Consider the following 57,460-nt stretch of genomic DNA (forward strand, 5'->3'; position numbering starts at 1 on the left):
TGGAAAGCAAGCCGAGCACGAACGGCATATGTCGCGCATGTTCGGCCAGGACGTGCTGCACGACCACATGGGCCATTGCGGTGAGCATGCCGCTGCCCGACATGATGCCGGTGAACGCGCCCGCCGCGAGCAAGACGCTCGCCATCATCAGCGCGGCTTTCGCGTGGGCGTCGATACGTGCACGCTGTGCATTGACCTCGGGGTAATTCACGATCAGCGCGACGACAGTGCCGAGCATGAACATCACGACAGGGTCCACAATACCGCTGACCAGTGTCGCAAGCACCACGACTGTCAGCACCACGTTGATCCAGAAACGGTCCGGCCGGCGCAACGCGGCTTCTTCCGCCGACAGCTCGCGCGGCTGCAACACGGTTTGCGGCGCGCCTTTGCCCAACCCAAGGCGCTTTTCCTCCCGCTTGCCAAGCCAGTATGCCGAGCCGAATACGAACACGAGGCCAATGGCCTGCAGCGGAATCATCGGATAGAAGATCACTGTGGTCGGAATGTGCAGCGCGGCGGACGCGCGCAGCATGGGGCCGACCCAGGGCAGGAAATTCACGCCCGCCGCGAGCGATGCCACACACGCAAGAATGCGTTTGTCGAGCCCGAGGCGCGTGTAAAGCGGCAGCATGGCAGGGATCGTCACGAGGAACGTGACTGCGCCGGAGCCATCCAGATGGATCAGCAACGCGAGCAACGCCGATCCCATCACAATGCGCGTAGGTTTTGCGCCGACCATCCGCAAGATGCCATTAATGATCGGATCCAGCATTCCCGCATCCGTTAGGATGCCGAAGAAAAGGATCGCAAACACGAACATCCCCGCGACAGGGCCGATAGCCTGCACCCCGTGAACGATAAATTTCGCCGTGGACAACCCGAATCCCGCTGCCAGCGCCGCGACCGTTGGCACCACGATCAACGCCACCAGCGGCGACAGCCGCTTCGTGATGATCAGGCCAAACAACGCAACAATGGCAATCGTGCCGGTCAGCGCGAGCATTACGCGCCTCCTTTGGGGGTTGCGTCGAAGACTTGCGCTTCGTGCTCGTTGAGCCGTGGTGGCGGCGTGCGGTAAGTAGCCGGTGTGCGACTGAGCTTGATGGGCGACGCAATGCCCTTGTACCCTTCCATCTGGACCACCATTCCCCGGTGCGCCGTGTGCGGCAGGTCGAGCGCGGCATCGATGGACAACACCGGCGCGCATGGCACGCCACGGCGAATCAGCGTATCCGCGAGTTTCGCGCCGTCCCATTGTTCGAACACGCTCTCGAGCGCCCGGCGTAAGTCCTTGCGATTCGCCGTGCGCGCCTTGTTGCTTTCAAAGCGAGGATCGGCGGCGAGTTGCGGCGTGAGGATCACTTCGCAAAGCGCCGTGAACTGCGTGTTGTTGCCAACAGCCAGGAAGATATCGACGCTGCCCGTATGGAACATGTCGTACGGCGTGATGTTCGGATGTGCATTGCCGCTGCGTTGCGGCGGTTTGCCCGAATAGAAATAGTTCGGCGTGTGCGGGTGCAAGATCGACAACGCACAGTCGAACAGCGTGGATTCCACGAACTGCCCGAGCTGGCTGCCTTCACGTTCGCGCAACGCCATCAGGATGCCGAGCGCAGCGTTCAGTCCGGTCACCATGTCCACGATCGGAATGCCCACGCGCGTCGGCTCTCCGCCCGCTTCACCATTCACGCTCATGATGCCCGCCATTGCCTGGATGGCGGCGTCGTAGCCGGGCAGACCGCCCAGCGGACCATCGGCGCCAAAGCCGGACACACGGCAGTGAACCAGCTTCGGGAAGCGCGCTCTCAGGAATTGTTCGTAGCCGATACCCCATCGTTCGAGCGTACCGGGCTTGAAGTTTTCGATGAGCACGTCGGCCGTATCGAGCAGACCAAGCAGCTTTTCGCGCGCCGCTTCCTTCGACAGATCCAGCGACACACCCAGCTTGTTGCGATTGACACCTAGAAAATACGAGGCCGTGTCGCCATCGAAAGGAGGACCCCACGTGCGGGTTTCATCGCCCAGCGGCGGCTCGATCTTGATCACCTCGGCGCCATGGTCGGCGAGAATCTGCGTGCAGTACGGACCGCCCAGTACGCGGGACAAGTCAATGACACGGATGCCGGCAAGCGACCCGTCAAGGTGTTGAGTCAAGGTATGCGTCTCCATCGGCAAGCAAATGCTCGCCATTCATTATTCCCACTCGTGAATTAAACTTTATAGACGTGAATAATTTCCGTCAATACGGGTCGGGGAAATACCTAGTGTTATGAAGGGGCGCCTAGAAGCCGCAGCGCTTCGAGCGTCATCGTCTCGCGGGTGAGTTCGAGGAAGGGGCTCACCAGCGGGTTGGGATGCTGCAACTGCGGACATACGGTAAAGCCGCGAAACATCACCTCGGGTGAGAACGGCCGGAACACGATGCGCGCGGGGTTGGCATCGAGGGTAGCGAGCGGGTTCACCACGCCCACGCCCAGGCCGCGCACGACCATCGCGCAAATCGTCGCGCCGTAAGGCGTCTCGATAGTCGGCACCTGGTTCACACCGGCCTGCCGCAACGCGCGATCGAGCGCAGAACGGGTGTCATCCGCATAGGACGGCAAAATCAGGCTTTGGTCTTTCAAATCCCGTGCGTGAATGCGCTCCCGTGCGGCAAGCGGATGGTTGGCGGGCAGCGCGCATACGCCCGGCAGCCGGTACAGCTCCGCGCTTGTGACGCCGAACGCGTCGGGTGTGATGGTGCCGAAGCCAACGTCGCAGTACCCTGATGACGCCCATCGCTGGATGGTCCCTTCGCTGCGCATTTCCAGCGATACCGCAATGCGCGGATACGCCGCCAGGAACCGCTCGATCACAAGCGGAACGAACGATAACGCCACCACGGGCGCTGCAACCAGCCGCAAGCGGCCGCTGCCGAACTGCCGGATTTCACGCGCTGAATGCGCAAGCTTTTCGATGCCGACAAAACTCCGGTCCACTTCGCGATAAAACGCGCTGCCTGCATCGGTGGCCTGGATCCGTCCGCCGTTGCGCGTGAAAAGCGCGAGTCCCGTCGATGCCTCCAGCTCCGCTATCAACCGGCTGATGCTCGGCTGCGATGTGCCGAGTTCCTCGGCTGCGGCTGTCATCGATCCGCGCAACATGACAAGCCTGAATGCCTCGATCTGCCGCTGGTTCATGGCGTTTCCTCGTAGTAATCGTTCGAGATTGCCATATCAAAAATGAATAGCAGCCGTTTTTGGCCGTATTTGACCGGATAGCAGCGGCGCTTCAGACTGAAAGCCAGATAACGCCAACCCATCGTCATTCCTTAACGAGATCCATGCGAGCCGACTCACTGCTGTTCCACGATGATTTCCGCGTCGCGCCCTATTGGTGGGACGAAGCACCGCCCGAGACTTCGCGCGTGGCATTGCCCGCGAACGTGGACGTGGTGATCGTGGGCAGCGGCTATTGTGGGTTATCGGCGGCGGCGGAAGCGGCGCAACATGGCGCGACCGTCGCCGTTCTGGACGCTGCCGAGATTGGCTCGGGCGGCAGCACGCGCAGCGGCGGCATGGTGTCGAGCGGACAGAAGCTTGCGCTGACAAACGCGATTCGCGGGGTTTCGGCGGAACGGCTCAGCCGCCTGATGGCTGAATCCAACGCAAGTTTCGAGTACCTGAAACAGCTCGTAAGCCAAGAATCGCTCGATGCCGGCCTGCAGATCACCGGCCGGTTTTTCGGCGCGTTCACGCCTGGGCATTTCGAGCGGCTGCGCAAGCAGGGCGAACTCTTGCGCGAGAAAACCGGCGTGACCGTGCACGTGGTGACCCGCGCGGAACAGCGCGCGGTGGTGGGATCGGATTATTACTATGGCGGCATTCTCGTCGATGAATACGGCGGCCTGCACACCGCCAAATATCATCGCGCGTTGCGTGATCTTGCGCGCCGGCGTGGCGCGACGCTGCATTCGCACGCGGCGGTCGAGCGCATCGAAAGGACGGGTACGCGGTTCACGGTGCATACGGCACGCGGCAAGCTCAACGCGGGTCGCGTGCTGGTTGCGACCAACGGCTACACCGGCCGGCTCACGCCCTTTTTTGCGCGACGTGTTCTGCCCGTCGCAAGTTATCAGATCGCAACGGAACCGCTGCCTCCCGGGCTCATGGACGTGCTGAACCCCGGGCGCCGCATGATCAGCGACTCGAAGCGCAACCTGTTTTACACGCGGCCATCGCCTGATGGAACCCGCATGTTGTTCGGCTCGCGGCCATCGTTCAGGGAAGTCGGCGAACGTGAAGCCGCGCGGATCTTGCGCGCGAAGATGGTCGAGCTCTGGCCCGCATTACGCGACGTGCGCATCACGCACGCATGGAAAGGTTATGTCGCGATGACAGGCGACAAGCTCGCGCACATCGGCGAACGTGACGGTGTGTTCTATGCGCTCGGTTGCAACGGCAATGGCGTGGCGCTCATGTCTTACCTCGGGCAGCGCATTGCGAAGTCCCTGCTCGGCCTTGAAGCCGCGCATGGCGCCTTCGGCGAGGGACCGTTCCCGCTGAGTCCCGGCGGCATTGCGAGTACGTTGAGCGTGCCCGTGGGCGCGGCGCTTTATCAACTCGACGATTGCTGGAACGGCCGGGTGCGCGGCGCGTTGTCCTGACACATGTATTTTTGAGGCTTTATCCTTTAATCCACTGCGGTTCTTCCTGGAGCGACCAACATGCGGTTTCGACACCTGTTCAGCCTTCTTTCGATTGTCGTGCCCCTTTCGTTGATGACCGCGACAAGCGCTCATGCCGATGACCTCGGCACGCTTGCACCAGGCAAGCTCATGGCCGGCGTGGACGCGAACAACAAGCCGTATTCCTACATCGATAACGGCAAGATGACGGGCTTCGATGTCGAACTGTTGCGTGCGATCGGCGCGAAGCTCGGCTTGAGCGTCGACTTTCGGGCGCAGGATTTCAGCGGCCTGCTGCCGAGTGTGACAAACCAGCAGATCGATCTTGCGGCCGGGTCCATTTCGATCACGACGGACCGCTTGAAGATGGTCGATTTCTCCGAGGGCTATCTCACCGGCTTGCTGAGCGTCGCGACCTTGCCGGAGACCACGGCGATCACGAACGACAAGGCTTCTGTCAAAGGAAAGCGCATTGGCGTGATTCAAGGCACGATCGAGGACACGTACTCCGACAGCTATTTGCCGGGCGCGCAGATCGTGCGCTTTCCGAACCTGAACGCGGGTTTTGTCTCAATGCGGTCAAAATATATCGACGGGTTCTTCATCGACAAATCGCTCGTGGACGGCTTGCAGGAAAAATACCCGCAAATGAAGATCGCGGACCGGCTCGATATCTCGGCGATCAACTTGCCGGCCGGTTTCCCGATGCGCAAGGGCAACGCGAAACTCGAAGCCGCAGTCAACAAGACACTCAACGATCTGGTCGCGGACGGCACATGGATGAAGCTCTACACGCAGTTCCATCCGGGTTATCCGAAGCCTGCAAGCCTGCCGCCATACGCAATGAAAACCGGTAGCTGAACGCCCTAGCCTGCCCTTTTCCGGAGAGCGCCATGAATGCATTCCTGCAGAACTTCCTCGACTGGCAGTTGCTTACGGGATCGCTGCCTGCGCTGCTTGAAACCGGGCTTGTCAATACGCTGGTGCTCTCGCTGTTTTCAACGCTGCTCGGGATTGTCGCGGGAATGGTGCTGGCACTGATGGCCGTGTCGCATATGCGATGGCTCGAAATGCCGGCGCGCGTGTTCGTGGATGTGTTTCGCGGCTTGCCCGCGGCGCTCGTGATTTTGCTGGTCGGCCAGGGACTGGCGCCGGTCGGCCTCGCGATCTTCGGGCCGAATCCGTATCCGCTTGCAATCGTGGCGCTCGGGCTGATTTCATCGGCGTATATAGCCGAGATTTTTCGTTCTGGCATCCAGAGCGTGGGCAAAGGTCAGCTCTCCGCGTGCCAGGCGCTCGGCATGAACTACTGGACCGCCATGCGCCATGTGATCGTGCCGCAGGGCATCCGGCGCATCTTGCCGGCGCTTGCCAATCAGTTCATCTCCATTGTGAAGGACTCGAGCCTGGTCTATTTTCTCGGCCTGCTGACTTCGCAGCGTGATCTCTTCACCATCGGGCAGAACACGTCCGTGAATACCGCAAACCTGTCGCCGCTGGTTGCGGCGGGTCTGGTCTATTTGCTCATTACCATACCGCTCACGCATGCAATCAATCATATCGACCGATGGACGAACCGGCATTCGAATCCGCGCTCCGGGGACGCCGCCGCAACCACGCGCAAGCAGCTCAAGCGTCAGGCGGCAGCCGCACGCACCAGCATGACCGGGCAACATAACTAACTCATACAGCTTTAAAACCAAGCGGGGATAAAACGTCATATGGGACCACAAGTCGAGACCGTCGCCGACGACACCACCCTGCCCGCCGAAGTGGACGTCGTTGTAGTCGGCGGCGGAATCATCGGCGTGAGCACGGCGCTTTATCTCAGCGAAAAAGGGCTGCGCGTGGCGGTATGCGAGAAGGGGCATATTGCCGGCGAACAGTCGAGCCGCAACTGGGGTTGGGTGCGCGTCACGCATCGCGACATGCGCGAGTTCGAACTGAGCATCGAGAGCTTGAAGCTGTGGCGCAAGCTCGATGAAACGCTTGGGATCGATACCGGTTTCAAGCAATGCGGCATCCTGTACATGGCCAACGACGACGCCAAGATGGAAGCGCATCGTGTGTGGCTCGAGAAAGCACAGGCACTGGCCGGCAAGGACGCATTCGATACACGTGAGATCGACGCCAAGGCGGTGGCGAACCTGTTGCCGGGTGCATCGCGTGCGTTCAAGGGCGGTTTGTACACAGCGGGCGATGGCCGCGCCGAACCGCAAAAAGCCGCGCCCGCAATTGCGAATGCATTGCGCAAACGCGGCGTGAAAATCCTGACGCCGTGCGCTGTGCGCGGCATTGAAACCAGCGCGGGCCGCGTGAGCGCCGTCGTCACCGAACTTGGTACGATCCGCTGCAAAAGCGTGGTCGTCGCGGGCGGCGCGTGGTCGCGATTGTTCTGCGGGAACCTGGGTATCGATGTGCCGCAGTTGATGGTCAAGGCGTCCGTGCTGCGTACCGCGCCCATCGAGGGCGGTCCCGCCGTGAGCGCGAGCAACAAGGAGTTCGCATTCCGCAAGCGCGCGGACGGCGGTTATACGATCGCTTTCGGCTTTCGCACTTATACGGATATCACGCCCGACAGCTTCAGGCTTTTCCCCAAATACATCCCGGCACTAAGGAGCCAGTTGGGCGCGCTGCGCATTGGCGTAGGCGAACGGTTCTTCGAAGAAATGCGCCGTCCGCGTAAATGGGCGCTCGACAAACGCACCGCGTTCGAAGACGTCCGCACGCTCGATCCGGAGCCGATTTCGCAATACACCGATGCCGGTTTGCGCGAGTTCGTGAAGGTCTTTCCGCACATGAGCGGCGCGCGCATCGCGCAGCGCTGGGCGGGACTGATGGACATCACGCCCGACGCGATTCCCGTCATTTCAGGCGTGCAAACGGTGCCGGGACTCTTTATTGGCACAGGGTTTTCGGGGCACGGTTTCGGCATTGGACCGGCGGCAGGCAAACTGATGGCGGATCTGGTCACGAACGACACACCGCTTGTCGATCCACATATGTTCCGGCTGAACCGCTTCAGCGATGGCACGAAGATCGTGATCGATGCAGGCTTCTAAGGACCCACGGCAATGAGCAAAGTAGCGATGATCTCCGGCGCGAATCGCGGTATCGGACTGGCGGTTGCGACGGAATTGCATAAACGCGGGTATCGGTTATCGCTGGGAATGCGCGATCCGTCGTCGGTGCAATTTCCATTCGATGCCTTCACGTTCCCGTATGAAGCCCGCGATCCGCAAAGCGCACGCCGTTGGGTCGACGCCAGCATCAAACACTTCGGACAACTGGACGTGCTGATCAGCAACGCCGGGATCTGTACGCATATCACGCTGGAAGACGGCACCGACGACATGCTCGAAGAGACGCTGGATATCAACGTCAAGGCACCGTTCCGATTGATCCAGGCCGCGTTGCCCCATCTGCGCAAACCCGGCGATGCACGCGTGGTGCAGATTGCATCGCTGTCGGGAAAGCGCGTGAAGAACCTGAACGCGGGTTACCAGATGTCAAAGCATGCGGTGATTGCGTTGAACCACGCCATACGGCGCGCCGGATGGGACGATGGCATTCGTGCAACCGCCATTTGCCCGGGCTTCGTGAACACGGACATGGCGGCCGGCATCGCGGATCTCGAACCACAAGCAATGACACAGCCCGAGGATCTGGCGGTGCTCATCGCCAATACGATCGCGATGCCGAATACCGCAAGCGTCGCCGAGATCCTCGTGAATTGCCGTCACGAGGACCTGTTCTAGCCCGGCTTGTGCGTGACGTTCCACTGCTTGAGCGCGCGCGATTCGCGATCGAAGCCGAGCACGCTGACGGACGCGGTATCGAGCAACAGATGTGCGCCGAGCGCGGCTGAGTCCGCCATCCAGCAGGCGCCGAGCACGCGTAGAAAGTGTGCGTGGGAAAAGAGCGCAATACGGCCGTTCGTATCAAGCAAACGCGCGATCAGGGATTCGGCCCGCGCCTGGATATCCTGAACGCTCTCGCCTTCCGGTATCGGCGATGTCCACACGGACCAGTCCGGCTCTTCAGCCCGGATATCCGCCGTCTTGCGGCCTTCGTAGATGCCGTAGTTCCATTCGCTCAAACGCGGCTCTTCTTCAGCGTGCGCGATCAAGCCGGCTTCTTCACACGTGTCGCGTGCGCGGCTCATCGGGCTGTGCAGCACGAGATCGAAGGTTTGGGCCGCGAGCACTGGCCGAAGCGCCCGCGCTTGTTCGCGGCCATGGTCAGTAAGCGGGATATCGGTGCGGCCGGTGTGCTGGCCCGATTTGCTCCATTCTGTTTCACCATGACGGATCAGCCAGATCTCGGGTTGGTTCGTAACGGGTGTGTTCATTGTCGGCCATTAGAAAGAAAGGAATCGGCTTGCTCAAGCTACGACGATTCTACGGCTCGACACGGAAACTTTCACGTGCCCCTTTCACGTGCCCCCCTAAGCCGCAAAGCGGTCTGCCCTGAACGGCGTGGTATCGATGAACGGTTCTTCGCCCGTCATCATGGATGCAATCAGCCTGCCCGTCACCGCGCCGAGCGTGAGCCCATGATGCGCGTGGCCGAACGCGAACCACATGTTCTTGTGACGCGGCGCAGGTCCGATGATCGGCATCATGTCAGGCGTGCACGGACGGCGGCCCATCCAGGGTTCATCGTCTACACGCTCCCCGAGCGGGAACAGAGTCCGCGCCACAGGCTCGGCGCGCAGCAGTTGCACGGGTGTCTTCGGCGCATCGCGTTCGGCCAGCTCCACGCCTGTCGTCAGGCGGATGCCGCGGGCCATTGGCGCAAGCAGGAAACCGTTGTCGACATCGAGTACCGGATGGTTCAGCACGGTGCCCGGCTGCGGCGTGTAGTGCATGTGATAGCCGCGCTTGACCGCGAGCGGCAACCGATATCCCAGCGCCGCGGTCACGTCTTTCGCCCATGGCCCCAGCGCGATCACTGCAGTCGATGCGTTGACCTGCCCTTCCTGCGTCATCACGCGCCAGCCATTGCCGTCTTCGGCAAGGGTGGTCGCGTCGCCGTTGAAGAAACGTCCGCCCAGCCGCTCGAAATACGCGGCATAACCCGCGATCAGCGCGCCCGGATCATTGACCGATACCGCGTCCGTGTAATGCAATCCACCGACCAGCGATGGGTCCAGATATGGCTCGGTTCGTTGTAACGTGGCGGGATCGAGCAGCTTGTAATGCACACCGAATTCACGATGCCAGCGTTCGGCATCGCGCGCTTCATCGTCCTGTGCGGCGTTGGTGTGGAAGACCTTGATCCAGCCCGTTGGCTTGAGCAAAGCCGTGACGCCCGCCTCGCGCGCGAGGACCTCATGCTCGGTCACGCAATGTTCGATCAGCGTTGCATATTGACGCGCGATGGCCGCGTGCTTCGCGGGTTCCGAATTGCGCCAGTACGCCCAGAGGAACGGCGCAAGCGCGGGAAGCGCGTCGCGGTGGTAATGGACATCGATGGAGTCATTCTTTGCGTAATGCATCCACGTACTGATGTCGCGAGGAAGCGCGTACGGATACACCCCTTCGCGCTGCAGCAGTCCGGCATTTCCAAACGATGTCTCGAGGCCCGGACGCTTGCGATCCACGAGCGCGACCGAGCGACCGAGCTTTTGCAAATGCACTGCAATCGATACCCCTACGATGCCCGCGCCCAGCACAATAGTGTCGAACTTCATGCGCCTGATATCTCCCTGTGTTGGCTCGTGTTCTTGCTTGTCAGGGATAGATCATACGCGTGCGTTCGTTCACGGACCGCCCGGCAGGCCGCTACTTCAGGAGGTATGCCAATATCGGCAAGTTTGATGCGGTCCCCGGCCTTATGCGTTGTGACCGGGCATCGGCGAACGGGATGGATGGTCTTGCGGTTGTCGCGACCATCGTGGGCGCGATCACACTGGCGCGCGCCGTCGATGACCGGGGGCGACACGCCGATCACCGGACCCGCACTTTACTTGGCGGCCCACTCCTTCGCCGTCTCGATGGCGAAATCACGATACGACCGCGGCGGCCGCCCGAGCAACTCGGTCATCCGTGCAACGGCGCGCTCATTTGCCGCCATGCCGTCGCGCTGGAAGCGGCCGAGCATCAGGCGGATATCGCGCGCCATCCAGCTTGGCGCACGGCTCGCCATTTGCGCTTCGAATGCATCGAGATCGTCGCCGCCGTAGTTCACGGGCTTGCCCAGAACCTCGCTCCAGATCGCGGCCAACGCGCTGCCGGTCATGGGTTGCGGACCGACCACGTCGATCACTTCACGCGGCAACGGCGTCGCCGAACGTTCACGCTGCAACAAACTGATGGCGGCTATTTCCGCGATGTCGCGGGTATCGGCCATCGAAACGCCGACGCTTCCTACGGGCATCGGATAAACCGATTTGCCGGCGATCACTTCTTTCATCGATGCATCGTTCTGGATGAAATAGCTCGGGCGCAGGATCGTGGCCGGCAGATCGAATTCCTCGATCATCCGTTCGACCGTGTATTTGCCCGTGAAGTGGGGAACGTCGGTGAAGCGGTCTGAATTGAACACCGAGAAATAGACGATGCGTTGAATGCCGGCATCGCGCGCGAGGCTCAGCGTGAGGATCGCTTGCGTCACTTCGTCGGCGACGACCGCGTTGAGCAGGAACAGTGTGTCGACACCTTCGAGCGCCGCACGCATCGACGCGATATCCGTCATGTCGCCTTTGCGCACGTCGACGCTTGCCGGCAGATTGGCTTTTTCGGGCGAACGTGCGATGGCCCGCACGCTTGCGCCCTCCTCGACCAGCCGATGAACAATTTGCGAACCGACAGCGCCCGTGGCGCCAGTAACCAGGATAGTCATGATGAATCCCTCAAAAGGTGATGGTGTGGATTCATTCTGGGCGTTCCTTTGACGGGACGAAAGCCCTATTATTGAGACAACTTGTCTCATCGATGGAACGGCCATGGACCTGCATGCGTTATCGGATTTCAATGCCGTCGTCACGCACGGCGGTTTTGGCCGCGCGAGCCGTGCGACCGGGCGGCCCAAGGCAAGTCTCTCGCGACATGTGATGCAACTTGAAGAAGCAATGGGGGTGCGCCTGCTGCAACGCGGCTCGGGCGCGTTGATGCTGACGGAGGAAGGACAGGCGCTGCACGCCAGCACCGGGCGCTTGCTGGCCGAAATCGAGGAAGCGGCGGACGTGGTCGGCATGACCTCGCGGCGTCCGAGCGGCCGGTTGCGGATCAGCGCGCCGACTTTCCTGGCCTATGAAACCATGGGGCGGCTGACAGCGGCGTATATCGATGAATATCCGGATGTGCGCATCGAGGTGATCGCGGAGGACCGGTTCGTGGATCTGATCGCGGAGGATTACGACGTGGTGATCCGCGCCAATCCAGCGCCCGATACGGCACTGGCCGGCCGGTGTTTTCTGCGCGGGCCGCAGGTCGTGGTGGCATCGCCGGAGATTGCCGATGCCTTGAAAGACGATAGCGCCGTCCCGGCCGTGGGCCTTCTTTCATCGCCGGATAATGACGTCTGGCATATCGGGTCAGCGCAAGGCCCACGCACACTGCATCCGAGAACGGTCGCGCGGTTTTCATCGATATCCATGGTTCGCGACGCTGCGCTTGCGAGCGCCGGTGCGGCGGTAATGACCGAATATCTGGCTCGCGCCGCGCTGCAAAGCGGACGCCTCGTCAACCTGGGCGCCTTGCGCGACCGGAGCGTGGAAGTATGGGCGCTTTATGCAACGCGCCGCCAGCTCAGCCCGAAGATCAGTGCATTCGTGAAACTGCTGACCGAGACCTACGCAGACGTCGGCGACATCACTCCGCCCGCGACGCTTCCCTGAGCACGCCGGATTTCAGGCCACCACAACAAGCTGCCAGAAGAAAAACACCGCAAGCGATATGGCGATGGTCAGCAAAGGCTTGCGCGTCAAGGCACACACGCCTAACGCCACGATCGCCGCGACCAGTTGCGAATTACGCCACGTCAGTTCGGCGCCGCCGCCATGAGGCGCAATCGTCATCGGCACGATAATCGCCGTGAGCACCGTCACTGGCACAAAGCTGAGCGCAGTCCGTACCAAGGGTGGAAAACTCAGCCGTTCGCCGAACACGAACACCGCCGAGCGGATGGCATACGTGATGACCGCCATTCCCATGATGAGCAGGAAATCGTTCATTTGGCGCGCTCCAGTTCGGCGGTGTTGCGTCTTTCGTCGCGCATCGATAACACCATGCCCACCGCCACGCCCGCCACGACCGCCGCCAGCAAGCCGAGCTTGTAGGGCCAGCCGTTCCATGCAAACGCCAGCACGCCGGCTGTCACTGCCGCCGCCACGAATCGCAGCGCAACGAACTGCGGGACGATGATCGCAATAAACGTGGCGACCATCGCGAAGTCGAGTCCTTTCGACTGCAGACCGGGAAATGCCGAGCCGAACAACAAGCCAATGACCGTCCAGATCTGCCAGTTGACGTACATGGATACGCCCGAACCGAGGAAATAGTACGGTCCGGTTTGTCCCGCTGGCCGCTTCTGGTAATGCGCGTACGAGACAGCAAACACCTCGTCGGTCATGAACGCACCGAGCGTCCAGCGCCAGCGCGCGGGCAGATGCGCCACATACGGCGCGAGCGTCGCGGAGTACAGGACGTGCCGCAAATTCACGATAAACGTCGTCGCCCAGATCACCGCGAAACTCGCGTGTCCGGCGATCAAACCCAGCGCGATGAATTGCGCCGACCCCGCGAACACGGTCAGCGACATGAGTTGCACGGTCCACGCGTGCAGCGGCCCCGTGGCCGCGAGCGTGCCGTAGATGACACCGAACGGCGCAGCGCCGACCATCATCGGAATGGTGTCACGCGCGCCCGCGCCGAACTCGGCGAGATTGCCTGCCTGTTGCGTTGTTTTCAAGGTTTCCTCCATGAATCAGGAGGATAGGACGGGTTGCGCGATGGGCGCTTGTACGTTCTTGCGGTCCGCGCAAGTTCGCGTGGCGTTTAGCGCCAGCGTCCCGGCGGCACGCCGAACGTCTTTTTGAAGTGACGCGTGAAATGGCTTTGATCAGTGAAGCCGCTGGCTGCCGCGACTTCCGTCACCGACGCTCCCGCCCGCAACGCCTCCAGCGCGCGATTCAGGCGCATCTGGTTGCGCCACGCGTGGGGCGCGAGGCCCGTTTCGCGGGTAAAAAGCCGCGCCGCGTGGAAGGTCGAAAGCCCGACGGTCTGCGCCAGTTCAGTCAGCGATAACGGTACGGTCACGTCATCCGCGAGACGCGATTTCATCGATTCGACGCGCGCTGTATCGAGCCGCATGCGCTCGACCGGCGGGCGCTGTCCCGCGTGCCGCACGAGCAGCGTGGAGACGGCATCGAAAAGCGCGTGCTCGGCCGCGAGCGGATCGCCGCCCGCCTCCATTGCCTGATGCGCGTGCTGCACGCGCCGGGCGACATCGGCGTCGCGGACGATTTCGACTGGAAACCACGGCATGGGCTGGGCGCGGCCGGCGACTTCATCGGCCACGGATTGCACGAAATCCACCGGCAGGTAAAACACCCGATACCGCCAGCCGACGTCGACCGCCCGCGCGCCGGTATGCAACTCACCGGGGTTGATGATCGGCACCGACCCGGCTTCCGCCACGTATTTCGATCCGCGATAGTCGTAGCACTCCGCGCCGTCCTCGATCACGGGGATCGTGTAGGCGTCGTGCCAGTGCGGCGTAAACTCGTGGTCGTAATACTCGGCCGTCAGCATGTCCGCGCCCGGCAGGAGCGGCGAGCGCCAATAGCGCGCGGTATTGCCGAAACGGGTGGTGGTCATGGCTTGCGGTGCCGTGGAGGAAACCGCAAGTTTATCCTGCCCGATGCGCGTGCGTTTTCAGCAGCTCGTGAAAACGTCTTCCGGCGTCAGGAAACCGTCGCCGCGGAGGGCTTGCGAAAACTCGTCAGCTTGCGGCGCAGCTCCTGGTCGGCGCGGGCAAGCACCAACGCCAGCACGATGGAAACCGCCGCCACGATCAACGTTTGCGCAACGGGATTCAGAAACCGGACATCGAAGGATTCGAACACCAGCCGGTAGATCGGAAAATGGATCACATAAAGCGGATACGAAAGCTCGCCCAACACTTTGCAAATCCGCTTGCCCATTCCATCGATAGACACCGAACACAGCAACGCCACGGACAGTGGCACCAGCGTCAGCGAATTGATGAACGCGATCCTGGGATCTCCAATGGTAAATGCCAGCAACGCCGCCCCGGTGACCACGGCCGTAAATAGCCGATGCGGATGTTTATGCTGAAGCCCGATGGAGAAAATGAACACGCCCGCGAAAAACTCCGCGATCACACGCGGAAAACCCACCATGAAACTCCTGGCGCCCCAGCCTGGATTGATCTTGTGGAAAATCAGCGTGCAGACAATGAACGCGACAAACGCGAGCACTGAAACCATCGCGTTCGGCAGTTTTCGGACTTTCGCCAGATACGCAAAAAACACGACGTTGACGAACAACTCGAAAAAAAGCGACCAGGACGGATCGTTGAGCGGAAACGCCGCACCGTAGACCACGTCCTGACCGAACGGCCAGGCGATATCATTGAAATACGGCAGCCAGAACGCACCCAGTGCCGTGGCGGTCAGCAATTGCGAACTGGATATCTGCGGCAACCCGGTTTTTGCAATCGACAGCAACACCGCGCATACGCCCAATGCCAGACCGAATAAATAAAGCGGCCCGAGCCGTGCGAGACGCACGAACGCGAATTCGCGGAAAGACATGCCATTGAGGATCTTCTTGCTGTAGCTATGCGCGATCACAAAGCCCGACAGCACGAAGAACAGGTCCACGGCAACCCACGCGCCGCCGAACCAGTCCCATCCCGTGTGCTGGCTGTAGTGATGAAGCATGACGGCGATCGCGGCAATACCGCGCAAGCCGTCGAGCAAGTCGAACCGTGTGGACTTCATGGCGTTCATCGCGTTCATGATTTCCGGAGCGTGATTGTCGAGCGCCCAGTGTAGGGTGGAAAAAATGCAATTCCGGCCGGGAAAAATATCGGTTTTCTGCTGCGCTTCAGGAAATAAATGAAAAATAAATCGAGCGTTACGCCCGGCGGGCGTACTTACCCCTACGTTGGCGGGTCGCATTGAGCAACATCGAGCGGCGCTGAGCTGCCTCGCGCCAATGCGTACGCCGTTTCAATGCGCGGCAATTTTGAATCGTTTAGAAAACAAAAGACTTTCAAATAGACTTTTCAATGCCGGGCTTCTCGCACGCGCGGCACACCATCCACGTTTCAGGGCAAACATGAAAACTTCGAAGTTGTTGATGACACTTGGCGTGGTCGCACTCAGCGCAATTGCGCGTGTGGCGCCCGCGCACGCGGACGCACTGGATGACATCGAAAAGCGCGGCGTGTTGCGCGTTGCCGTTCCGCAGGATTTCGCACCGTTTGGGTCGGTGGGTCCGAGCATGCAACTCGAAGGACTCGATATCGATATCTCTGCCCTGCTGGCCAAGAAACTCGGTGCAAAGCTCGAACTCGTTCCGGTCTCGAGCGCCAACCGCATTCCCTATTTGCAGACGAAGAAAGTGGACCTGATCGTCTCGACACTTGGCCGCGATGCCGAGCGCGACAAGGTCATCGATTTCTCGCAGTCGTACTCGCCCTACAACAACAGCGTGTATGGTCCGGCGAACATGAAGATCGATGGTCCGGCGGACATGGCCGGCAAGACGGTTGGCGTGGCGCGCGGAACGTTCGAGGATCTGATGCTGACCAAGAGTGTGCCGCCATCGACCAATATCAAGCGCTTCGAAGACAACAGCGGGATGATCTCCGCGTACCTTGCGGGTCAGGTTCCGCTGGTGGGCACGGGAGATTTCGTGGCGACCAAGATTGCCACGACATTACCGGCATCGGCAACGAACAAGCCAGCGCTCAAGTACGTGATTCATGAGTCGGCATGTCATGTGGGACTGAACAAGGGCGAGCCGAAGTTGCAGACGAAGGTCGATGCAATCCTCACCGATGCCAAGAAAAGCGGCGAGTTGAACGGCATCGTGGAGAAGTGGTTACACGTGCCTTTGCCCGTGAAGATGGCACAGAGCACGGATTGAGGGTCGCCGGCGATCTGAACAGGCGCGTGGCAGGAGCCGTCGCAGGTTATTAGCCCAACTGGACACGCTGGCGAAACGCCAGTGGCGGCACATCGTGCCGTGTGCGGAAAAACCGGGTGAAAGCGCTCTGCGACGAAAAGCCGAGTTGCTCGCTGATCTGTCCGAGACTCAAGGCGGTCTCACTGAGCAGTCGGCACGCTTCTTTGGACCTGACACGCGATTCGAGTTCGGTGAAATGCAATCCTTCGGATTGCAACCGGCGGTGCAATGTCCAGCGCGAGGTGTTCAGACGCTGGCATGTTTGCTCAAGCAATGACGACGATGTATGTCCTTCGTCGTCCGGGTCCTTGATGATTTCGCTGATCAGATGCTCGACGCTGTATGAGAATCGATGCCCTCTTTGAACGCGCAGCAGTTCATGCTGAGCCTGCTCTCGCAGAAAGGGCGCCAGCGTGACGTTGTAATGGATGAGCGGCACGTCAAGCAGAGCGCTTGAGAACTGCAGCCGGTTTGCATCGGCGTGATACCTCACGGCTGCGCCGAAGAACTCGCCGGTATCGTTCGTTCCCGGGAGCGCGGGTCCCATGAGCGAAACGTGAAACACCGTTTGCTCCGACACGTCGTAAGCCCGAATCAGGCTGGCGAGTACCTGGAAGTTGGAGAGCGCCTGGAAACCGCTGCCCGGCGCGAACTCCGCGATGTATTCGAACTGCATGTGGTCCGGTGTTTCCCTGTGCCCAAGAAAATCAAACTCGCCGATGAGCGGACGGAACGTCTGATACGACTCCAGCGCTTCGCGCAATGTCCGGGCGTTGAGGCACAGGTTGCCCAGCACGGGAAAATCCGGAAACAACATATGCGGCCTGTCCGGCATCACGCGCGAAGCAGCGCCAACATAAGCCATCAGTTCGACGACCCGCCTGTGCCGCGCGGCATCGATGCGGCCGGTTCTGTCGACCAGTTCCTGCGCGCTGATCCCGGTGCGGGTGGTGAACGATTGCGGCGACACGCCGGCACGCCCGGCGGCGTCCATTGCAAACACGGCGATGCGATTGGAAACGGTGCGAGTGTGGTCGCTGAAGTGCGATGACGTTCTGGATGACATAGGCTCGATGCTGGCTTTCACTTCGTAATAGTGCGCAGAGATCGCTGCCGACGCCATCAGGAATTCCCATAGCTTGCTGCAGTGCCCGCAAAGCAGCCAGGAATGTGGGTCCACATGCAAGTGGTGCGCTGGCAGCCGCCCGGAATCGGAAAAGTTACGCCCGCTTGCACGCTGCGCTCCTCAAAGATAAACGATGCACCCAGCGGTAAAACGTCGATTGAAATGGGTCGGTAAAGTGTCGAACACCTTCTTGTAAGGTCGTTCGACAGAAGCCAAAAAAACCCGATTTCAGGAGACACGAATGAGCTTTTACCCACGGTCTGTTTTTCACAGGTCAGCGTTGACGGCGTCGAGCATGACGCTCGCGCTTGGCCTGTTCGCCTGCGGCAGCGATGACCCCGCTAACACCCCGGTCGCGCAACCGGATTTCAGCCAGACGACTTTAAAGCTGATTTCCAGGGACGGCCTGACATTCAAGGACATGGACAAGAGCGGCCAGCTCGAACCGTACGAAGACTGGCGGTTGAGTGCCGACGTCCGCGCGCGCGACCTCGTGAGTCGCCTGACGCTCGCCGAGAAAGCCGGCTTGATGATGCACGGCACGGCACCGGTGTTGAACGACACCACCGGTGCGGGCACGGGCACGGCCTACGACATGGCCACGTTGAAGACTCAGATCAACAGCCGCAACATCAGCACCTACATCACGCGCATGAGCGGCGATGCAAAAACGATGGCCGACCAGTACAACCAGATCCAGGCGCTGGCCGAGCAATCCCGGCTCGGTATTCCCGTGTCGATCAGCTCGGACCCGCGCAATCACTTCCAGTACGTGCTCGGTGCGAGCGCAGGCGACAGCGGGTTTTCGAAGTGGCCCGAAACACTCGGTTTTGGCGCCATCGGCGATGCTGCGCTTACGCGCAAGTTCGGCGACATCGCGCGCCAGGAATATCGCGCAGTGGGCATTACCGAAGCGCTTTCACCGCAAGCCGATCTGGCCACCGAGCCGCGCTGGGCCCGGATCAACGGGACCTTCGGCGAAGACGCCGACCTGACGCGCGCCCAGGTGCAGGCTTATATTGAAGGCTTCCAGGGCGGCAGCAACGGCATTCAGGCGAACAGTGTCATTGCCGTGGTGAAGCATTGGGCCGGCTATGGCGCGCAGAAGTCCGGGTTCGACAGCCACAACTACTACGGCCGCTATGCGACTTATCCGGGCAACAACTACGCTTACCATCTGAAGCCGTTCGAAGGTGCATTCGCCGCCAATGTGGGCTCCGTGATGCCGACTTATTCCGAACCTGACGGACCGGTGACGGTCGACGGAATTGCGCTCGAACAGGTCGGAGCCGCTTACGACAAAGCGCTTTTGACGGACCTGCTGCGGGGCAAGTACAACTTCAAGGGTGTGATCGTATCGGACTGGCTCATTGCTTCCGATTGCGACGCGAACTGCATGAACGGCGCCTCTTCCGGCGCACCGTCTTTTGTCGGACTGGGCATGCCGTGGGGAATGGAAAACGCGGCCCGTCTGCAGCGTTTTGTAAAAGCGGTCAACGCGGGCATCGATCAATTCGGCGGGGAAGACGACCCGAGTTTCATCATTCAGGCCGTCAACCAGGGCTTGCTGACTGAAGCGCGTCTCGCCGATTCAGCCTACCGCGTGCTTCTGCAAAAATTCCAGCAAGGGCTGTTCGATCAACCGTACGTCGATGCCACGGCTGCGAGCGGCATAGTGGGCAACGCTGACTTCCAGGCCCAGGCGCTCGATGCACAACGCCGGTCGATGGTGCTGCTGCAAAACAACGACAAGCTGCTGCCAATGGCGGACACCAGCAAGAAAGTCTGGCTGTACGGCATCGACCCTGCCGTTGCGCGGAAATATGGGTATCAGGTCGTCGACACGCCGCAAGCTGCGGACGTGGCGATCCTGCGTGTGAGCACACCGTACGAGACACTTCATCCGAACTACGTATTCGGCGCAATGCAGCATGAAGGCAGCCTTGCGTTCGTCGACGGCAATCCGGACTACGAGGCGATCAAGCAGGCCGCCAGTGCTCCGAAGTCGATCGTGTCGGTCTACATGGATCGCCCGGCGATCCTGACCAATGTCCAGGGAAAGGCGACTGCCATCCTCGCGAATTTCGGCGCGAGCGACACGGCACTGTTCGATGTGCTGACGGGTAAAGGCAAGCCTCAAGGGAAACTGCCGTTTGAGTTGCCTTCGTCGATGGCCGAGGTGGCCGTGCAACTGGAAGATCTTCCGCACGACACTGCGCACCCGTTGTATCCGTTTGGATTTGGCCTGACGTATTGATCGCTTGTGATGGACGAGGCGCGGCGCGTGCGACAGTGTGCGCCGCGCCTGCGTTCATTTGATATCGAGTGCTCAAAGGCGAGATCCGTCCGAGAGCACACTCGCCAGCCTCAGATCGTCTTTTGAAACGGAGCGCCCGAATGCTCCCGCAGCTCGTTGAAGACGATCTTCGGCCAGGCCTTCTGCGCGACATCGATTTCCGAAACATGTGAAGCGAGATACGTCGGCGCATTCGATGCATCCAGCGCGATTCGCGCCGCGTAGGCATCGGTGAAACGGCGCAGCTCCGCCGCGTCGTCGCACGTCACCCATCGTGACATGCGATACCGCGCCGGCATGATCCGCACATCGACCTTGTATTCCGCGGACAATCGATGCGCCACGACCTCGAACTGCAACTGCCCGACCGCGCCCAGAATGGTCGAGCCGCCCAGCACAGGACGGAACACCTGGATCGCACCTTCGTCGCCGAGTTGCCGCAGCGCTTCACCCAACTGCTTCGCGCGAATCGGGTCGACGACTTCCACCGTCTGGAAAATTTCCGGCGCAAAGAACGGCAATCCGACGAACTGCAGCATCTCGCCTTCGGTCAGGGTATCGCCGAGACTCAGCGTGCCATGGTTCGGAATGCCGATGATATCGCCAGGATAGGCCTCGCTCACCGTCTCGCGGCGCTGCGCGAGGAACGTCACCACGTTGCTCGCGCGAAACGTCTTGCCCGAGCGCGTCACTTTCAGCGCCATGCCACGCTCGAAATACCCGGAACACACGCGGATGAACGCCACGCGGTCACGATGCGCCGGGTCCATATTCGCCTGCACCTTGAACACCACGCCTGTAAAACGCGGCTCCTCGGGCAACACCGGACGCTGCACCGACATCCGCATGGCAGGCGGCGGCGCCAGCTCGACCAGCGCGTCGAGAATTTCCTTCACTCCGAAGTTGTTGATCGCCGATCCGAACAGCACCGGTGACTGCTCGCCGGCCAGGAACTTTGCGCGATCGAACGCGGGCGTAGCACCCGTGATCAGATCGATCTCTTCTTTCGCACGCGCCCAGCTCGGACCAAAACGGCGTTCGCCGTCGGCATCGTCGAGGGCGTGCACGGTTTCTACCGCGCCGCCGGCCGTGTCCTGCCCTGCACGAAACACGCGCACCTGATCATGCTCAATGTCATAGACGCCCTGGAATTCCTTGCCCATGCCGATAGGCCAGGTGAACGGCACGGCGGCGACGCCGAGATGCTGCTCGATTTCATCGAGCAATTCGAGCGGCTGGCGTACTTCACGGTCCATCTTGTTGATGAACGTAAGGATCGGCGTGCGGCGGCTGCGGCACACTTCGAGCAACTTGAGCGTCTGGGCTTCGACGCCGTTCGCGCCATCGATCACCATCACGGCGGCGTCGACGGCCGTCAGGACGCGATACGTATCTTCGGAGAAGTCTTCGTGGCCGGGGGTATCGAGCAGGTTGATGACGCAATCGCCATATTCGAACTGCATGACGGAACTGGCAACGGAAATGCCGCGTTGCTTTTCGATTTCCATCCAGTCGGACGTTGCGTATCGGTTGCTCTTGCGGCCCTTCACCGTGCCGGCAATCTGGATCGCACCCGAAAACAGCAAGAGCTTTTCGGTCAGCGTGGTTTTGCCCGCGTCAGGGTGGGAAATGACCGCGAACGTGCGGCGCCGTTTGAGTTCGGAGAGTGCCATCTGTACGGAAAAGAGCTGAAGGTTGCGCGTTCGGTTCAAGCGCGCGTGAAGCGGCGGGCGCGATATCCTGGCGATAACACGGCAAGCAGCGCAATGAAGGAACGGCGGCGCAAAAAGCCGCGTGGTGTGGATGATACACGTCGCGGGACCCGAGCATGGGAAAGGCCTCGGCGGATCGCTTTCCAGAACGACACATCAGCCGATCCTGCTTTACGATTTACCAACCGTGAAAGCCCAACGAAAAACGGCTCGAACACGCAATGATGCGCATTCGAGCCGCCAACTCAAAGCCCCTCGTTACGCCGTCCGATACCTCGATAAAGGTACTTTTCTTGAGACGGCGCGACGGTCAGACCGGGCTTTTACTGCTCCCCAAACTTAGGGCTTTGCTGCCGACGAAGGGATCGCCGAAGCTGCAGTCGTGTTCTTGTGGTGCTTCTTGTGATGATGCTTCTTGGCCTTGTGTGCGCTCGCGGGTTGCGCAGCATCTGCCGTGGTTGCAGCCGGAGCTGCGGGCGCTACAGCAGGAGCCGAAGCTTGTGCGAACACAGCAGCGGAAAACAAGGCGGCGAGCGATGCAGCAACGAGTTGCTTTTTCATGGCGGTAAGACCCTTCGTGGTTGTTTAACAGTGTCGCGGCTTGCGTGTCGCGATTACATGTTTAACGCCTCATCGCCGAGTGTGTTGACACGGAATCAAAGAAATCTTCGATGTGAGCTTGGAAGCTGTCGCGATTTACGCGGCAGCCCGACGCACTTCACTGTGTCCCTTTTTGCCGACCCAGATCCATGTGATTGCGCCAAGCAGCGCGCACGCGAACATGACGCCGCTCATCGCCTGGGGGCCGGATGTCGAGAACAACAACGCAACCACCGAACTCGATGCCGCGCCGCAGAGCATCTGCACCGATGTCAACAGGCCGCCCGCCACGCCTGCGAGCTCGGGCATGGGGTCGAGCGCACCGCGCGTCGCGCTGGGCGCGGCCAGTCCGAAGCAGAACGTACATGCCACGAGCAACGGCATGATCGTGAGCAAGGTCGCGAGATGCAGCACGTTCATTGCGATCAGGCCGAGGGTCGCGGCCAGTGTCACGCAGATCGCAACCGCCAGAACGCGGCGTGCCCCGACTCCGCGCGATGCCAGCACGCCATTGATTGTCGCGCCGGCGACAATGCCGAGGCCGGTCATGGCGAACATGGCGGCATAGATCACCGGCCTGACGTGCAGGACATGCAGCAGCACCAACGGCGAACCCGCCACGTAAGCGAACATCCAGCCGAATCCGAAACCATTGATCAGAATATTGCCGATGACCAAGCGATGCGTCAGCACGCGCCGATACTGCTCACGCAGCCCGGCGATCGCGACGTCCCGGCTGCGTCGCGGCGCAGATTCAACGAGGCCGGTCCACGTCACGATCGCCGCCAGGAAACCGCACACCGCCATGACGCCGTAAATCCCGCGCCATTCGATCGCGGCAAGCAATGCGACGCCGACAGATGGCGCGACAATCGGCGCAACGTTCGCGACGACCGTGATGGCCGCAAGACGATGCTGCATGGCGTTGCCTTCGAAGAGATCGCGCACGATGGCAAGCGCCACCGTCATGCCCGCACCCGCCCCGATCCCCTGGATCAATCGCGCGCCCAGCAAAATGCTTATGCCAGGCGCGACCGCCGATCCGATTCCGCCCAGCGTGAACAAGGCCAGGCCGAGAAGAAGCGTGGGCTTGCGGCCTCGGGCATCGCAGAGAGGACCGTAGACGATCGGCCCCAATGCAAAACCCGCCATGAAAAGGCTCAGCGTGAGCCCCGCCTGACTTGCGCTCGCATGCAGGGAACCGGCTATATCGACGAGCGCGGGAAGCGCCATATCGATGGAAATGGGCGGCAACGCGGCCAGTGCGCCTAAATAGATGGCAAACAGGACCGACTGCGGCTGGAGCCGCCAGCGCGTGGTCATTTCGATGGCGTGAGCACCACGCGGCCTTTCGTCCCCGCCGCCACCGCACGATAAGCGGCCTGTGCGTCTTCGAGTGCAAACGTCTGCGCAATGACAGGCGCCTTGTAGCTGCCGTCCTCGAATCCCGCACGCAGCGCTTCGAGCATCGCGCCCGCCGCGATCAGGTCGCGCTTGAGTGTATCGACGCCTGACAGACGGCTTTCGTTGTGATAAAAATCGGCGAGGTTGAACGTGACTTCGCGCCGATCCGTCGCCGATATCTCCACCAGCCGCCCACGCAATCCAAGCATGTGCACGGCTGTTTCGAACATGGAACCGCCGACGGTATCGAACACGACGGCCGCGCCGCCGTCAGTGAGCGAGCGGATTTCATCGATGAAACCGGGCGCTTTCGAATCGACCATCGCGTCCACGTACGGACCGGGCGCATTCGCGCCGCGCGCCACGCCAATGACCTTCGCGCCGATCCGTTTCGCGATCTGCGCCGCCGCTCCGCCCACGCCGCCGACGCCGACGATCACGATGCTTTCCCCCGCCTGCAGTTGCGCGGCCTCGACCACGGCGCACCACGCGGTGATGAAGTTCACGCCTATCGCCGATGCCTCTTCATGACTCAAATTAGCCGGCTTGCGATGCAAACTGGCGACCGGTACGACCAGCTCCTCGGCGTGCGTGCCGTCACGTGTAAAGCCGACGTCTCCGCCCGATCCCCACACTTCTTCGCCAAGCCATTCGGCCGGACCGTCAGTCACCACGCCCGAATAGTCACGCCCCGGCGTACGCGGCAAGGTGGTCTGGCTCATGCGCCCCTCGACGTTCTTCACGTCGCTCGGATTGATCGATGCCGCGAGCACACGCACGACCGCTTCACCCGCCGAAGCCCGCGGTGACGGCAGATCCTCGATGACCAGGATGCCCGGATCGCCGTGCTGATTCAAACGCAGTGCTTTCATGATGATTTCTCCATTGCAATGAACGCATTATTCACTTGTCCCGGTATCGCGAGAAGGTACTTGCTCGCATAGAATCGTTGCGTCAAGTGGAAAGATGAGCGTCTCAATGCCAGATGAAATCAACGACCTGCGGGTCTTCGCGCAAATGGTCGATGCAGGTAGCTTGTCGGCGGCGGCACGCCAGACCGACGGATCGGCTGCCGCCATGAGCCGGCGCCTCGCCGCACTCGAAAAGCGGCTGGGCGTGCGGCTTGTCACGCGGACGTCCCGGCGCTTCGAGTTGACCGTCGAAGGCGCGTTGTTTCACGAGCGCGCGCTCGCCATCCTTCAAGCCGTCGATGACGCCGAAGCCGAGATCAGCGCGCAGGCGCGCGTGCCGCAAGGTCTGGTGTGTATTGGCGCGCCTTCCGAGATCGGGCGCAAGCAAATCGCGCCGCTGATCGAAGCGTTCTCCGACCACTACCCTGAAGTCGAAGTACGGCTGGTGTTATCGGATATTGGCCTGGACGTGATCGATGACAATCTCGATGTAGCCTTGCGTATCGGTTTGCCGCCGGATACGGGCGTCGTCGCGAAGCGTTTGCTGTCGAGCCGGCGAATCGTTTGCGCCGCGCCTGAGTATCTGGCGCGGTGCGGCACACCGCATACGCCCGCCGACCTCGCCGGGCATGATTGCATCCGGTTGGTTCGCGGCCAACGCGTGTTCGACAGATGGGTGTTTCAAGAGGACGGGCGGCGCCGGGACGTTCAGGTACGCGGGACTTTATCGACGGCAAGCGGCGAAGTCCTGCACGACTGGGCGCTCAAGGGGCGCGGCCTCGCGTTGAAGGCGCTATGGGATATAGAAGATGACTTGCGTGAAGGGCGGCTGGTGGAGTGCCTCGCGCCCTATCACTGCGATGAAATCGAGTTGTATGCGGTGTTTGCGAATCGCCGGCATATGTCGCCGCGCGTCCGGGTGTTTCTGGACTTCGTGGAACAGGCGTTCAAAGACAAGCTGTAAAGTTTCAGCCCGAAGCCAGCGGCATCCACGGATCGTTGCCGGTTGCCGGATACATCAACGACACTTGCTTACTTACACGCACGATCTCATGGATATTGTCACGGAAGTTCTCGCTCTTCTCGTAACTGATAAACGTCGCGTCCGCGACGGCGGACATGGTGAAGAGCGCGAAAGCAACGCGCTCGAGGATGGCAAAGCGGCGGGACATTTCCAAAGTTCCTAGATTCATCAACTTCGGGCATTATAAGGGTTTTCACCTATCTTTTACTAGCCTTTCGTGCAGTGCGATTGCGTAATAGACACATTCATGCGCGGTTAAAACTGCCGAATCAATCAGATTTATCGTTTCTTCATATTGATGCGGTGCTGCTCCGCACTCTGTGTTTATTCATAGCTCCGCAATGTCATTTGATTTCAAAAGCAAAGCAGTTCCCGCATTTCCACCGGATGGTCTTGCCGCGAAGCGCGTCGTTCTGCGACGCGCCGACCTGCAACAAGCCGAAGCCATGCTTGCGTACCGCGTGACGAATCGCACGCATCTCGAACCCTGGGAGCCTTCGCGCGACGCCTGTTTTTATTCGACGCAAGCCGCGAACGAGCGGGCGATGCAGATGGAACACGCCATGGCCGAGGGCACGGCGCTGCATCTGCTGATTTTTTCGAATGCAGCGGACGCAGCGGATAACGCGCTGATTGGCGATTGCCACTTTACGAACATCGTTCGCGGTCCGTTTCAGGCGTGCAATCTCGGGTATTCAATCGATCAGCGTTACGAAGGGCGCGGGTTGATGCATGAAGCGCTCGGTGTCGCGCTTGACTTCGTGTTCGATGCTTACAAGCTGCATCGGGTGATGGCGAGTTATCGGCCGGAGAACGAGCGCAGCGGACGATTGCTCGCCCGGCTCGGGTTCGAACACGAAGGGCTGGCGAAGGCGTATCTGAAGATCGACGGGAAGTGGGCGGACCACGTCATGACTTCGCGGGTGAATCCCGGGGATTGAGGAAGAGCTAACCGTTTACCCAGTTCTCAATCCGCACGCCGGGATAGTGCGCGAAGTCGCGCGCCTTATTAGTCACGAGAATCACGTCAAGTGCGACAGCGACGAATTTCCGTTTCGAAAAACTCTCGTGGTTGGCATGATCGATCCTTTGTGTGCACAAGTATGTACTCGATCTCACAACTGATGGATTGTAAATCTACGTGTGTACACCTGCCCCTTTCACTCCTCGTCACCCACCCGCACCAGCACCTTCCCGAAATTGCGTCCATCGATCATATCGAGGAAAGCTTGCGGCGCGTTCGCGAGCCCGTCCGTGACATCTTCCTGATGTTTGATCTTGCCGTCGCGCAGATATCCACCAACGTCCTTCAGGAACGCCTGGCGATACTCAGCCAAAAACTCGTAATTGATATACCCGCGCACAGTCAGACTGCGCGTCAGGATCGCGCGCATGGTGGTGGCGAGTCCATCGTCCACGCCGTCATTCTTCCCCGACGTCTGCGCCATCAGCCCGCACACCGGAACCCGCCCATATTGATTGAGTAAAGGCAAAACGGCCTTCCAGACCGCGCCGCCGATGTTCTCGAAATAGACATCGATACCGCTCGGACACGCGTTCGCCAGTTGATCGGCGAAGTCAGGCGCACGGTGATCGATGGCGGCATCGAAGCCCAGTTGCTGGACCACATACGCGCATTTTTTCGCGCCGCCCGCAATGCCGACCACGCGCGCACCCACCAGCTTCGCGAGTTGCCCCACGAGCGATCCAACCGGTCCACTCGCCGCGCCGACCACCACGGTCTCGCCGCTCTTCGGCTTGCCGATCGCGGCCATGCCCGAGTACGCGGTGAAGCCCGGCATGCCGAGCACACCGAGATAGGCGCGGGCGGGAATGCCATCGGCGGGAAGCGCGGCGAGGTTTTTTGCATCGGCTACGGCATGTGAAACCCAGCCCGCCGTCACCAGAACGTGCGCGCCGGCCGGCAGCGCTGCATCCTTCGATTCGATGACCGTCGCCACGCTTTCGCCCGTCATCGGCTCGCCGATCTGCACGGGTTTCGCGTACGAGCGCGCGTCGTTCATGCGCCCGCGCATGTACGGATCGAGCGACAAGTAATCGACGCGCAACAGCACCTGCCCCTCTTGCGGCACGGGCATGGGCACATCTTCGAGGCGGAAATCCGTGAGCTGTGCGCGGCCGCCTGTCGGGCGAGCGGCCAGAACGATCTGCTGGGCGATGGATGCGGTCATGCGGTTCTCCGTGCGTATCGACGTGGATATCGAGGGGAACCCAGCATATACGCGCTTGCCCGATTGCGCAGAACCGGGCGTGTGCTTCCATGCGGACAGCGCTATTCGTGCGACGCCATGAACGCATCGATCCCGGCCGCGTCCGGCGATGTCGCCGGGCCATGCCGCGTCACCGCAATCGCAGCCGCTGCGTTTGCACGGCGTGCGGCCGTTTCCGCATTCGCGCCAGTGGCCAGCACGGCCAGGAATACGCCGGCGTGGGCATCGCCGGCACCGTTGCTGTCGACGGCCTTGACTTCGAATCCCGGCACGTACGTGAGGCTTTCGCCAACGCGCAATTCACAGCCGCGCTTGCCATCGCGAACGATTGCGAGCGCACCCGGCGCTAGACGCGAGATGATCGTATCGAAGGCGGTATCGAAGCTATCGGTCTGCGCAAAGCGCAACGCTTCCTCGCGGTTGCTCGTCCATATCGATACAACGCCCAGCATGCGATTGAGCAACGCAGGATCGATAGCGCCGACCAGCGGACCCGGATCGAATGCAACGCGCGTCCCGGCAGGCAACTGTTCCAGCCAGTCGATCAGAACCGCGCCTTTGTCGGCGAGCATCAGGCTGTAACCGCTCACATAGACTATGTCGTGCGCATTCACCGCGAGGCCGTCCAGCACGTCACGCTCGAGCACGCTTTCCGCGCCCATGTGCGAGACGAACGTGCGCTCGGCGGATGCATCGACGATCGCCACGCAAATGCCCGTGTCCTGATCAGCCACTTCCGGACCCGCAACCTCTACGCCCTCGCGCACGAGCGCTTCACGGGCGAGCGCACCGAAGCGGCCGCGTCCATGACCGCCCGGATAGACCACGTGCATGCCGTTGCGCCGCGCAGCGGCCATGACGTTGAAACCGCCGCCGACCTCGAAGCTCGCGTCGCGCGTGAGCACATCGCCGCCGGGCGCGGGGAGCGCGTCGATCTGCATGACGAGATCGACGATCACCTGACCCGTATGAATCAACCTGGATATCTGCTGTGAATCTGTTTGCGTCATGCTGTTTTCCAACGTTTGGCCGAACCGCGTGCGCCGCCCAACAATGCATACACACCGGCTGCCACCACGAACGTCACGATCCATCCAAGGCCGTTACGTCCGAACCACGAACCCGAGAACACGCCGTGATAAGCGCCCGTCGAGAGGAAGCAAAAACCGAGCACGATTGCGAGTGCCCAGGCGCCGAATGCACGCCATTCGATACCGCCTTTGTACCAGTACGCGCTGCGCGGCGAGACATCGAGCAGATCCTTGGGCGAGTATTCCTGACGATGAATCAGGTCCACCACAAAGATACCGACCCATGCCGTGATAGGCACCGCGAGCAACGAGATGAAGCCGATGAACGGACCGTAGAAGCTTCCCGCGATCAACATGAAGTAGATCGAGCCGGCGAAGATCACGACGACATCGACCACCACGGCTTGCACGCGCTTCACTTTCAAGCCAAGCGTGAGCGTCGTCAAGCCGGCCGAATACACGGACAAGTAGTTGGAAAGCAGCAAGCCGCCGAATGCTGTGATGAGATACGGAATCGCCATCCACGTGGGCAACATTTCGCGGATCGCGGCGATAGGATCGGTCGCCGATGCGAGATGGTCGTTACCCACCGAGAGCAACGCGCCGAGCGTGACGAGCAGGATCAGCGGAATGCCGGCGCCAAATGCCGCCGATGCCACCAGCGCCGGCCCCTTCACTTTCGGCGCCTGATAGCGTGACATGTCGGCGCCGGCGTTGGCCCAGCCAATACCCGTTCCCGCTGCAATCGTGCCAATGCCGATGATCACCGCGCTCAATGGCGCAGGCGCTGCATTGAACACCGCATGCCAGTCGATGGCCGTCACCAAAAACCCCGCGACCAGCAGGTTGAGCACGCCGAACACATACGTTGACCACTTCTGGATCACGAGCAGCGTCGCGTGGCCGAGCCCCGACACGATCATCGTCATCACCACGAACACCGCGATGAACACGAGCGTCAGCACGGGCGCGTCCTTCGCTTCGGCAGGCGTGCCGAACACGATGGTCGCAAGCGACAACAATACATAAGCCGCGGTCGTGGTGTTGACGGTTTCCCAGCCGAGCCGCGAAAGCAGTGACACGATGGTCGGCCCGATGTTGCCGCGCACACCGAATATGGCGCGTGAGAGCGTCAAGCTGGGAGCATGTCCGCGCCGTCCGGCTATCGAAATGACACCGACGATTGCAAACGATCCCGCGGCGCCCACGATCGCGACCAACGCCGCCTGCCAGATCGCGAGATGCTGGAATGCGACGAGCGTGGCACCGAGCGGCAGCCCGAGGATACTGATGTTGGCGGCAAACCAGACCCAGAAAAGCTGCAGCGGATGTCCATGACATTCGCTTTCCGGTACGGGTTCGATACCGCGCGTCTCGACTTTGCGAGCGCTGTTTGACGTGCGTGACGAAGCCATCTGAGTCCGATCTCCAGATTAAAGGGAACTACGTAAAAGGCGGTAAAGCGCGTCAGGCAGTCGCGGCGCGCAGTCCAAGCAAGCGCTCGACAAGCGGTTCGAGATCGAGCGTGTTCACACGCCTGACGGTATCGATACAACTCGCCGGCAACGCGTCATAACCCGCACACGCTCCGAGGATTGCGCCGAGCATGGCCGCGATGGTGTCGGTGTCGCCACCGAGGCTCGCCGCCCTGCCCAACGATGATTCGATGCTGTTGCCGCGCCGCTCGGCATCGAAGGCGAGCGCGAACGTCGCGACCACCGATTCCTGCGATGCCACCGACGTGCCGATCACGTCGTACAGCACATTGACGACTTCATCTTCTGCGCTTCGATGCATCAGTTCGCGCGCCTGGCGAATGCGCGGCGCAATGCGTCCGCCCGCAACCCAGAAGCCGCGCGTTTCGGCGGCTTGCGCCATTGCGATGCCGGCTTCCAGCGCTTCGCTCAAGCTCGCGCCGTTGAGCCCGGCCGATACCGCCGCCGCCACCGCCGCCGCGCTCGATATGCCAAGCGTGGTGTTATGCGTGACGACGCAAGACTGCACGACTGCATCGATAAACCGTTCCTGCCGGCGCAGATCGAACGCGATGCCGACCGGCGTCACGCGCATGGCCGCGCCGTTCGTGGTGCCAAAACGTCCCGTGCGCAACGGATCTTCACCCGCGGTGATGCGTTCGATAGCCTGTTTCGTCGATGGCCCGAGCAGGTCCAGCGAACCGCGCGCCTTCATCGACGCTTCCCATTCAATCAAGGCGTGCGCGAACGCGAGGGGTTCGATCGTGCCGTTGTTATCGGCGAGAAGATGCGCAACGAGAATGGCCTGCTCGGTGTCGTCGGTGATCGAACCCGCCGGCATGTCCGGTGCGATCGGCTGATCGGGAAACGCGCTCTCAAGCTTGTCGATACGGCCGAACTGCTCGACGATCCGTTCGCGGCTGAGCGATTGCGTCGGCATGCCGAACGCGTCGCCCAATGCCAGTCCATAGAACGCGCCCCGGGCGCGATCGGTCAATGTGGGGTGAGTCGAATGCAAAGACGAAGACATCAGAATTCCAGGTGTAGTGCAAAAAAAGCCGGGTCCAGCAAGCTCACGACATACTCGATAATGCGGTCCTCCCGATCACGCGTGAGCCGCCGCGAACGCAGGAACGATGTGCCCGCGCGACGCTTGAGCAGGCGTGCATCGGCAGCTTCCAGGCCAGTGACTTCCGCCCACTGCTCGCCGTGATGCGGCACCATGCCATGCTCGATCAGCGTCCGGTTCAGCGACCCGCCCACGAGACCTTCAAGCGGCAGCGCCGCGAGGTCATCGTTGAAAGGCAGACGGCTGCGTTCCAGCGAAATACATTGCCCTTCGGCGCCCATCACCCGCATCCGGTCGATGGCGACAAACGTGCTGCGCTCGAGCTTCAGTTCCTGCGCGAGCGTCTCGTCTTCAACCAGCGCGATCTGCAGCAAACGCGTTTGCGCGCCGCCTGCTTTTTCTATCGCGGTGGTCCAGCCGAGCGTGCCGTCGATGTTCTGCCCGTTGAACGTCACGAATGAACCGATACCGCCCTTGCGTGTAATCAATCCGCCATTGGTCAGGAGATCGAGTCCCTTGCGAACCGTGTTGCGACTGACCGCGAACCGCTCGACCAGTTCGTTCTCGCTTTCCAGTTGCTGCCCGTAAGGCAGGCGTCCCGTCAAAATCTCCTGCTCGATCGTGGCGGCGACCATATGCGCCTTCGAACGCCCGACCTCCGCCGCTTTTACTGCTCGTTTTGCCATTTGCCACCCCTGTGCTCATCAGGAACCGGACCGTCCGGTCCCTGCAAAAGCACAAGTATGCACATGTTTTTCTTAAAATCGTTGCACGATGCCCAACTGGAAGCCACGCGCGTCGGCGCCGTTGTACGCAAGCGGCAAGCCGGCATTTGCCGAACCCGCCAGCCGGTACGCCGCCTGCCCGCGGTTTTGCAGGAACGACAACGCGCTGTAGATGTTGGTCCGCTTCGACAGCGAATACGTATAGAGCGCCGAGATCTGGCTGGCGTTATTGCCCTGCCCGGTTTCATCGTGGAGATAGGTGTAGCCCGCGGCCAATGCACTCGAAGGCGTGAACTGATAGAGCGCCGATGCGCCATAAACATTCACGTCAAGGTTGATGTCGCGCCACTTCGAGCCGCTCCATCCGGCGAACAGCGTGGTCTTGCCGATTTGATACGAAAGACCCGCTTCCTCGGTTCTGTCGGTCGCGGTGCCGTCCGCGCTCTTGACCGCCTGCGCCGCGAAAACCGCGCCGACCGGACCGTGCGTGTAAGTCACGTCGGCCTGGTAACTGGAGCCTGCGGAGCGCACGCCGCCGGCATCGCCAAAACCCGAATAGAGGCTGAATTGCAGGCCGCCCATCACCGGCGACGTGTACGACACCGTATTGCTCGTGCGCACCGTGAACGTCATCAAGTTGCTGAAGCCGGATGCCTGCGTGGCCGCGCCGAATGCGTCGAGACCGCCTTGATCGTTGAAGATCGGCGAGTTCTGGCGGCCCGCGCGCACCTCACCCCATCCGCCTGAAATGCCCACCCACGCCTGCCGGTTGAACATGCTTCCCGGCGATGCGAAGGTGCCATCGTTCGGATTGAAACCATTCTGCAAATCGAAATTGATGTGGTTGCCGCCGCCAATGTCCTCGGTGCCGCGCAAGCCGACGCGGCTCGCCCATTGTCCCGACGAACCGACCGCGCCCGTATAACCGCTGCCCGTGTTCACCACCTGCACGAACTCATCGACGATGCCATACAACGTGACGCTCGATTGCGCCTTCGCCGCCGGGGCGAGACAGATCAGGACCAGTGCGGCCGGAATGCGGATGTTCATGGCGGGCGACGTGAAATGAGACGATGAATAAGCAGGCCGCAAGTCGCGGCGACTTGTTCCTTTCCTGCACCTTTAAAAAGTACATGTAGGAACATGTACGGAATTTAAGGCGACATATTGAACTGGTCAAGCGGGAATTAATGAGGGGAAACCCTTGGGGGAATGGAGGGACTGAGCGGCGGGGAATGTAGCGGAAAACGGGCCGCATCGGAGTGCAAGCCCGTGTGATGCGTGGAATCAGCCGGCGTCGCCGTCGCTGATCAGGGTTTGTGCGCCACGGAGGTGATCGACGAGATAACGCAACAGCGCGGCGATGTCGCCGAACTCGACGAAGCCGGGTGTTACGCCGTCGTCGAACAGCGGCGAGCCGTTCAGCTTGTCCGTGATCGCCAGACCGTTGAACGATGCAACCGGAATGCGTTCGCCCGACTCGATGCGAAACGTGTTGCCGCTGGTGGCGGCATCCCGAAGGCGCATCAGGAACTGGACTTCAGGCGTTCTAAGTTCGGAGAAGTCGTGCGCTTCGAAAAAATCGGCTACCGCGAGAATTGCGTTCGTGCCCGCTACCCGCAGCACCACGGACAAGCGTTGCGGGTCCTGATGGAACGCCGCCCACGATTGGGCCACGCCCAGCGCCTCACCTTCAACACCGGGCGTACCGTCTTCCATGTGCGTCTGCGGCTCGGAACGTGAACGCTTGCGCCTGAGCAAGGTGTTGGCCGCAGCGAGATCCGGAGGCGTCTTGTCCTTGTCGATCCAGCTTCCCACCGTGCTCGCATACAGCACGAGCGCGAGCAACTGCTCCTCGATCAACGCGATGCCCAGCTCGACCGGGTCCATGCCGTTTTTCCTGACCATATTTGTCTCCTGTCTCCTGTTCGTGCATTTGCGCTGCGGATTCATGATGCGATGACATCAAATCTTTTCAGCTTTTCAGATCCGCCGGGATCTGACCGCCGTTGTCTGCAAGCTTCTGCATGACTTGTTTGTGCAACCATATATTCATCGCAGCACTGTCTTCGGTGCTTCCTGGATAGTTGAGTTCGGCGGCGAGTTCCTTGCGGGCATCCAGCGAACTGTCCAGATCGAGCAGCTTCAGCAAATCCACAATCGATGAACGCCAGTTCAATTGCGTGTTGACGCCCCCTTGCCGCTCGATCAGTACGGCTTCGACATCGACCGGCGGCAGCGCGGCAACCGGAGGCTGGACGTTGCTCGCCGCGACGGTCGATCCGCTTGAGGGATCAGCATTCGGCGATGGCGGCGCAGCGGGCGCGGTCGCACCCGCCGACGCTGTATTCGCCGGATGATCTTGCGGAAATATCTTGTTGAGGATGTTGGTAAAAATGCTCATGACGTCTCTCCGGCAGGTCTTTGATTGCAAGCTCCTGCATCACATGCGCAACCTTCGTTCCACAGTCGGCACGCGCGCCAATTCACGCAGGCGTTCAACACCGTCGCTCATCAATAGCGTGTTTTGTGTGCCATCCCTGAATCGCAGCGATACCGTCTCAGCTTGCTCATCGCGCTTGCCTACCGTCAGAAAAACCGGGACGCGCTGCTCGCGTGCATCGACGACCTTCCGTTCGAGCCGCTCGGGCCTGTCATCGAACATGACTCGCAGGCCCGCGTCCTCCAGCGCGTTCGTCACCCGCTGACCGTATGCGATGCTGGCATCTGAAACCGTCGCCACCGCGACCTGATCCGGCGCGAGCCACAGCGGCAACCAGCCTTCGTGATGTTCAAGCAGCATCGCGATGAACCGCTCCATGCTGCCGAGCACCGCGTGGTGAATCATCACTGGACGTATGTATTCATCGTGGTCATTCACGAAGTTCGCATCGAGTCGATCGGGCAGCACGAAATCAAGCTGGATCGTGCCGCATTGCCAGTTGCGGCCACGACTGTCGACAAGATGGAACTCGAGCTTCGGACCGTAGAAAGCGCCCTCGCCTGGACGTAGCTCGAAGTCCAGGCCGGCGGCAGCCGCGGCCTTTGCAAGCGATGCTTCCGCGCGATCCCAGACGTCATCCGCGCCCGCGCGCTGCTCGGGCCGCGTTGCGAGCATGACGTTGAACGTGGAGAAGCCGAGATCCGCGTAGACCACACGAAGCAGATCGCAGAACCTTCGTACTTCGGCTTCTATCTGATCCTCGGCGCAGAAGACGTGCGCGTCGTCCTGCGTAAAGGCGCGCGTGCGCTTCAGGCCTTCGAGCGAACCGGACGGTTCGTCGCGATGACATGCGCCGAACTCGCTGTATCGAATCGGCAGATCCCGGTAAGAGCGAATACGCTGGTTGAAAATCTGCACATGACAGGGACAGCTCATGGGCTTAAGACAATACGCGCGGTGCGCTTCGGCGTCGCTGAGCGAGTACATGCCCGACTTGAATTTGTCCCAATGGCCGCTGCGCTCCCAGAGCGAACGCGCGAGGAGTTGTGGCGTGCGCACTTCGCGAAACCCCGCGCTACGCATTCGACGCCGCATGTAATCCTCTATCACGCGATACAACGCCCACCCGCGTGGATGCCAGAACACCATGCCGGGCCCTTCGTCCTGTTGATGGAAAAGATCCAGCTTGCTACCCAATTGACGATGATCCATATCGTTCATGACGCACTCCGTTTCGTGGTTGATCCTTGAAACCGGAACGGAGGGGCGAAGGGCCGCACAACGCAAAAGGCCCCGACCGTTTCCGGCGGGGCCTTCTGGAATCGCACATTCAAGCTTTAATACGCGCGACCTTCAGACGACCCGCCTGTGCAGGTGGTCGTGGTGATCGCGGTCGTAAGGGCGAAGAGATGCGAGTTCATGAGACAAACAATAAATGGCTTAAGGGTTTGCCGTCCACATCAATATTGCATTGCAATCTCAGACGAACGTGGTCACCGGCGCGACCGCCGCCGGATCGCTGATACTCGTGCGGCCGTTCTCGACGTGCCCGGCAAGACGGCGCACGAACGAAGCGTCGTCGTTACTGGTGATGCTCAGGTCGTACCAGTGATGGCTTGCCGCTAGAATCCACGGCTCTTCGATCGAACCGAGCGGCGGCACGATCACATGTCGCGGTTGCGCGCCGTAGGCGTTATCGATCACCGATAACTTCGCCAAGCCTCCCCCCTTGCTCGAGAACTTCAGGAACACGTTGCCGTTCGCCACGTCGTACTGCGCGACGACTTCCGGATGAGCCGGTTTGTTGAACAAACCGCCGCCCTTCGACTGCGCTGCATTGCCCGCGAACTCGCGCACGAAACCGTTGGGTCCGTACACCGTGAATGCATAGACGCCCGCAGTCATGCTGAGATCGAAAGTTTCACGCAATGTCTTGCCGGCCTCGACCGTATAGCGCCACGGGCCATCGGTGCGGTTCGCGGAGTACACGTAGAAGTGCGCGCCTTGCGAACCCGTATTGGCGAAATGCAGCGCGAACTGCTTGCGGTCTGCATCGACCTGACTGTTCACGTGCAACTCATAAGGCAACGCACGGGCGAAACGCGTACCGGGTTCCTGCGGATCGATCACGCCCGGCACAGCCGGAACCGTGGGTGCGGGCTGCGTCGCGCACTGGTTATCGGCGATGGTCTTGTAGTTGCTCGTGTCCGGCAGCGTCGGCATCTGCGCGTCGGGCGTACGGAAGTCGAATGCCGTGGTCAGGTCGCCGCAAACCGCACGGCGCCACGGCGTGATGTTCGGCTCCATCACGCCGAAACGCGTTTCGATAAAACGGATCACCGACGTGTGATCGAATACTTGCGAGCACACGAAGCCCCCCTTGGTCCACGGTGATACGACCGTCATCGGCACGCGCGGTCCTAGTCCGTACGGGAGACCATCGGCGGTATAGCTGCCGCCACGGCCCGGATTGACGACCGTATGCAGCTCGCCGTCGGTCGTCACCGTCGACAAACCTTGCGAACGCGATGTCGGCGGTTGCGGCGGCACGACGTGATCGAAGAAACCGTCGTTCTCGTCGTACATGATGAACAACACAGTCTTGCTCCAGACTTCCGGATTCGCCGTGAGCGCGTCCAGGATCTGCGACGTGTATTCGGCCCCGTAAGCCGGCGTGTATTTCGGATGCTCGGAGTAAGCGGCCGGCGGGCACAGCCACGACACTTGCGGCAGCTTGTTCGCAAGGACGTCGGCCTTGAGGTCGTCGAGGGTGCGCACGGCATTTGCGCGCTGCTGCAGCGAAGACCCCTGCGGCGCGTTGATGATGTTCGTGAAGTTCTGCAGGATGTTCGTGCCATAGTTGCCGTTGAGCGGATCAGCGCCGGTCAGGCCCTGCTGGTAGATCTGCCACGAGACGCCTGCAGCTTCCAGACGCTCCGGATACGTGGTCCACGAGAGCAACTGGTATTGCGGAGGACCGTCGCCATCGACAAAATCATTGTTGTCGAGCAGCGGACCGCCGAGCGTGCCGGTCGGATCGACCGTACCGGTCATCAGGTACGAGCGGTTCGGATGCGTCGGGCCCGGCAGCGAGCAGAAGTAGGCGTCGCAGACGGTGAACGCATCGGCGAGCGCGTAGTGAAACGGAATGTCGCTGCGCAGGTGATAGCCCATCGTCATGTCGGTCTTGTTCGCGGGCCATTGATCGTAGCGGCCGCCATCGATGGCGGCGTGCGTCTTGTACCAGGAATGATCCAGGTCGCCCACGCATTGCGCGCTGGTGGTCTGCGTGTTCAGATGGAACGGCAGAACGGGCTTCGTTGCGTCTTCCTGCGACGGCTGGAACCATACCGGCTTGCCGTTGGGTAGCGGGATCGGGAAGCGGTCGTTATAGCCGCGAACACCGCGCATATGGCCCATGTAGTGATCGAACGAGCGGTTCTCCTGCATGAACACCACAATGTGCTCGACGTCGTTGATCGATCCCGAACGGTGCGATGCGGGGATCGCCAGCGCCTTGCGGATCGACTCGGGGAATACGGTCAACGCAGCGGCAGCGCCGGCTGATGTCGCGACGGTTTGCAGGAAACGGCGACGGCTGTTCAATGTCATCGTGCTTCACCTTTTAATGTGTTTTGAAGGGACGGCGATACGGCTTCGGTCGTGAAGGAAACGATCGAATGGTGATGGTTCATTGCGTTGTGTCGGGTGGAGAATGCATGACCGGTGCGACCTGTTGCGTGTCTGCTGCAAGACTCGTCTGAGCGGCGGCAATGGCGCTGCTGGCCGCCAGTTCGCCGGAAGGCGCGGCTTGCACCAATGGTTCGATTGCACTCGCCGGCAGCGCCGGGTTTGCCGCAGCCTGGGTGGCGCTGAAACTTTCGTGGTCATCCGGACCGCACGCCGCAAGGGCGAGCGTAGTCAACGCGAGTATCGCGATTCGTCTCATGATGTCTCCGCCTGTTCGATGCACTTGAATATCTGCGATGACGGTTCTCCTTTCATCGCGGTCGCCAGTGTGCGGACGCTTCAAGAATATTTTGTGAAACGTTTGCGAAGACTTGGTAAGGCGCTCTTTCTATCAAATAGCTTACGGCTCGATATCTTTAAGCTGACGTCCAATATTTCTCATTCAAACTAGTTGCATAGCGAATCACTTTGATTTATCGTGTGTCCATGTTCGATCACTGCATTTACTTCAACACAACGGCCCTTGCGCGAACCCTCGAGCGTGAATGGACTGCTGCGTACAAACCGTTTGGCCTGACTCCGCCACAGGGATTCATGCTGCGTGCGGTGCTGGCCAAACCAGGGATCGTGCAAAGCGAGCTTGCCGCGGAACTCGCCATATCCCGGTCCACGGCCACCAGGACGCTGGACGGTTTGCAGAAGCTCATGTTGATCGAGCGGAGATTGACGGAGTCGGATGGACGGGAAACAGCTCTTTATCCGACCCATGAAGCAGTGCAGATCAGGGATCAACTGAGCGCTGCAAGCGCCGGAGTGACGCGGCGCCTGAAGGCTGAAATGGGCGAGGATTGTTTCGTTACGACAGTTGCGAGCGTGAAAGAAGCACGGTCGAGCATCGACTGATTTTTTTCCTGAATAGTTGTATAGCGAACTAAATGGAGCTGAAAATGCCTATCCTGAACGTGAAAGTAAGCGGTGAAAAGTCGGCCGAAAAAGTATTGGCGATCTCGGACATGTTGCTTGAATTGACGTCTTCCTTGCTGGGGAAGAAACGCGACGTCACGGCGATCACGATCCAGTTCGTGAATCCGGATAGCTGGGTGATCGCGGGCAAGCCGCTGACCGAACATAAGAAAGCAAGCTTCTATATGGACATCAAGGTCACCGACGAGACCAATACCAAAGACGAAAAAGCGCGTTACATAGCGCAGGTGTACGCAGGGTTCGCGCGAATCCTGGGCGAGCTGCATGAAGAGAGTTATATCTACGTAGAAGATGTGAGAGCGGCGTCCTACGGGTACGGCGGACGCACCCAGGAGTACCGGTATCATCATTGACGTCACGGGCAAACGCCGGCGCGGCGACTTCAAGCGTCGGCGTGTAGCCACCCCGGGCTCATAAAACAGCGCAAACAATTGTCGTGGACATTCACGAAATTGCTGGCCAAGCCGTGCGGCAATCTTATCGATAACGCGCTCCGCCATGCAAGCCAAGATACTGCCTCGGTCAGCGTCATTCATCACTGAGCACCGCCTCAATTCGCCAGCACCTCGACAATGCAAACCACCATGGTGAAGGCCCCGATGCAGCCCGCCAACGTAGCCGCTGCTTTAGCAAAAGGTGACATGTGCGCCCCGATCAAATTAAAGTGAGCGCATTCTATATGCATTTGAAATAAACTTGAAAGCAAAAAGAAATGTTCTTTTAAGCACCTTTTCCATCATCCTTGTCGGCGAAGTAACGTGCCGGCGGTTTGCCGAGCGCTTTCTTGAACATCGTGATGAAAGCGCTGACCGATTCATAGCCAAGATCCTCCGCCACGCGCTGTACCAACGCCCCCGCGGAAAGCCGCTGCAGCGCAATGATGATGTGCAGTTGCTGGCGCCATCGGCCAAAGCTCATGCCCGTTTCGCGCAGAACAAGGCGTGTGAGCGTGCGTTCACTCATTGCGACCCGCGTGCCCCACTCGGCCGCCGTGCTCCGGTCGGCGGGATCGACCGTGAGCGCATTGGCAATATGGCGCAGCTTCGGATCTTCCGAAATCGGCAAATGGAGCTGCTCGGTCTTCATCTCCGTGAGTTCGTCCAGCAGGACGCTGACGAGCCGGCCAGTCGGGCCATCGATGTCATAGATCTGCGGTAGCGCGGCAAGCCGCTGGATCAACTCGATCAACAACGGCGAAAGCGAAAGCGTGCAACACGTATCCGGCAGCGCGGCCGCGAGCGGATCGACGTACAGGAAACAAAGACGGCCGTTAGCCGTCACGCGGTTACTGTGCAACATGCCGCCCGGTACCCACACGCCGCATTGCGGCGGCACCATCCAGAGACCATCGGACACTTCGCACGTCACGCCGCCGCGCAACGCAACAACGAGTTGGCCCTTGCTGTGCCGATGCATCGGCAACTCGCTCTCGTTCTCCACCACATCCACGCGCACGGCGTTCGCGGGCTGATGCATGGTGTCCGGATCAAAACTCGTAAGAGTGGCGCGAAGGATCGACATAGCGTCTCTGACCGCTTTTAGAACTATTTTGTCATTATCTCCAGATTCGTATCCGCGTCCAATGTTTAGTCTTAAGGCTTATTAATGTCAGATCGAAATCATCGTGAAATCTCAATCTGGTGCTGCGCCAATCGTGGTGCGGCCGGCGTTGCTGATAGTCGGAATCCTGTTGATCGCCGCGAATTTGCGAGCGCCTTTTACCGGCGTTGCGCCGCTGCTCGGTTTGATTCGTGCGAATGCCGACCTGACGACGACCGAAGCGGGCATGCTGATCACCCTGCCCTTGCTCGCATTTGCGATTGTTTCGCCGTTTGCGGCGCGCGTCGCCCGTGAATACGGTCTCGAACGTTCGTTGTTCGCGGCGCTGGTTTTGATTGGCGCGGGCATCGCCGTGCGCTCGACGGGAACCGTATGGTGTCTTTATCTCGGCACGGCGATCATCGGCGGCGGGATTGCACTGGGGAATGTGTTGCTGCCGAGTTTGCTCAAGCGCGATTTCCCCGATAAAACCGCAACCCTCACCTCCGCTTACGCACTGACGATGGGCGTTGGCGCTGCCATCGCCTCGGCCATTGCCGTTCCGCTTGCACAGGTCTTCAACTCGGACTGGCGGCTGGTTATCGGCGCGTTTATCGTGCTGCCGATTGTCACTGCTTTGATATGGCTGCCCCAACTTCGCAGCCGGACATCACCTTCAAGAGACACAGCCACGCCTCCTCACGGCGGCGAAGTGTGGCGTTCCGCGCTCGCGTGGCAAGTGACGTTGTTCCTTGGACTGAATTCGTTTGTCTACTACGTCGCGGTGAGCTGGCTGCCCGCAATACTTCACGATGCCGGTTTTTCCTCCGATAAAGCCGGCTCCCTGCACGGCGTCCTGCAACTCGCAACGGCGGTTCCAGGCTTGCTGCTTTTGCCTGTCGTACGGAAGTTGAAAGATCAGCGTGTGGCTGCGTTCATTGCATCGACCATCAGCGCGATTGGTTTGCTTGGGCTGCTCTTGGCGCCGTCCATGGCGATGCTCTGGATCATTTTCTTTGGCATCGGTGCCGGTGCCGCGATCATTCTTGGCCTTGCGTTTGTGAGCTTGCGAGCGAGCAATTCGCATCAGGCGGCAGCGTTATCGGGAATGAGTCAATGCGTTGGATATCTGCTTGCGGCCGCGGGCCCGCCGCTGGTCGGCCAATTGCACGATGCTTCAGGAAACTGGAACGTGGCCCTGGCGATTTGCGCCGCGCTGTGCCTGGTCATGGCATTGCTTGGACTCTTTGCTGGACGCGCCGTGCATATCGTCACCACGCCAATCCGGCGTGCAACCGCCAAAGCAATCTGAGCGCAAACGCAAAAAGCGGCATCGCTTAATGAGCCGATGCCGCCAACCTGCCGCTTACGATCAGACCGAAACCATACCGCCATCGACGGTGAGTTCAATGCCCGTGATATAGCTGCTATCGTCGGATGCAAGGAACAAAGCCGGCTTGGCGATTTCTTCCGACAGACCAATGCGGCCTAGCGGTACTTGCGATGTGATGCCTGACTTGAAGCCTTCGATCTGTTCTTCGGTCAGACCCGTCTTGCCGAAGATCGGTGTATCGATAGGACCCGGGCTGATCGCATTCACGCGGATCTTGCGTGCCTTCAGATCGGTCGTCAACGTACGCGCCAACGAGCGGACTGCCGCTTTACTGGCGGAATAAACGCTGAACGCTTCCATGCCCGTGTTCGCGGCAATCGATGCATTCAGGATGATCGAGCCACCATCCGGCACTAGCGGGAGCAGCTTCTGCACCGTGAAGTACGTACCCTTCACGTTGATGCCGAAGGTCTCGTCGAACTGCTCTTCCGTTACCTGATCGATCGGTGCAAGCGAACCTACACCTGCGTTTGCGAAGATGATGTCCACGCGGCCGTATTTCGCCTTGATGTGGTCGTGCAGCTTGTCCAGATCCGATAGCTTGGCGACATCGCCGAGCACGCCCTCTCCGTTTGAACCGATACTTTCCACCGCTTCATCCAGCTCTTTCTGCCGGCGTCCCGTGATGATCACCTTCGCGCCTTCTTTAGCGAAGAGACGTGCGGTTGCCAGGCCCATGCCGCTGTTTCCGCCTGTAACTACGGCGATCTTTCCAGATAGTTTCGTCATGTCAGTCCTGCAGGTAAGTTCGTTTGTTGACTGGACGTCGCTCGTGGTGAAGCGCGTTCAGTCGCTAAGGATTAGCTGTTCCCGTAGTGTCGCGGGGTTGGATTGACTATATGCGCGGTGCATCGTGGGAAATAGTAGATGGCGACGAATACACTCTACGGTTGGAACGAATAATCAAAGTGCTATCGATATGACGCACACGACTAAGCGCGCAAGCCCATGATTCTTTGGCCCGAAGCAAAGGGTCAGTGCGTCCGCTGCCTTATCATGTAATGCAACGGTAACGTGCTCACGCCGCGAGTCCGCGGCTTTCAAGGAAAAAGTCGGAATGAAAAAGCTCATCAACGATGTCTCCGCCGTCGTGCCCGACATGCTCGACGGACTCGCTGCGTTCAATCCTGGTCTGTCGTTGCTGCAAGGCAGCACGATCATCGTGCGAGCCGATGCAGAGGCCGCTGCCGCGCTCGGCGAGGTCGCGCTGATCTCGGGCGGCGGCTCCGGTCACGAACCCGCTCACGGCGGTTACGTGGGTCCGGGCATGCTTAGCGCTGCGGTGGCCGGCGAAGTCTTCACATCGCCTTCAACCGATGCCGTGCTCGACGCCATTCGCGCCGTCGCAGGTCCGGCAGGCGTGCTGCTTATCGTGAAGAACTACACCGGCGATCGCTTCAACTTTGGACTCGCCGCCGAGATTGCGCGTGCTGAAGGAATCGCGGTAGAGATGGTGACCGTCGCCGATGACGTCGCGTTGTCCGCAAGCGGCGAACATGCCGGCCGGCGCGGCTTGGCGGGCACCGTATTCGTTCACAAGATAGCGGGCGCGGCAGCAGCCGAAGGATTGCCGTTGAGCGAAGTGACGCAGATCGCGCGGGACGCGGCAGCATCGATCGGAACGATGGGCGTGGCCCTCACTCCGTGCACCGTGCCCGCTGCGGGCAAGCCCGGCTTCACACTCGCCGACGATGAAATCGAATGGGGCCTCGGCATTCACGGCGAACCCGGCGTCGAGCGCGGCGCGCTCGTATCCGCCGACGCCATCGTCGAACGCCTGCTTGCGAAAATAGTCGACGACCTCAAGCTCAAGGCCGATGATCGCGTTGCGTTGCTTGTGAACAACCTGGGCGCAACGCCATCGAGCGAGCTGAGCATTGTCGCCGGATCAGCGCTTCGGGCCCTTGCTGCAAGACATATCATCGTGGAACGCGCGTGGTCCGGCACGTTCCTTAGCGCGCTGGAAATGGCGGGGGTATCGCTTACGTTGATGCGAGTCGATGACCAGCGGATCGCTCGACTCGATGCCGCCGCGATCACCAGCGCATGGCCCGCATTGAGCGGACGCGTTGCACAGGTGTCCGTCAAGCAGGCGCCTGCTGCGCCTATCGCGGCGAGTGGTGCGCGGCTCTCGCGTGAGTCGGCATTAAGGCGGGTCATTGAAGCCGTATGCGCTCGCCTGCTCGAAGTGGAGCCGGAGTTGACCGAGATGGACCAGCGCGTAGGCGACGGCGACCTTGGCATCAGCATGTCGCGTGCGGCGCACAGCATCCTTCAGGAAATCGATACTTATCCCGCCGAGAGCGCGCCGGCCGATGTGCTGCGGACCATGTCGGCGACGATACGGCGCGTTGTCGGTGGAACATCCGGGCCGCTGTATGCGGTGATGCTGTTGCGCGCTGCAGCGGCGCTGAATGAGGCGCACGGGCCCGATGCGAAAGTCTGGTCGAAAGCATTCACTGCCGCCGTTGCGGGCGTGATGGAACTGGGCGGTGCGCAACCAGGCAACCGGACGATGGTCGATGCGTTGCATCCCGCCGCCGTTGCGCTGAACGCAGCGCTCGATAAAGGCCTGAGTGCCGGCGATGCGTTGAACGCCGCCGTCGATGCCGCCACTCAAGGCGCCACAGCTACCGCACAGATGCATCCGCGACTTGGACGATCGAGTTACGTTGGCGATCGCGCGCTAGGTTTCGCCGATCCGGGCGCGCATGCGGTTGCGCTTTGGCTTGATGCTATCGAGTCGACTTTGCGGGGTTGATCGGTTTTAACTAGCTTAGATTCCTGGCTTGATTTATTTAATAACGGAGACAAAGAAAATGGATTTGAATTTGCGCGGGAAAGTGGCTGTGTTGACGGGCGCCAGCGTGGGTATCGGGCTCGCCGTGGCCGAGGCGTTCGCAGCGGAAGGAACGAATTTGTTGTTGGCCGCGCGCAATGAGGAACGGTTGACGCAAGCGGCTGAAGGCATCGCCAAGAAGTTCGGCGTCAAGGCCGTAGGGGTGTCTTGCGATGTGGCGACTGCTGCGGGCGCGGACAAGCTGGTCGCTGCGGCCAAGGACAATTTTGGTGGCGCGGATATTCTTTTCAATAACGCGGGCACGGGCAGCAACGAGACCATCATGGACGCGCCCGATGAAAAGTGGCTCGCGTACTGGGACCTGCATGTGATGGCAGCGGTGCGACTGGCAAGAGGCCTGGTGCCGATGATGAAAGCGCGCGGCGGTGGCGCGATTCTGAACAACGCATCGATTTGCGCGAGCCAACCGCTTGGGTATGAGCCGATTTATAACGTGACGAAAGCGGCGTTGATGATGCTTTCGAAGAACATGGCGAATGAGTTTATTAAAGACAATATTCGCGTGAATACGATTAACCCGGGGCTGGTGCTGACGCCGGATTGGGTGAAGACGGCGAAGCAGTTGACGCAGGATTCTGGCGGGGATTGGGAGGGACATCTGCAGCAAGTTGCGGATGAGCATGCGCCTATTCGGCGGTTTGCATCAGCGGAGGAGCTGGCGGGGTTTGTTGTGTTTCTTTGTTCGGAGAAGGCGAGTTATAGCGTGGGGTCGACTTATTTTGTCGATGGGGGGATGTTGAGGGGGTTTGAGGGGTGTGGGGGGGTAAATGCGGCTAAGACGTCCGAGGATCTTTAATCCCGGACCAGCCTGGATAGTTTTAGGTTTTCGGATAGACCCAGTAGATTTCGGTCGGTTCGCAGGAATAAGAATTTCCCGAATATCCTAACGGACGCTTTTCGGCCATGACCGCCATTCATCGCCTGCGGAAGAATATATGACGCGAACGTCGGCTCTCGACGATACCGATTGACCGAACTCGACCCTGAAGGGACATTCGCGCTTTTGTAAAAACGGTCTTTCCAAGGTAGATGTGCGCGGCCCTGATTTGAGTAGAAATCTCGAACTTCGGCGTGCGCTCTAGCCCCCATCTTCCTATCTTTTTTTATCTTTCAGCTCCTCTTACGCCTTGCTCCAAAAGAAAAAGCCAGAGGTCCAGCTTCTGCTGCAAGTCCGCAGTCATCTCCACCTGCGCGTCCGGCCAAAGGGTCCCAATCCCGACGACGGCTTTGGCGAGGAACGGCATGGAATACTGCAACGGCATTGCCACCACCTGCAGTGCGCCAGGGTCTCCCGCATGGCTTAATGTCAACTGACTCAGCGCGAATGGTAACGTATGTACGTACTGGGACAGGAACATCGTTACGCCGTTGTAGTAGTCGTGATTGACGCCGCTGGCGGCATTGCGGTCCTTCTTGCTTCGAAGGTACGCAGGCGCCTTACCCTCCGCAATCATCTTCCTAACATCCTTCGACAACTCAGCGTAGAACGCGTGCGCTGTGACTATCGTTTGCAAATTTTTGGTGTCGCTTCTGACCGACTCGACATCCGGACCGGCAGCTCCGATTTCCTCCAGCATGTGCAGACGATGCTCCTTGTCATGCAATTCCCATACTAGGAGCCTGAATTCACGTTCGGGCGGGAGAACGGAGTGAAGGCTGACGTATGCCAATGCGTCGAACGCCTCGATTAAGGTTCGAGCGACTGCGCAACATGAGCCGATGTCCCAGAGTTCAGTCGGGGAGGAGGGCTGAAGCGTGGGCGAAAGCTTTCGGAGACTGATCGCGTGACAAAGCAGCTTCGTAAAAATTGTCTCCGCATACGACAAGTGTTTTTCTACGACCGAGCGTCCAGTTAAACGACCGGACATCGCACAAGCATGGTCGACGATCAGGTCATACTCTTCGACAATGCTAAGGTATCGCTGCGGAGTCATCTGAATGACGCTCATCTTGCAAATCCTCCTTTGTTGCTACCCATCCCGTTCGACGCTTGTGGGTTCGCTCCGAGCTTTGTAATATTCACGAAGCGGCTGTTGCGCCGACTTATCCAAGCTCGGAGAGTTAAGCGTCGCTGCGCATACGCGAATCAAAGACTCCAAAGAGAAACTCACGAGCTTCAACAAATGACGCAGTTCCGCTCGCCGGAAAATGCCCAAGTCGCTAGGCGACTTTAGTGGGTGGCCCGGCTCGGCTGCACCCCAAGAAAACAGAGTCCCATAAAGCGTCCCGTGCGCAATTTCGGACGCGTGTCGATACAGTAGAAGCCCAAATGCTAAGCCCCTTGTGATCTCCGCGCCAAACGTCAGATAAACCGCTTCCAAACGTTGTTGGACGTTTTCGTTCGTCCATGACGTAATTTCGCGTCCTGACTTAGACGTAAACTCCTCAAGCCACCTCATATTGGTCGGTTCCCGCATGAGCTCGTCAGCATTTCGATTTTTGAACTCGAACAAAGGTGTACCAGCGATTTCGATCTTACGTACTAAGTTTCGGAGCGTCTTTTGCTTAGCATGAACCTGCGCTCGCACTGAAAGCTTGGCCGGGTCAGTTAGCAAGAAACAACTGTTGATAGCCGTTTCGTAGATCACGCGGGCAATAACGTATGAATCCCGTAGCGCCTGATGGCTAACGAGAATTCGAAGGGACGATGCCGATTCCTGAATTGCGTCAAGGAACGGATAAAGCACTCCTACTTGATCGGGGTCAGTTGCTGTTGCTACCCTTGAGATTACGTCCGCCAGCAGCTCGATAGTTTGATCAAAAAAGCGCCACTCAGGCCACTCCTGAACGGGCAGGTCACTCTCTGGATTCTTGCCCATCGCGATCGATATCTTCAATGAAATTCGGTGAGGGGGAGGGTTCCCGGGTACGACCGAGATGTGCCGATTGTCGACGATTCAAGCAAACTGGTCGAGTGGCCGATCGGCGCCACATGGCGGAGCGCCCCCAAGGGGTCATTCGCCCGCGTTGATGCAGTGTGGTCAGTGTCCTCTCAGGCCGAAAAACAAACACACTACAGTTAAAAAATTAGGGGCTCCTTCCTGCTATCGCCGGAAGGAGCCTCTAAATCGTTAGCTGAATGAGAACCGCCCTAATCCATAGAGCGGCTCAAAGCCTCAACCCTTCACCGTCCCCAACGCCGCATTCAACGTCTTACTAGGCCGCATAACCGCCCCGAGCTTCTCAACATCAGGCCAGTAATACCCACCAATATCGGCCGCATGTCCCTGCACAGCAGCCAGCTCGGCAACGATCGTAGCTTCATCCTCAGTCAAACGCTTTGCCAGCGGCGCGAACAACCCCGCCAACTCAGCATCATCCGTCTGCTTGGCCAGTTCCTGCGCCCAATACATAGCCAGATAAAACTGACTACCGCGGTTATCCAGTTGCCCGGTCTTCGGCGAAGGATTCTTGTTGTTCTCAAGCAGCAAACCGGTCGCGGCATCGAGCGTCTTTGCAAGAACCTTGGCCTTCGCGTTCCCGGTCTTGATACCCAGATCTTCAAGCGACACAGCCAGCGCCAAAAACTCCCCCAACGAATCCCAACGCAGATGGTTCTCCTCAACCAACTGCTTGACATGCTTAGGCGCCGACCCACCCGCGCCCGTCTCATACATCCCGCCACCAGCCATCAGCGGAACGATAGAAAGCATCTTCGCGCTGGTCCCCAGTTCCATGATCGGGAACAAGTCCGTCAGGTAATCGCGCAGGATATTGCCCGTCACCGAAATCGTATCCAGACCGCGAATCACGCGCTCAAGCGTGTAACGCATCGCACGAACCTGCGACATGATCTGAATGTCCAGACCGGTCGTATCGTGATCCTTCAAATACGTTTCGACCTTCTTGATCATCTCGGCTTCGTGCGGACGATACGGGTCCAGCCAGAAAATCGCCGGCATGCCGGAGTTACGCGCACGGGTCACGGCGAGCTTCACCCAGTCGCGAATCGGCGCGTCCTTCACCTGGCACATACGCCAGATATCGCCCTCTTCCACGTTCTGCGTCAACAGCACTTCGCCCGTGGCGATATCGACAATGCGCGCTTCACCCGCTTCCGGCACTTCGAACGTCTTGTCGTGCGAACCGTATTCCTCAGCCTGCTGCGCCATCAAACCGACGTTCGGCACGGTGCCCATGGTGACCGGATCAAAGTTGCCGTTGGTCTTGCAGAAGTTGATGATCTCCTGATAGATACGCGCAAACGTGCTTTCCGGAATCACGGCCTTGGTGTCTTTCGGACGGCCATCGGCGCCCCACATCTTGCCGCCAATGCGGATCATCGCGGGCATGGATGCATCCACGATCACATCGTTCGGTGCATGCAGATTGGAGATGCCCTTGGCGGAATCGACCATCGCGAGTTCCGGACGATGCTCGTGGCAAGCATGCATGTCACGGATGATTTCTTCGCGCTTGGAGCTCGGCAGGCTTTCAATCTTGTCGTACAGATTGACGAGGCCGTTGTTGACGTTGACGCCGAGTTCATCGAAGAGCTTGCCGTGCTTGGCAAACGCATCCTTGTAGAAAATCTTCACGGCGTGACCGAACACGATGGGGTGCGAGACCTTCATCATGGTGGCCTTCACGTGCAGCGACAGCATCACGCCGGTTTCACGCGCATCTTCCATCTGTTCTTCGTAGAAGTCGCACAGCGCCTTCTTGCTCATGAACATGCTGTCGATGATCTCGCCTTCCAGCAGCGACACCTTCGGCTTGAGCACAATGGTCTTGCCGCTCTTGCTGACGAGTTCCATCTTGACGTCGCGCGCATGGTCGATCGTCATGGACTTTTCGCCATGATAGAAATCGCCGTGCTTCATGTGCGCCACGTGGGTGCGCGAAGCCATGCTCCACTTGGCCATGCTGTGCGGGTTCTTGCGCGCGTAGTTCTTGACGGCGGCAGGCGCGCGGCGGTCGGAGTTGCCTTCGCGCAGCACGGGGTTCACGGCGCTTCCGAGGCACTTGGAGTAACGCTGGCGAATCGACTTCTCTGCGTCCGTCTTCGGGTCTTCGGGGAAGTCAGGGATCTTGTAGCCCTTGCCCTGCAGTTCCTTGATCGCACCAATCAACTGATGCTGCGACGCGCTGATGTTCGGCAACTTGATGATGTTGGTTTCAGGCAGCAGCGTCAGGCGGCCGAGTTCGGCGAGGTTGTCGGGAACGCGTTGTTCTTCGGTCAGGAACTCGGGGAACTCACCCAGGATACGGCCGGCGACCGAGATGTCGCTGGTGGTGACGTTGATTCCTGCCGGCGCGGTGAACGTGCGGATGATGGGCAGAAAGGCGTTGGTCGCCAGCAGCGGAGCCTCGTCAGTCAGGGTGTAGATGATCGTGGGTTGTTGGGTGCTCATCGCTAATCCGAGAAAAGGGAAAGAGGTTGAAACGCCGCCGGCCGCGTCACAAACCGGCGTTAACCATTGAATTTTGCCTCATTTTTCTTTCGAAGGGATTTAACCGCTCTTTTAGGTCTGGTTTGACGGTCGGGAATTAAGCTTTGCGGCCCGACGCGACCGGCTTGAATACTTTTATTTCGGGATGTGGAATGCTTGCGAACGTTTTCGGCGCGCCGCTATATGGTGAGTTGAACCCGCTCGGGCTCGTCCGGCTCGAACCAGTCGGGATTGCGCTCGGCAACGGGCTTCAGGGAGGTCAATATCTCCCGCAGGTGGGCACGCATGGCTTCCTCGGCTCCATCGGCGTCATGCGCCTTCAGCGCGCTCACAATCCGCGCGTGCTGCCTGATGATGAGCTCCAGTGGCGACACATCCGGCAAGCTCAGGTAACGCACGCGGTCCATCTGCGCCTTGATGTCCTGGATGGTGTCCCACGCGGCCACGCAGTCTATGGATTGCGCGATCAGGAAATGAAAGCGTTCGTCGAGCGCGAGGAAGGCGGAGGTGTCGTTGACCTTGGCCGCGACTTTCTGGTCGCGCAGGTTATCGGCGAGATCTGACAGTTGCGGGTCCGTGATCGCAACCGCGGCTTTGCGTGCGACGGCTGCCTCGATGGCTTCACGAATGAACCGGCCTTCGCGGACTCGCCTCGGCGATATCTTTTTGACGAAGGTCCCACGCTGAGGCAAAACCTGCAGCACGCCGGATTCGACAAGTTTGATGAACGCTTCGCGAACGGGTTGCCGCGATACTTCGAACATCTCAGATACTTCTGTTTCGGACATCGGCGTGCCGGGCACGAGCAAGCCGGAAAAGATCGCTTCCCGCAACGCGCGAAAAATCTGCTTGCCGATAGGCTCGTGCGAGTCCACCTGAAGCTGGCCGCGCAAGTTGGGCAGCGCGATTCGTGTTTCCGACGCGCGGCCGCGACCTCTGGACGATGCAACCGGTGCAATCAACGAAGACGCGGCGCCTGCGCTTTTGTTCACGCCGTTTGCCGAGGGCGCGCCTGGTCGTGTGGGAGCCGACAGGACCTTTTTCATCACCATGACCCGCACCTGAACGAGGAAGTAAATAGACAACGCGCCGAACAAAAAAGCTCGGCTTGTCATCTACCATACTACCACGCGGCTGTTGCCGGATCGGACCCTCCGGCATGCACGAACCTACGATACCACCACCCGCCGCGTGCCCACACCTTTGCCGCGCGGCTCGCGAATCCATATGAGTGAACACAGCGCGCCGAGCACCGCAACGGCGCCCGCGAGCACGAACGCACTACCGTAAGCACCATGTGTGGCCTGCACGATGAACCCCGTCACCGCCGGCCCGATCACGCCGGCAAGATTCGTGAGCAGATGCACGAACCCGCCCACGCCGCCGACGTTCTCGCGTCGAACCGTATCCTGGATCACGGCCCAATACACCGCGCCGGTCACGTACAGGAAGAAGATGGACACGGACATCAACGCAACCGCGCCCTGCATGCTTTCCACGCGTCCGGCAAAGCCCACGCACACGGCCGCTGCGCCAAGGCACACGGACAGGACCATGCGGCGCGCGAGCAAAGGCTTGCCGGTGATGCGCAGGATCATGTCGGTGATAAAACCGCCTGCGGCAAGACCGATGCTCCCGAGCACCCACGGAATCACGGTCGCAATGCTCATGTCATGCAGCGACAAATGATGGGCTTCCATGAGGTAGGTCGGAAACCACGACAGGAAGAAGAACAGCACGTAGTTGTAGGAGAAAAACGCGAATGCCGTCGCAAGGATGATCGGCTGCTTCAAATAGAAACGCAGCCCGAGTTTTTCGCCGGCGGGTGCGCTTTCCATCGATGAAGCCTGCTGTTGTCCCTCGACAATCAACGCAAGTTCACTGGCCGAAACGCGCTTGTTCTGCTGCGGCCTTTCAGTGGTGGTCAACGACCACAGCACGAGCCACATGAGTCCCAGCACCATGATTGCGACGAACGCCCAGCGCCAGCCAAACCGTATTGCCAGATACCCGACTACAGGTCCCGCGAGCGCGCCGCCAAGCGGCGTACCGGAACTGATCACGCCGATCGCGCTCGCCACTTCGCGGCGCGGAAACCAGTTGTTGACCATCTTGCTGTTGGACGAACTGAACGGCCCTTCGCCCATGCCGAACAACACGCGCAACACGATCAGCGATCCCAGGCTGCTCGCCAGCGCAGTGGCGCCGCAGAACACTGACCAGATGCCCATGGACGCGCCGAACACTTTCTTCGCGCCGATCTTGTCCGACGCCACGCCGCCAATGAAGTTGAACAGCGCATAGCCGATAAAAAAGCTGCTGAACACAATACCCATTTGCGCATGCGAGAAGTTCAGGTCCTTCTGAATGAGCGGCGCGGCAATGGAGAGCGCGGCGCGATCGAGATAGTTGATCACTCCCGCAAGAAACAGCAAACCGACTACGAACCAGCGTTGGCTCTTGAACATGGACGTCTCCTGATTTACGCCTCTATGTAATCGGGCGCTTGGCGATGCGTAGATGGGTTTCAGTCGAATTGCAGATGGACTTTCATCGACTGGTTTCGGTCATGTGCGACTTCGAACGCGCGGTTCGCGTCCGCAAGTGGGAAGACATGCGTCATCAACGGGCTCAGGTCGATCTTTCCCATGGCGATCTCTTCGGCGGCGACCGCGTATTCATCGATGAAACGGAACGATCCCTGATAGCGCAACTCCTTCGCCATCACGAAATTGGCCGCAACGGGCGATTGCCCCGCAGGCAGATTCCCCACCTGGATCACCGTGCCGCCGGCGCGCGCTGCACGCAGGGCGGTATCGAGTCCCGCGGGGCTGCCCGATGCCTCGATGACGACATCGAACGTGCCGCGCGACTGCGACCATGCATCGACTTGCGTTTGATCAGTGGCGAGCACGGTCTGATCCGCGCCGAGCGTCGTGGCCATCTGCAACGCCTTCTCGGCCAGGTCCAGTGCAACCAGACGATGCGCCCCCGCACGCCGCGCAACCGACAACACAATGCAGCCGATCGGCCCGCATCCGACCACGAGCACATGTGCGCCGACGAGCGAGCCTGCATGCCTCAGCGCATGCAAGGCGACGGCGAGCGGTTCGGCCATGGACGCCTGGGCGAAGCCAAGTGTGTCGGGCACGGGCACGCATTGCCGCGCGGCAACGGCAATGTACTGACGAAACATGCCCTGCATATGCGGGAACGTTGAAGCACTGCCCATGAAGCGCATGTTGAGGCAATGATTGGTCGTGCCCTTCACGCAGAACCGGCATTCGCCGCAGTTGAGCCCCGGATTCACGGCGACGCGTTGGCCGACGCGCAAACCGCTGACGCCAGCGCCAAGTGCGGCGATCTCGCCCGCAACTTCGTGACCCAGCACGAATGGCTCGCGCACCGCGAAGTCGCCGCTTTTGCCTTTGAAGTAATACGACAGATCCGACCCGCAGATACCACCCGCGCGCACGCGAATCTGGACCTGGCCGGGTTGGGGTTGAGGGGCATCGACTTCATCGATACGCAAGCGTTTCGGTTCGTGAAGGACGGCTGCAAGCATGTGAGACTCCGTTGATATTGATGTTCGACGCGATGATTCTGCTCAGGCGATGCGGATCACCAGTTCCAGAGCGTGCCGTCCTCGAGACGTGCAACCGGCAGGTACGCCGGGTCATACGGATAGCGTGCGGCGAGTTCTTCATCTATGTCGACGCCGTGGCCGGGTGCATCGCCGGGATGCATCGTGCCGCGCTCGAACGTCCATGCGTGCGGGAAAACATCGAGCGCTTCCGCCGGAAAACCCATGTATTCCTGCACGCCGAAGTTCGGCACCCACAAGTCGAAATGCAACGCGGCGCCCATGCAGACAGGCGACAGATCCGATGGTCCATGACTACCCGTGCGCACCTGATAAAGCGAAGCGAAATCCGCGATGCGCTTCAGGTGGGTAATACCGCCGGCATGCGTGAGCGTCGCGCGGATGTAATCGATGAGTTGCTCTTCGATGAGCTGCTTGCAGTCCCAGATGCTGTTGAACACTTCGCCAACGGCAATCGGCGTCACGGTGTGCTCGCGGATCAGGCGGAAACCGGCCTGGTTCTCGGCGGGCGTGGGGTCCTCCATCCAGAAGAGCCGATACGGCTCGACCGACTTGCCGAGACGCGCGGCTTCGATGGGTGTGAGACGGTGATGTACATCGTGGAGCAGATGGGTATCGAAGCCGAACTTGTCGCGCACTGCCTCGAAGAGTTTCGGCACGAAGTCGAGATACTTTTCCGATGACCACGTCTGCTCTTCCACCACGCCTTTGGTCGCAGGTTCGTACATGCCCGAGCCCTTCGATACGCCATAAACCGACCGCATGTTCGGCACGCCGCACTGAATGCGGATCGCCTGGTAGCCCTGCTCTACATGGTCCGCATAGCGGTCGAGCGCTTCGGAAATATCGCGGCCTGTTGCGTGTCCGTACACCATCACGCTTTCACGCGATGCGCCGCCGAGCAGCTTGTACAGCGGCAGGTTCGCGACCTTGCCGAGAATGTCCCACAGCGCCACATCCACCGCCGCGATGGCGGTCATGGTCACCGGACCGCGCCGCCAGTAAGCGCCCTTGTATAAAAGCTGCCACATATCTTCGATACGACCCGGATCACGCCCGATCAGCATCGGGCAAACGTGATCCTTCAGGTAAGACGCCACGGCCAGTTCGCGGCCATTCAAAGTAGCGTCGCCAATGCCGTAGACCCCCTCGTCCGTCACCACTTTCAACGTGACGAAATTGCGGCCCGGACATGTGACGATGACGTCGGCACGGACAATTTTCATGGGGCTTTCCTTGAGATTCTATCGATGGAAATAATGCTACCATACAAGTAGACGCAGACGTCAATCAAGGGTTTTCCCGGCTTGGGGTTATCAAATGAACGCTAAATCAAGGCTTTGTCGCGATGCGCTGGCATCGCTCAAAGAGAGTCATGTGCTTGGACGCGGGTGGCGGGAGCCGGCCATTGGCATCGTGCATCTGGGCATTGGCAATTTTCATCGGGCGCACGAGGCCGTCTATACGGAAGAAGCCATGCTCGCCGCCGGTGGCGACTGGGGGATATGCGGCGTCACTTTGCAGGGCGACGTCACCAAGCGCGACGCATTGATGGCGCAAGACGGTTTATATAGCGTGGTGGAACGCGGACCTGATGGTGTGAAAACGACCGTCGTGCGTGCGTTGCTTGAAGTGCTTGCCATGCCGCACGATCGCATTCGCGTGTTCGAATTGCTCGCCAATACCAACGTTCGCATCGTCTCGCTGACCGTGACGGAGAAGGGATATTGCCGCGATCCGACATCCGGCGACGTAGACCTGGCGCATCCCGGCGTCGCGCATGATCTTCACAACCCCGACGAGCCAGGCACCGTCCCGGGTATCCTGGTCGCCGCTCTGCGTGCGCGACGTGCTGCGGGCGCAGCACCGTTCACCGTGCTTTCGTGCGACAACCTCTCGCACAACGGCGCAGCCTTGCGGCAAGTCGTCTGCTCATATGCAAGCGCACTCGATACAAACCTCGCCGCATGGATCGAACGCGAGGTGGCGTTTCCATCCACGATGGTGGACCGCATCGTCCCTTCCACAACGGATGCTGATCGCGATGCCGCATTGAGCGCACTGGGCTTGCGCGACGACGCGCCGGTCCCGTGCGAACCGTTCCGCCAATGGGTGATCGAGGATCGCTTTCCGGCTGGACGGCCCGCTTGGGACAGCGTCGGCGCGCAGTTGGTGGATGACGTCATGCCTTTCGAGCTCGCCAAGCTGCGCATGCTGAACGCCACGCATTCCACGCTTGCTTATCTCTCCATGCTTGGCGGTTTTGCGACTATCGATGAAGCCATGTCTTTCGCGCCCATGCGAACGCTGATCCACGCGATGATGACACACGAGATCGCACCAACGCTAACTGTTCCGCGCACGTTCGATCTAATGGCGTATCGCGATGCGTTGTTGGCACGTTATTCGAATCCGGCGCTCAAGCATCGCTGTGCGCAGATCGCAATGGATGGAAGTCAAAAGATCCCGCCGCGCTTGCTGGGGACGATTTCAGCGCGATTGGCGCGGGGTGAATCGATCGCGCGACTCGCCCTTTGCGTGGCAGCGTGGTTCGTATTCTTGCGCGGCCGCGCTGACGACGGTTCCACCTTTTCGATCAATGATCCGATGGCTGCAAGGCTCGCATCATTGGTGGAAAGCGCTGGCAATACGCCAGAAGGACTTATTGATGCCATGCTTGGATGCCGCGAAGTATTCGACGCCGAGCTGGCATCGAGTAAAACCTTTCGCCATGAGCTGATTGCGGCGGTCGTGCAATTGAACAAAGGGGCAAGAGCCGCGATTGAGCACGCGGCCCTGCAGCCATAAATCCGATCAAGGCTGGCGATGAACCCCGAACGGGTTTTATTTCACATCGAACGGATAATCGCCGTGCGTTCTATGCCCATCATCCGCTACCGCCGCCCAATGCACGATGTAATGCCCGGCCGGCAGAGCCGGCAGCGCGACGGTAGCGACCGTCGGCTGTTGGGCATCGACCGTCGATTTGTCCGTATTGACCTGCTTGCCGGCGGCGTCGGTGACTGTGAGCGTGGTGAACGCCGGTTCCAGCGGCCCATCGAATGTGATCTTCACCTGCGCGGGCGACGCCACCGACGCACCCGCTCCCGGCTCCTG

The 57,460-nt window shown here is 60.1% G+C and carries 53 protein-coding genes (2 of these 53 only partly in view); 16 read left to right on the forward strand and 37 right to left on the reverse strand.

The features are described from left to right. The 3 genes from AX768_RS22000 to AX768_RS22010 all read right to left on the reverse strand — a co-directional run. On the reverse strand, nt 1–1,006 hold the 5' portion of the coding sequence (locus AX768_RS22000) for a CitMHS family transporter (protein ID WP_062002102.1). Its footprint begins 293 nt before the window's first position; the window shows 1,006 of its 1,299 coding nt (coding positions 1–1,006); it begins with the start codon at nt 1,004–1,006; its stop codon lies off the left edge, out of view. After that, nucleotides 1,006–2,157, reverse strand: coding sequence for a CaiB/BaiF CoA transferase family protein (locus AX768_RS22005; protein ID WP_062002422.1), 1,152 nt, complete (start codon nt 2,155–2,157; stop codon nt 1,006–1,008). Before AX768_RS22005 ends, AX768_RS22000 begins: the two co-directional genes overlap by 1 nt. 113 nt (nt 2,158–2,270) lie before the next feature. Further along, nucleotides 2,271–3,182, reverse strand: a complete 912-nt coding sequence (locus AX768_RS22010) for a LysR substrate-binding domain-containing protein (RefSeq protein WP_062002103.1) — start codon at nt 3,180–3,182, stop codon at nt 2,271–2,273. 143 nt (nt 3,183–3,325) lie between these two features. On the opposite strand from AX768_RS22010, the gene AX768_RS22015 reads away from it, so the two are divergent. The 5 genes from AX768_RS22015 to AX768_RS22035 all read left to right on the forward strand — a co-directional run bounded on the left by AX768_RS22015 (nt 3,326) and on the right by AX768_RS22035 (nt 8,427). Then, nucleotides 3,326–4,648: an NAD(P)/FAD-dependent oxidoreductase gene (locus AX768_RS22015; RefSeq protein WP_062002104.1), complete on the forward strand. Its 1,323-nt coding sequence runs from the start codon at nt 3,326–3,328 to the stop codon at nt 4,646–4,648. Nucleotides 4,649–4,762: 114 nt separating this feature from the next. Further along, nucleotides 4,763–5,530 carry a substrate-binding periplasmic protein gene (locus AX768_RS22020; RefSeq protein WP_335340474.1) on the forward strand — a complete coding sequence of 256 codons (768 nt, stop codon included), beginning with the start codon at nt 4,763–4,765 and terminating at the stop codon, nt 5,528–5,530. Between the two features lie 32 nt (nt 5,531–5,562). Next, a complete protein-coding gene (locus tag AX768_RS22025) occupies nt 5,563–6,351 on the forward strand; it encodes an amino acid ABC transporter permease (protein WP_062002106.1) in 789 nt (262 codons plus the stop codon). A 39-nt stretch (nt 6,352–6,390) separates the two neighbouring features. Then, complete coding sequence (locus AX768_RS22030; RefSeq protein WP_062002107.1) at nt 6,391–7,731, forward strand: NAD(P)/FAD-dependent oxidoreductase; 1,341 nt, start codon at nt 6,391–6,393, stop codon at nt 7,729–7,731. Nucleotides 7,732–7,743: 12 nt separating this feature from the next. Then, nucleotides 7,744–8,427, forward strand: coding sequence for an SDR family NAD(P)-dependent oxidoreductase (locus tag AX768_RS22035; protein ID WP_062002108.1), 684 nt, complete (start codon nt 7,744–7,746; stop codon nt 8,425–8,427). Here AX768_RS22035 and AX768_RS22040 read toward each other — a convergent pair. From AX768_RS22040 to AX768_RS22050, 3 genes are all read right to left on the reverse strand, one after another. Further along, nucleotides 8,424–9,020, reverse strand: coding sequence for a histidine phosphatase family protein (locus AX768_RS22040; RefSeq protein ID WP_062002109.1), 597 nt, complete (start codon nt 9,018–9,020; stop codon nt 8,424–8,426). The genes AX768_RS22035 and AX768_RS22040 overlap by 4 nt on opposite strands. A gap of 96 nt (nt 9,021–9,116) precedes the next feature. Further along, nucleotides 9,117–10,364: an NAD(P)/FAD-dependent oxidoreductase gene (locus AX768_RS22045; protein ID WP_062002110.1), complete on the reverse strand. Its 1,248-nt coding sequence runs from the start codon at nt 10,362–10,364 to the stop codon at nt 9,117–9,119. Nucleotides 10,365–10,636: 272 nt separating this feature from the next. Next, nucleotides 10,637–11,515, reverse strand: a complete 879-nt coding sequence (locus AX768_RS22050; protein WP_062002111.1) for an SDR family oxidoreductase — start codon at nt 11,513–11,515, stop codon at nt 10,637–10,639. Between the two features lie 103 nt (nt 11,516–11,618). Here AX768_RS22050 and AX768_RS22055 point away from each other — a divergent pair, with 103 nt between their 5' ends. Continuing rightward, the gene (locus tag AX768_RS22055) at nt 11,619–12,512 is read left to right on the forward strand and encodes a LysR family transcriptional regulator (RefSeq protein WP_062002112.1); all 894 of its coding nucleotides are present in this window, start codon (nt 11,619–11,621) and stop codon (nt 12,510–12,512) included. A 12-nt stretch (nt 12,513–12,524) separates the two neighbouring features. On the opposite strand, the gene AX768_RS22060 is transcribed toward AX768_RS22055, so the two are convergent. The 4 genes from AX768_RS22060 to AX768_RS22075 all read right to left on the reverse strand — a co-directional run bounded on the left by AX768_RS22060 (nt 12,525) and on the right by AX768_RS22075 (nt 15,659). Next, on the reverse strand, nt 12,525–12,848 hold the full coding sequence (locus tag AX768_RS22060; RefSeq protein WP_062002113.1) for an AzlD domain-containing protein: 324 nt from the start codon (nt 12,846–12,848) through the stop codon (nt 12,525–12,527). Further along, nucleotides 12,845–13,519, reverse strand: a complete 675-nt coding sequence (locus tag AX768_RS22065; protein WP_174364973.1) for an AzlC family ABC transporter permease — start codon at nt 13,517–13,519, stop codon at nt 12,845–12,847. Before AX768_RS22065 ends, AX768_RS22060 begins: the two co-directional genes overlap by 4 nt. Before the next feature lie 152 nt (nt 13,520–13,671). Continuing rightward, nucleotides 13,672–14,493, reverse strand: coding sequence for a helix-turn-helix transcriptional regulator (locus tag AX768_RS22070; protein ID WP_062002115.1), 822 nt, complete (start codon nt 14,491–14,493; stop codon nt 13,672–13,674). A gap of 86 nt (nt 14,494–14,579) precedes the next feature. Continuing rightward, nucleotides 14,580–15,659 (reverse strand): acyltransferase family protein, encoded by a 1,080-nt coding sequence (locus AX768_RS22075; RefSeq protein WP_062002116.1) that lies wholly within the window; start codon nt 15,657–15,659, stop codon nt 14,580–14,582. Between the two features lie 322 nt (nt 15,660–15,981). Here AX768_RS22075 and AX768_RS22080 point away from each other — a divergent pair, with 322 nt between their 5' ends. Continuing rightward, nucleotides 15,982–16,794 carry a transporter substrate-binding domain-containing protein gene (locus tag AX768_RS22080; protein ID WP_062002117.1) on the forward strand — a complete coding sequence of 271 codons (813 nt, stop codon included), beginning with the start codon at nt 15,982–15,984 and terminating at the stop codon, nt 16,792–16,794. A gap of 49 nt (nt 16,795–16,843) precedes the next feature. Here AX768_RS22080 and AX768_RS22085 read toward each other — a convergent pair whose 3' ends face one another. Further along, nucleotides 16,844–17,899 (reverse strand): helix-turn-helix transcriptional regulator, encoded by a 1,056-nt coding sequence (locus tag AX768_RS22085; RefSeq protein ID WP_172811999.1) that lies wholly within the window; start codon nt 17,897–17,899, stop codon nt 16,844–16,846. 301 nt (nt 17,900–18,200) lie between these two features. On the opposite strand from AX768_RS22085, the gene AX768_RS22090 reads away from it, so the two are divergent. Beyond that, nucleotides 18,201–20,216, forward strand: a complete 2,016-nt coding sequence (locus AX768_RS22090; protein WP_062002119.1) for a glycoside hydrolase family 3 protein — start codon at nt 18,201–18,203, stop codon at nt 20,214–20,216. A 110-nt stretch (nt 20,217–20,326) separates the two neighbouring features. On the opposite strand, the gene AX768_RS22095 is transcribed toward AX768_RS22090, so the two are convergent. From AX768_RS22095 to AX768_RS22110, 4 genes are all read right to left on the reverse strand, one after another. Then, entirely contained in the window at nt 20,327–21,928 is a 1,602-nt protein-coding gene (locus AX768_RS22095; RefSeq protein ID WP_062002423.1) for a peptide chain release factor 3, read from the reverse strand. Between the two features lie 378 nt (nt 21,929–22,306). Then, on the reverse strand, nt 22,307–22,528 hold the full coding sequence (locus tag AX768_RS22100) for a hypothetical protein (RefSeq protein ID WP_062002120.1): 222 nt from the start codon (nt 22,526–22,528) through the stop codon (nt 22,307–22,309). 135 nt (nt 22,529–22,663) lie between these two features. Continuing rightward, complete coding sequence (locus AX768_RS22105; RefSeq protein ID WP_062002121.1) at nt 22,664–23,890, reverse strand: multidrug effflux MFS transporter; 1,227 nt, start codon at nt 23,888–23,890, stop codon at nt 22,664–22,666. Continuing rightward, on the reverse strand, nt 23,887–24,843 hold the full coding sequence (locus tag AX768_RS22110; RefSeq protein ID WP_062002122.1) for a quinone oxidoreductase family protein: 957 nt from the start codon (nt 24,841–24,843) through the stop codon (nt 23,887–23,889). Before AX768_RS22110 ends, AX768_RS22105 begins: the two co-directional genes overlap by 4 nt. A 106-nt stretch (nt 24,844–24,949) precedes the next feature. Between AX768_RS22110 and AX768_RS22115 the strand changes: the two genes are divergently transcribed. Continuing rightward, nucleotides 24,950–25,846, forward strand: a complete 897-nt coding sequence (locus AX768_RS22115; protein WP_062002123.1) for a LysR family transcriptional regulator — start codon at nt 24,950–24,952, stop codon at nt 25,844–25,846. Nucleotides 25,847–25,850: 4 nt separating this feature from the next. On the opposite strand, the gene AX768_RS22120 is transcribed toward AX768_RS22115, so the two are convergent. Beyond that, entirely contained in the window at nt 25,851–26,054 is a 204-nt protein-coding gene (locus AX768_RS22120) for a hypothetical protein (protein ID WP_062002124.1), read from the reverse strand. A 193-nt stretch (nt 26,055–26,247) separates the two neighbouring features. On the opposite strand from AX768_RS22120, the gene AX768_RS22125 reads away from it, so the two are divergent. After that, nucleotides 26,248–26,847: a GNAT family N-acetyltransferase gene (locus AX768_RS22125; protein WP_062002125.1), complete on the forward strand. Its 600-nt coding sequence runs from the start codon at nt 26,248–26,250 to the stop codon at nt 26,845–26,847. Nucleotides 26,848–27,066: 219 nt separating this feature from the next. On the opposite strand, the gene AX768_RS22130 is transcribed toward AX768_RS22125, so the two are convergent. From AX768_RS22130 to AX768_RS22180, 11 genes are all read right to left on the reverse strand, one after another. Beyond that, nucleotides 27,067–28,098, reverse strand: coding sequence for an NADP-dependent oxidoreductase (locus AX768_RS22130; protein WP_062002126.1), 1,032 nt, complete (start codon nt 28,096–28,098; stop codon nt 27,067–27,069). 101 nt (nt 28,099–28,199) lie between these two features. Continuing rightward, nucleotides 28,200–29,147 (reverse strand): PfkB family carbohydrate kinase, encoded by a 948-nt coding sequence (locus AX768_RS22135; protein ID WP_197672669.1) that lies wholly within the window; start codon nt 29,145–29,147, stop codon nt 28,200–28,202. Continuing rightward, entirely contained in the window at nt 29,144–30,583 is a 1,440-nt protein-coding gene (locus AX768_RS22140) for a purine-cytosine permease family protein (RefSeq protein WP_062002127.1), read from the reverse strand. The genes AX768_RS22135 and AX768_RS22140 overlap by 4 nt, the downstream gene beginning before the upstream one ends. Before the next feature lie 52 nt (nt 30,584–30,635). Beyond that, nucleotides 30,636–31,673 (reverse strand): ADP-ribosylglycohydrolase family protein, encoded by a 1,038-nt coding sequence (locus AX768_RS22145; protein WP_062002128.1) that lies wholly within the window; start codon nt 31,671–31,673, stop codon nt 30,636–30,638. Then, nucleotides 31,673–32,398, reverse strand: coding sequence for a GntR family transcriptional regulator (locus AX768_RS22150; RefSeq protein WP_062002129.1), 726 nt, complete (start codon nt 32,396–32,398; stop codon nt 31,673–31,675). The genes AX768_RS22145 and AX768_RS22150 overlap by 1 nt, the downstream gene beginning before the upstream one ends. Before the next feature lie 72 nt (nt 32,399–32,470). After that, the gene (locus AX768_RS22155; protein WP_062002130.1) at nt 32,471–33,487 is read right to left on the reverse strand and encodes a porin; all 1,017 of its coding nucleotides are present in this window, start codon (nt 33,485–33,487) and stop codon (nt 32,471–32,473) included. Between the two features lie 237 nt (nt 33,488–33,724). Next, the gene (locus tag AX768_RS22160; protein WP_062002425.1) at nt 33,725–34,345 is read right to left on the reverse strand and encodes a hypothetical protein; all 621 of its coding nucleotides are present in this window, start codon (nt 34,343–34,345) and stop codon (nt 33,725–33,727) included. Between the two features lie 67 nt (nt 34,346–34,412). Beyond that, nucleotides 34,413–34,841, reverse strand: a complete 429-nt coding sequence (locus AX768_RS22165; protein WP_062002131.1) for a DUF3597 domain-containing protein — start codon at nt 34,839–34,841, stop codon at nt 34,413–34,415. Between the two features lie 39 nt (nt 34,842–34,880). Then, nucleotides 34,881–36,101 (reverse strand): threonine--tRNA ligase, encoded by a 1,221-nt coding sequence (thrS, locus tag AX768_RS22170; protein WP_062002132.1) that lies wholly within the window; start codon nt 36,099–36,101, stop codon nt 34,881–34,883. A gap of 258 nt (nt 36,102–36,359) precedes the next feature. Continuing rightward, on the reverse strand, nt 36,360–38,492 hold the full coding sequence (locus tag AX768_RS22175) for a phosphocholine-specific phospholipase C (protein WP_062002133.1): 2,133 nt from the start codon (nt 38,490–38,492) through the stop codon (nt 36,360–36,362). A gap of 79 nt (nt 38,493–38,571) precedes the next feature. Next, nucleotides 38,572–38,829 (reverse strand): hypothetical protein, encoded by a 258-nt coding sequence (locus AX768_RS22180; RefSeq protein WP_062002134.1) that lies wholly within the window; start codon nt 38,827–38,829, stop codon nt 38,572–38,574. A 227-nt stretch (nt 38,830–39,056) separates the two neighbouring features. Between AX768_RS22180 and AX768_RS22185 the strand changes: the two genes are divergently transcribed. Beyond that, a complete protein-coding gene (locus tag AX768_RS22185) occupies nt 39,057–39,473 on the forward strand; it encodes a MarR family winged helix-turn-helix transcriptional regulator (RefSeq protein ID WP_062002135.1) in 417 nt (138 codons plus the stop codon). Between the two features lie 44 nt (nt 39,474–39,517). Continuing rightward, nucleotides 39,518–39,907: a tautomerase family protein gene (locus tag AX768_RS22190; RefSeq protein ID WP_062002426.1), complete on the forward strand. Its 390-nt coding sequence runs from the start codon at nt 39,518–39,520 to the stop codon at nt 39,905–39,907. Between the two features lie 367 nt (nt 39,908–40,274). Here the strand turns inward: AX768_RS22190 and AX768_RS22195 are convergent, their stop codons facing one another. Next, on the reverse strand, nt 40,275–41,075 hold the full coding sequence (locus AX768_RS22195) for an AraC family transcriptional regulator (protein ID WP_062002136.1): 801 nt from the start codon (nt 41,073–41,075) through the stop codon (nt 40,275–40,277). Between the two features lie 103 nt (nt 41,076–41,178). On the opposite strand from AX768_RS22195, the gene AX768_RS22200 reads away from it, so the two are divergent. After that, entirely contained in the window at nt 41,179–42,405 is a 1,227-nt protein-coding gene (locus AX768_RS22200; protein ID WP_231941461.1) for a CynX/NimT family MFS transporter, read from the forward strand. A gap of 60 nt (nt 42,406–42,465) precedes the next feature. Here the strand turns inward: AX768_RS22200 and AX768_RS22205 are convergent, their stop codons facing one another. Further along, nucleotides 42,466–43,215, reverse strand: coding sequence for a glucose 1-dehydrogenase (locus tag AX768_RS22205; protein WP_062002137.1), 750 nt, complete (start codon nt 43,213–43,215; stop codon nt 42,466–42,468). A 328-nt stretch (nt 43,216–43,543) separates the two neighbouring features. Here AX768_RS22205 and dhaL point away from each other — a divergent pair, with 328 nt between their 5' ends. Both dhaL and AX768_RS22215 read left to right on the forward strand, forming a co-directional pair. After that, entirely contained in the window at nt 43,544–45,247 is a 1,704-nt protein-coding gene (gene dhaL, locus AX768_RS22210) for a dihydroxyacetone kinase subunit DhaL (protein ID WP_062002138.1), read from the forward strand. Nucleotides 45,248–45,371: 124 nt separating this feature from the next. Then, nucleotides 45,372–46,142, forward strand: coding sequence for an SDR family NAD(P)-dependent oxidoreductase (locus AX768_RS22215; RefSeq protein ID WP_231941463.1), 771 nt, complete (start codon nt 45,372–45,374; stop codon nt 46,140–46,142). Nucleotides 46,143–46,449: 307 nt separating this feature from the next. On the opposite strand, the gene AX768_RS22220 is transcribed toward AX768_RS22215, so the two are convergent. The 7 genes from AX768_RS22220 to manD form a co-directional block, all read right to left on the reverse strand. Next, nucleotides 46,450–47,295, reverse strand: coding sequence for a hypothetical protein (locus AX768_RS22220; RefSeq protein ID WP_062002140.1), 846 nt, complete (start codon nt 47,293–47,295; stop codon nt 46,450–46,452). A gap of 21 nt (nt 47,296–47,316) precedes the next feature. Beyond that, on the reverse strand, nt 47,317–48,183 hold the full coding sequence (locus tag AX768_RS22225; RefSeq protein ID WP_155524300.1) for a DUF5677 domain-containing protein: 867 nt from the start codon (nt 48,181–48,183) through the stop codon (nt 47,317–47,319). Between the two features lie 279 nt (nt 48,184–48,462). Beyond that, complete coding sequence (locus AX768_RS22230; RefSeq protein WP_062002142.1) at nt 48,463–50,700, reverse strand: NADP-dependent isocitrate dehydrogenase; 2,238 nt, start codon at nt 50,698–50,700, stop codon at nt 48,463–48,465. A 218-nt stretch (nt 50,701–50,918) separates the two neighbouring features. Continuing rightward, nucleotides 50,919–51,791, reverse strand: coding sequence for a GntR family transcriptional regulator (locus AX768_RS22235; protein ID WP_231941464.1), 873 nt, complete (start codon nt 51,789–51,791; stop codon nt 50,919–50,921). Between the two features lie 117 nt (nt 51,792–51,908). Next, nucleotides 51,909–53,207, reverse strand: a complete 1,299-nt coding sequence (locus AX768_RS22240) for an MFS transporter (RefSeq protein ID WP_062002143.1) — start codon at nt 53,205–53,207, stop codon at nt 51,909–51,911. A 59-nt stretch (nt 53,208–53,266) separates the two neighbouring features. Next, nucleotides 53,267–54,304 (reverse strand): L-idonate 5-dehydrogenase, encoded by a 1,038-nt coding sequence (locus AX768_RS22245; protein WP_062002144.1) that lies wholly within the window; start codon nt 54,302–54,304, stop codon nt 53,267–53,269. Nucleotides 54,305–54,360: 56 nt separating this feature from the next. Beyond that, the gene (manD, locus tag AX768_RS22250) at nt 54,361–55,569 is read right to left on the reverse strand and encodes a D-mannonate dehydratase ManD (protein WP_062002145.1); all 1,209 of its coding nucleotides are present in this window, start codon (nt 55,567–55,569) and stop codon (nt 54,361–54,363) included. Nucleotides 55,570–55,663: 94 nt separating this feature from the next. Between manD and AX768_RS22255 the strand changes: the two genes are divergently transcribed. Further along, on the forward strand, nt 55,664–57,151 hold the full coding sequence (locus tag AX768_RS22255) for a mannitol dehydrogenase family protein (protein WP_062002146.1): 1,488 nt from the start codon (nt 55,664–55,666) through the stop codon (nt 57,149–57,151). A 36-nt stretch (nt 57,152–57,187) separates the two neighbouring features. Here the strand turns inward: AX768_RS22255 and AX768_RS22260 are convergent, their stop codons facing one another. Beyond that, nucleotides 57,188–57,460: the 3' portion of a copper resistance CopC family protein gene (locus AX768_RS22260; protein WP_062002147.1), read on the reverse strand. Its footprint extends 81 nt past the window's final position; the window shows 273 of its 354 coding nt (coding positions 82–354); its start codon lies beyond the right edge, outside the window — the gene reads right to left on this strand; its stop codon occupies nt 57,188–57,190.

Origin of the sequence: Burkholderia sp. PAMC 28687, from assembly GCF_001577465.1 — a bacterium.
GTDB lineage: Bacteria > Pseudomonadota > Gammaproteobacteria > Burkholderiales > Burkholderiaceae > Caballeronia.

Bases quoted from the DNA above. Each gene is read 5' to 3' on its own strand.
- AX768_RS22010 (WP_062002103.1), bottom strand. From the start codon at position 3,182: ATGAACCAGCGGCAGATCGAGGCATTCAGGCTTGTCATGTTGCGCGGA.
- AX768_RS22015 (WP_062002104.1), top strand. From the start codon at position 3,326: ATGCGAGCCGACTCACTGCTGTTCCACGATGATTTCCGCGTCGCGCCC.
- AX768_RS22020 (WP_335340474.1), top strand. From the start codon at position 4,763: ATGACCGCGACAAGCGCTCATGCCGATGACCTCGGCACGCTTGCACCA.
- AX768_RS22025 (WP_062002106.1), top strand. From the start codon at position 5,563: ATGAATGCATTCCTGCAGAACTTCCTCGACTGGCAGTTGCTTACGGGA.
- AX768_RS22030 (WP_062002107.1), top strand. From the start codon at position 6,391: ATGGGACCACAAGTCGAGACCGTCGCCGACGACACCACCCTGCCCGCC.
- AX768_RS22035 (WP_062002108.1), top strand. From the start codon at position 7,744: ATGAGCAAAGTAGCGATGATCTCCGGCGCGAATCGCGGTATCGGACTG.
- AX768_RS22040 (WP_062002109.1), bottom strand. From the start codon at position 9,020: ATGAACACACCCGTTACGAACCAACCCGAGATCTGGCTGATCCGTCAT.
- AX768_RS22045 (WP_062002110.1), bottom strand. From the start codon at position 10,364: ATGAAGTTCGACACTATTGTGCTGGGCGCGGGCATCGTAGGGGTATCG.
- AX768_RS22050 (WP_062002111.1), bottom strand. From the start codon at position 11,515: ATGACTATCCTGGTTACTGGCGCCACGGGCGCTGTCGGTTCGCAAATT.
- AX768_RS22055 (WP_062002112.1), top strand. From the start codon at position 11,619: ATGGACCTGCATGCGTTATCGGATTTCAATGCCGTCGTCACGCACGGC.
- AX768_RS22060 (WP_062002113.1), bottom strand. From the start codon at position 12,848: ATGAACGATTTCCTGCTCATCATGGGAATGGCGGTCATCACGTATGCC.
- AX768_RS22065 (WP_174364973.1), bottom strand. From the start codon at position 13,519: ATGATGGTCGGCGCTGCGCCGTTCGGTGTCATCTACGGCACGCTCGCG.
- AX768_RS22070 (WP_062002115.1), bottom strand. From the start codon at position 14,493: ATGACCACCACCCGTTTCGGCAATACCGCGCGCTATTGGCGCTCGCCG.
- AX768_RS22075 (WP_062002116.1), bottom strand. From the start codon at position 15,659: ATGAACGCGATGAACGCCATGAAGTCCACACGGTTCGACTTGCTCGAC.
- AX768_RS22080 (WP_062002117.1), top strand. From the start codon at position 15,982: ATGAAAACTTCGAAGTTGTTGATGACACTTGGCGTGGTCGCACTCAGC.
- AX768_RS22085 (WP_172811999.1), bottom strand. From the start codon at position 17,899: ATGTCATCCAGAACGTCATCGCACTTCAGCGACCACACTCGCACCGTT.
- AX768_RS22090 (WP_062002119.1), top strand. From the start codon at position 18,201: ATGAGCTTTTACCCACGGTCTGTTTTTCACAGGTCAGCGTTGACGGCG.
- AX768_RS22095 (WP_062002423.1), bottom strand. From the start codon at position 21,928: ATGGCACTCTCCGAACTCAAACGGCGCCGCACGTTCGCGGTCATTTCC.
- AX768_RS22100 (WP_062002120.1), bottom strand. From the start codon at position 22,528: ATGAAAAAGCAACTCGTTGCTGCATCGCTCGCCGCCTTGTTTTCCGCT.
- AX768_RS22105 (WP_062002121.1), bottom strand. From the start codon at position 23,890: ATGACCACGCGCTGGCGGCTCCAGCCGCAGTCGGTCCTGTTTGCCATC.
- AX768_RS22110 (WP_062002122.1), bottom strand. From the start codon at position 24,843: ATGAAAGCACTGCGTTTGAATCAGCACGGCGATCCGGGCATCCTGGTC.
- AX768_RS22115 (WP_062002123.1), top strand. From the start codon at position 24,950: ATGCCAGATGAAATCAACGACCTGCGGGTCTTCGCGCAAATGGTCGAT.
- AX768_RS22120 (WP_062002124.1), bottom strand. From the start codon at position 26,054: ATGTCCCGCCGCTTTGCCATCCTCGAGCGCGTTGCTTTCGCGCTCTTC.
- AX768_RS22125 (WP_062002125.1), top strand. From the start codon at position 26,248: ATGTCATTTGATTTCAAAAGCAAAGCAGTTCCCGCATTTCCACCGGAT.
- AX768_RS22130 (WP_062002126.1), bottom strand. From the start codon at position 28,098: ATGACCGCATCCATCGCCCAGCAGATCGTTCTGGCCGCTCGCCCGACA.
- AX768_RS22135 (WP_197672669.1), bottom strand. From the start codon at position 29,147: ATGACGCAAACAGATTCACAGCAGATATCCAGGTTGATTCATACGGGT.
- AX768_RS22140 (WP_062002127.1), bottom strand. From the start codon at position 30,583: ATGGCTTCGTCACGCACGTCAAACAGCGCTCGCAAAGTCGAGACGCGC.
- AX768_RS22145 (WP_062002128.1), bottom strand. From the start codon at position 31,673: ATGTCTTCGTCTTTGCATTCGACTCACCCCACATTGACCGATCGCGCC.
- AX768_RS22150 (WP_062002129.1), bottom strand. From the start codon at position 32,398: ATGGCAAAACGAGCAGTAAAAGCGGCGGAGGTCGGGCGTTCGAAGGCG.
- AX768_RS22155 (WP_062002130.1), bottom strand. From the start codon at position 33,487: ATGAACATCCGCATTCCGGCCGCACTGGTCCTGATCTGTCTCGCCCCG.
- AX768_RS22160 (WP_062002425.1), bottom strand. From the start codon at position 34,345: ATGGTCAGGAAAAACGGCATGGACCCGGTCGAGCTGGGCATCGCGTTG.
- AX768_RS22165 (WP_062002131.1), bottom strand. From the start codon at position 34,841: ATGAGCATTTTTACCAACATCCTCAACAAGATATTTCCGCAAGATCAT.
- thrS (WP_062002132.1), bottom strand. From the start codon at position 36,101: ATGAACGATATGGATCATCGTCAATTGGGTAGCAAGCTGGATCTTTTC.
- AX768_RS22175 (WP_062002133.1), bottom strand. From the start codon at position 38,492: ATGACATTGAACAGCCGTCGCCGTTTCCTGCAAACCGTCGCGACATCA.
- AX768_RS22180 (WP_062002134.1), bottom strand. From the start codon at position 38,829: ATGAGACGAATCGCGATACTCGCGTTGACTACGCTCGCCCTTGCGGCG.
- AX768_RS22185 (WP_062002135.1), top strand. From the start codon at position 39,057: ATGTTCGATCACTGCATTTACTTCAACACAACGGCCCTTGCGCGAACC.
- AX768_RS22190 (WP_062002426.1), top strand. From the start codon at position 39,518: ATGCCTATCCTGAACGTGAAAGTAAGCGGTGAAAAGTCGGCCGAAAAA.
- AX768_RS22195 (WP_062002136.1), bottom strand. From the start codon at position 41,075: ATGTCGATCCTTCGCGCCACTCTTACGAGTTTTGATCCGGACACCATG.
- AX768_RS22205 (WP_062002137.1), bottom strand. From the start codon at position 43,215: ATGACGAAACTATCTGGAAAGATCGCCGTAGTTACAGGCGGAAACAGC.
- dhaL (WP_062002138.1), top strand. From the start codon at position 43,544: ATGAAAAAGCTCATCAACGATGTCTCCGCCGTCGTGCCCGACATGCTC.
- AX768_RS22220 (WP_062002140.1), bottom strand. From the start codon at position 47,295: ATGAGCGTCATTCAGATGACTCCGCAGCGATACCTTAGCATTGTCGAA.
- AX768_RS22230 (WP_062002142.1), bottom strand. From the start codon at position 50,700: ATGAGCACCCAACAACCCACGATCATCTACACCCTGACTGACGAGGCT.
- AX768_RS22235 (WP_231941464.1), bottom strand. From the start codon at position 51,791: ATGGTGATGAAAAAGGTCCTGTCGGCTCCCACACGACCAGGCGCGCCC.
- AX768_RS22240 (WP_062002143.1), bottom strand. From the start codon at position 53,207: ATGTTCAAGAGCCAACGCTGGTTCGTAGTCGGTTTGCTGTTTCTTGCG.
- AX768_RS22245 (WP_062002144.1), bottom strand. From the start codon at position 54,304: ATGCTTGCAGCCGTCCTTCACGAACCGAAACGCTTGCGTATCGATGAA.
- manD (WP_062002145.1), bottom strand. From the start codon at position 55,569: ATGAAAATTGTCCGTGCCGACGTCATCGTCACATGTCCGGGCCGCAAT.
- AX768_RS22255 (WP_062002146.1), top strand. From the start codon at position 55,664: ATGAACGCTAAATCAAGGCTTTGTCGCGATGCGCTGGCATCGCTCAAA.